General features: G+C 69.8%; 43 protein-coding genes. 28 read left to right on the top strand and 15 right to left on the bottom strand.

What is annotated here, in order from left to right:
- Positions 1-28: 28 nt before the first annotated feature.
- The 3 genes from ACFWV8_RS09165 to ACFWV8_RS09155 form a co-directional block, all read right to left on the bottom strand.
- Entirely contained in the window at positions 29-820 is a 792-nt protein-coding gene (locus ACFWV8_RS09165; RefSeq protein WP_384199106.1) for an ABC transporter permease, read from the bottom strand.
- Between the two features lie 113 nt (positions 821-933).
- A complete protein-coding gene (locus ACFWV8_RS09160) occupies positions 934-1,470 on the bottom strand; it encodes a hypothetical protein (protein WP_384199104.1) in 537 nt (178 codons plus the stop codon).
- Positions 1,471-1,678: 208 nt separating this feature from the next.
- Positions 1,679-2,626: a methionyl-tRNA formyltransferase gene (locus ACFWV8_RS09155; protein WP_384199102.1), complete on the bottom strand. Its 948-nt coding sequence runs from the start codon at positions 2,624-2,626 to the stop codon at positions 1,679-1,681.
- A 250-nt stretch (positions 2,627-2,876) separates the two neighbouring features.
- On the opposite strand from ACFWV8_RS09155, the gene ACFWV8_RS09150 reads away from it, so the two are divergent.
- From ACFWV8_RS09150 to ACFWV8_RS09115, 8 genes are all read left to right on the top strand, one after another.
- Positions 2,877-4,217, top strand: a complete 1,341-nt coding sequence (locus tag ACFWV8_RS09150; RefSeq protein ID WP_384199100.1) for a lysine N(6)-hydroxylase/L-ornithine N(5)-oxygenase family protein — start codon at positions 2,877-2,879, stop codon at positions 4,215-4,217.
- Between the two features lie 42 nt (positions 4,218-4,259).
- The gene (locus ACFWV8_RS09145; RefSeq protein ID WP_384199120.1) at positions 4,260-5,318 is read left to right on the top strand and encodes a FecCD family ABC transporter permease; all 1,059 of its coding nucleotides are present in this window, start codon (positions 4,260-4,262) and stop codon (positions 5,316-5,318) included.
- Positions 5,319-5,461: 143 nt separating this feature from the next.
- Positions 5,462-6,457: a FecCD family ABC transporter permease gene (locus tag ACFWV8_RS09140; RefSeq protein WP_384199118.1), complete on the top strand. Its 996-nt coding sequence runs from the start codon at positions 5,462-5,464 to the stop codon at positions 6,455-6,457.
- Positions 6,458-6,491: 34 nt separating this feature from the next.
- On the top strand, positions 6,492-7,358 hold the full coding sequence (locus ACFWV8_RS09135) for an ABC transporter ATP-binding protein (RefSeq protein WP_384199099.1): 867 nt from the start codon (positions 6,492-6,494) through the stop codon (positions 7,356-7,358).
- A gap of 179 nt (positions 7,359-7,537) precedes the next feature.
- Positions 7,538-8,587, top strand: a complete 1,050-nt coding sequence (locus tag ACFWV8_RS09130) for an iron-siderophore ABC transporter substrate-binding protein (RefSeq protein ID WP_384199098.1) — start codon at positions 7,538-7,540, stop codon at positions 8,585-8,587.
- An 84-nt stretch (positions 8,588-8,671) separates the two neighbouring features.
- On the top strand, positions 8,672-10,462 hold the full coding sequence (locus tag ACFWV8_RS09125) for an ABC transporter ATP-binding protein (RefSeq protein WP_384199097.1): 1,791 nt from the start codon (positions 8,672-8,674) through the stop codon (positions 10,460-10,462).
- A gap of 71 nt (positions 10,463-10,533) precedes the next feature.
- Positions 10,534-21,501: an amino acid adenylation domain-containing protein gene (locus ACFWV8_RS09120; RefSeq protein ID WP_384199116.1), complete on the top strand. Its 10,968-nt coding sequence runs from the start codon at positions 10,534-10,536 to the stop codon at positions 21,499-21,501.
- 64 nt (positions 21,502-21,565) lie between these two features.
- The gene (locus tag ACFWV8_RS09115) at positions 21,566-23,188 is read left to right on the top strand and encodes an ABC transporter ATP-binding protein (RefSeq protein WP_384199096.1); all 1,623 of its coding nucleotides are present in this window, start codon (positions 21,566-21,568) and stop codon (positions 23,186-23,188) included.
- A 63-nt stretch (positions 23,189-23,251) separates the two neighbouring features.
- On the opposite strand, the gene ACFWV8_RS09110 is transcribed toward ACFWV8_RS09115, so the two are convergent.
- Positions 23,252-24,349, bottom strand: coding sequence for an alpha/beta hydrolase-fold protein (locus tag ACFWV8_RS09110; RefSeq protein ID WP_384199095.1), 1,098 nt, complete (start codon positions 24,347-24,349; stop codon positions 23,252-23,254).
- Between the two features lie 109 nt (positions 24,350-24,458).
- Here ACFWV8_RS09110 and ACFWV8_RS09105 point away from each other — a divergent pair, with 109 nt between their 5' ends.
- From ACFWV8_RS09105 to ACFWV8_RS09095, 3 genes are all read left to right on the top strand, one after another.
- A complete protein-coding gene (locus tag ACFWV8_RS09105; RefSeq protein WP_384199094.1) occupies positions 24,459-24,671 on the top strand; it encodes an MbtH family protein in 213 nt (70 codons plus the stop codon).
- A gap of 24 nt (positions 24,672-24,695) precedes the next feature.
- Complete coding sequence (locus ACFWV8_RS09100; protein WP_384199093.1) at positions 24,696-26,318, top strand: amidohydrolase; 1,623 nt, start codon at positions 24,696-24,698, stop codon at positions 26,316-26,318.
- Between the two features lie 82 nt (positions 26,319-26,400).
- A complete protein-coding gene (locus ACFWV8_RS09095) occupies positions 26,401-26,934 on the top strand; it encodes a GNAT family N-acetyltransferase (protein ID WP_384199092.1) in 534 nt (177 codons plus the stop codon).
- Positions 26,935-26,989: 55 nt separating this feature from the next.
- Here the strand turns inward: ACFWV8_RS09095 and argB are convergent, their stop codons facing one another.
- Positions 26,990-27,880 (bottom strand): acetylglutamate kinase, encoded by an 891-nt coding sequence (gene argB / locus ACFWV8_RS09090; RefSeq protein WP_384199091.1) that lies wholly within the window; start codon positions 27,878-27,880, stop codon positions 26,990-26,992.
- A 211-nt stretch (positions 27,881-28,091) separates the two neighbouring features.
- Between argB and ACFWV8_RS09085 the strand changes: the two genes are divergently transcribed.
- The 4 genes from ACFWV8_RS09085 to hpnR all read left to right on the top strand — a co-directional run bounded on the left by ACFWV8_RS09085 (position 28,092) and on the right by hpnR (position 31,795).
- Positions 28,092-28,466 carry a hypothetical protein gene (locus tag ACFWV8_RS09085; protein ID WP_384199090.1) on the top strand — a complete coding sequence of 125 codons (375 nt, stop codon included), beginning with the start codon at positions 28,092-28,094 and terminating at the stop codon, positions 28,464-28,466.
- A 49-nt stretch (positions 28,467-28,515) separates the two neighbouring features.
- Positions 28,516-28,884: a hypothetical protein gene (locus ACFWV8_RS09080; protein WP_384199089.1), complete on the top strand. Its 369-nt coding sequence runs from the start codon at positions 28,516-28,518 to the stop codon at positions 28,882-28,884.
- A 156-nt stretch (positions 28,885-29,040) separates the two neighbouring features.
- Entirely contained in the window at positions 29,041-30,213 is a 1,173-nt protein-coding gene (locus ACFWV8_RS09075) for a Rieske 2Fe-2S domain-containing protein (protein ID WP_384199088.1), read from the top strand.
- Positions 30,214-30,283: 70 nt separating this feature from the next.
- On the top strand, positions 30,284-31,795 hold the full coding sequence (gene hpnR, locus ACFWV8_RS09070) for a hopanoid C-3 methylase HpnR (protein ID WP_384199087.1): 1,512 nt from the start codon (positions 30,284-30,286) through the stop codon (positions 31,793-31,795).
- Between the two features lie 80 nt (positions 31,796-31,875).
- On the opposite strand, the gene ACFWV8_RS09065 is transcribed toward hpnR, so the two are convergent.
- Complete coding sequence (locus ACFWV8_RS09065) at positions 31,876-32,412, bottom strand: alpha-hydroxy acid oxidase (RefSeq protein ID WP_384199086.1); 537 nt, start codon at positions 32,410-32,412, stop codon at positions 31,876-31,878.
- Here ACFWV8_RS09065 and ACFWV8_RS09060 point away from each other — a divergent pair.
- Positions 32,384-32,854 (top strand): GntR family transcriptional regulator, encoded by a 471-nt coding sequence (locus tag ACFWV8_RS09060; protein WP_384199085.1) that lies wholly within the window; start codon positions 32,384-32,386, stop codon positions 32,852-32,854. The two genes, ACFWV8_RS09065 and ACFWV8_RS09060, sit on opposite strands and share 29 nt — an antisense overlap.
- Positions 32,855-32,933: 79 nt before the next feature.
- On the opposite strand, the gene ACFWV8_RS09055 is transcribed toward ACFWV8_RS09060, so the two are convergent.
- Positions 32,934-33,542, bottom strand: a complete 609-nt coding sequence (locus tag ACFWV8_RS09055) for a TetR/AcrR family transcriptional regulator (protein ID WP_384199084.1) — start codon at positions 33,540-33,542, stop codon at positions 32,934-32,936.
- A gap of 54 nt (positions 33,543-33,596) precedes the next feature.
- Here ACFWV8_RS09055 and ACFWV8_RS09050 point away from each other — a divergent pair, with 54 nt between their 5' ends.
- Positions 33,597-34,019, top strand: a complete 423-nt coding sequence (locus ACFWV8_RS09050; protein WP_384199083.1) for a VOC family protein — start codon at positions 33,597-33,599, stop codon at positions 34,017-34,019.
- Here ACFWV8_RS09050 and ACFWV8_RS09045 read toward each other — a convergent pair.
- Both ACFWV8_RS09045 and ACFWV8_RS09040 read right to left on the bottom strand, forming a co-directional pair.
- Entirely contained in the window at positions 34,007-34,531 is a 525-nt protein-coding gene (locus ACFWV8_RS09045; RefSeq protein ID WP_384199082.1) for an NUDIX domain-containing protein, read from the bottom strand. The genes ACFWV8_RS09050 and ACFWV8_RS09045 overlap by 13 nt on opposite strands.
- Before the next feature lie 83 nt (positions 34,532-34,614).
- The gene (locus ACFWV8_RS09040; RefSeq protein ID WP_384199081.1) at positions 34,615-35,202 is read right to left on the bottom strand and encodes a TetR/AcrR family transcriptional regulator; all 588 of its coding nucleotides are present in this window, start codon (positions 35,200-35,202) and stop codon (positions 34,615-34,617) included.
- A 72-nt stretch (positions 35,203-35,274) separates the two neighbouring features.
- Between ACFWV8_RS09040 and ACFWV8_RS09035 the strand changes: the two genes are divergently transcribed.
- Both ACFWV8_RS09035 and ACFWV8_RS09030 read left to right on the top strand, forming a co-directional pair.
- Positions 35,275-36,120, top strand: coding sequence for an SDR family NAD(P)-dependent oxidoreductase (locus ACFWV8_RS09035; protein ID WP_384199080.1), 846 nt, complete (start codon positions 35,275-35,277; stop codon positions 36,118-36,120).
- 178 nt (positions 36,121-36,298) lie between these two features.
- Positions 36,299-36,667 carry a CAP domain-containing protein gene (locus tag ACFWV8_RS09030; RefSeq protein WP_384199079.1) on the top strand — a complete coding sequence of 123 codons (369 nt, stop codon included), beginning with the start codon at positions 36,299-36,301 and terminating at the stop codon, positions 36,665-36,667.
- A 7-nt stretch (positions 36,668-36,674) separates the two neighbouring features.
- Here the strand turns inward: ACFWV8_RS09030 and ACFWV8_RS09025 are convergent, their stop codons facing one another.
- The 3 genes from ACFWV8_RS09025 to ACFWV8_RS09015 form a co-directional block, all read right to left on the bottom strand.
- Positions 36,675-37,247 (bottom strand): TetR/AcrR family transcriptional regulator, encoded by a 573-nt coding sequence (locus ACFWV8_RS09025; RefSeq protein ID WP_384199078.1) that lies wholly within the window; start codon positions 37,245-37,247, stop codon positions 36,675-36,677.
- Between the two features lie 150 nt (positions 37,248-37,397).
- Positions 37,398-38,624, bottom strand: a complete 1,227-nt coding sequence (locus ACFWV8_RS09020; protein ID WP_384199077.1) for an MFS transporter — start codon at positions 38,622-38,624, stop codon at positions 37,398-37,400.
- A gap of 57 nt (positions 38,625-38,681) precedes the next feature.
- Positions 38,682-39,599, bottom strand: coding sequence for an AraC family transcriptional regulator N-terminal domain-containing protein (locus ACFWV8_RS09015; RefSeq protein WP_384199076.1), 918 nt, complete (start codon positions 39,597-39,599; stop codon positions 38,682-38,684).
- Positions 39,600-39,762: 163 nt separating this feature from the next.
- On the opposite strand from ACFWV8_RS09015, the gene ACFWV8_RS09010 reads away from it, so the two are divergent.
- Both ACFWV8_RS09010 and ACFWV8_RS09005 read left to right on the top strand, forming a co-directional pair.
- Positions 39,763-40,845 (top strand): aldo/keto reductase, encoded by a 1,083-nt coding sequence (locus tag ACFWV8_RS09010; RefSeq protein ID WP_384199075.1) that lies wholly within the window; start codon positions 39,763-39,765, stop codon positions 40,843-40,845.
- Positions 40,846-40,976: 131 nt separating this feature from the next.
- Complete coding sequence (locus tag ACFWV8_RS09005) at positions 40,977-41,723, top strand: UdgX family uracil-DNA binding protein (RefSeq protein ID WP_384199074.1); 747 nt, start codon at positions 40,977-40,979, stop codon at positions 41,721-41,723.
- Positions 41,724-41,800: 77 nt separating this feature from the next.
- Here the strand turns inward: ACFWV8_RS09005 and ACFWV8_RS09000 are convergent, their stop codons facing one another.
- Entirely contained in the window at positions 41,801-42,937 is a 1,137-nt protein-coding gene (locus ACFWV8_RS09000) for a PQQ-dependent sugar dehydrogenase (protein ID WP_384199073.1), read from the bottom strand.
- A gap of 216 nt (positions 42,938-43,153) precedes the next feature.
- A complete protein-coding gene (locus tag ACFWV8_RS08995) occupies positions 43,154-44,587 on the bottom strand; it encodes an aldehyde dehydrogenase family protein (protein WP_384199072.1) in 1,434 nt (477 codons plus the stop codon).
- Positions 44,588-44,756: 169 nt separating this feature from the next.
- Here ACFWV8_RS08995 and ACFWV8_RS08990 point away from each other — a divergent pair, with 169 nt between their 5' ends.
- The 7 genes from ACFWV8_RS08990 to ACFWV8_RS08960 all read left to right on the top strand — a co-directional run bounded on the left by ACFWV8_RS08990 (position 44,757) and on the right by ACFWV8_RS08960 (position 57,311).
- A complete protein-coding gene (locus tag ACFWV8_RS08990) occupies positions 44,757-45,590 on the top strand; it encodes a helix-turn-helix transcriptional regulator (protein WP_384199071.1) in 834 nt (277 codons plus the stop codon).
- 256 nt (positions 45,591-45,846) lie between these two features.
- Positions 45,847-52,674 carry an RHS repeat-associated core domain-containing protein gene (locus tag ACFWV8_RS08985; protein WP_384199070.1) on the top strand — a complete coding sequence of 2,276 codons (6,828 nt, stop codon included), beginning with the start codon at positions 45,847-45,849 and terminating at the stop codon, positions 52,672-52,674.
- Positions 52,675-52,752: 78 nt separating this feature from the next.
- Entirely contained in the window at positions 52,753-53,214 is a 462-nt protein-coding gene (locus ACFWV8_RS08980; RefSeq protein WP_384199069.1) for a hypothetical protein, read from the top strand.
- A 412-nt stretch (positions 53,215-53,626) separates the two neighbouring features.
- A complete protein-coding gene (locus ACFWV8_RS08975; RefSeq protein WP_384199068.1) occupies positions 53,627-54,892 on the top strand; it encodes a Dyp-type peroxidase in 1,266 nt (421 codons plus the stop codon).
- Positions 54,893-55,508: 616 nt separating this feature from the next.
- The gene (locus ACFWV8_RS08970) at positions 55,509-56,123 is read left to right on the top strand and encodes an SUKH-4 family immunity protein (protein ID WP_384199067.1); all 615 of its coding nucleotides are present in this window, start codon (positions 55,509-55,511) and stop codon (positions 56,121-56,123) included.
- 127 nt (positions 56,124-56,250) lie between these two features.
- Positions 56,251-56,586 carry an ArsR/SmtB family transcription factor gene (locus tag ACFWV8_RS08965; RefSeq protein ID WP_384199066.1) on the top strand — a complete coding sequence of 112 codons (336 nt, stop codon included), beginning with the start codon at positions 56,251-56,253 and terminating at the stop codon, positions 56,584-56,586.
- Positions 56,586-57,311 (top strand): cation transporter, encoded by a 726-nt coding sequence (locus ACFWV8_RS08960; RefSeq protein WP_384199065.1) that lies wholly within the window; start codon positions 56,586-56,588, stop codon positions 57,309-57,311. The genes ACFWV8_RS08965 and ACFWV8_RS08960 overlap by 1 nt, the downstream gene beginning before the upstream one ends.
- A 52-nt stretch (positions 57,312-57,363) precedes the next feature.
- On the opposite strand, the gene ACFWV8_RS08955 is transcribed toward ACFWV8_RS08960, so the two are convergent.
- Positions 57,364-57,504 carry a hypothetical protein gene (locus ACFWV8_RS08955; RefSeq protein WP_384199114.1) on the bottom strand — a complete coding sequence of 47 codons (141 nt, stop codon included), beginning with the start codon at positions 57,502-57,504 and terminating at the stop codon, positions 57,364-57,366.
- Positions 57,505-57,671 lie beyond the last annotated feature (167 nt).

The raw sequence follows: 57,671 nt of genomic DNA, 5'->3' as shown, positions 1-57,671 counted from the left end.
GGATCGAGCCCCTTTCGCCTGCCAGACCCTAGCCGGTACCGGAACCTCTGGGCGGACGGTGGAGTTCGCCCCGGGTGACCATTTCCACCGTGACGGCCACCGCCACCGCCTGGATCGCCATCAGCGCGATCAGGACGAAGAGCTGGACCGCCCCGGCCGACAGCGGGTCGGCGCCGCCCAGGAGCATGCCGACGAACGCGCCGGGGAGGGTGACCAGTCCGACCGTACGAGTCTGGTCGAGGCCGGGGAGAAGGGCGTCGGAGGCAGCCGGGCGAGCGACCTCCATACGGGCTTCCCGCGCCGGCAGACCGAGCGCCAGGCCCGCCTCCACCTCGCCGTGACGCAGCTCCAGTTCGTCCAGCGCCCGGCGGCCCGCCAGGACCGTGGCGGTCAGGGCGCCGCCGATGAGGATGCCGGTGACCGGGATCAGGGCGATGCCCTTGACCGGGATCAGACCGGTGAGCAGAAGGGCGCCCACCACCGGCGCCACCCCGGCGGCGATGGGCGCGGCGGTCTTCCACCAGGTCCCGTCGGTGATGACGCGGCGTCCGGCCGTACGGACGGCGACGGCGAACATCAGCAGGATGAACGCCGCGGTGGCCACCGCGTGGTAGATCACCCAGGTGATGACGGCGGAGACGACGGCCAGTTGAACGGCGGCGCGCAGACCCGCCGTGAGGATCTGGCGCGACCGTCCCGAGCCGGAGTCCGGTGCCAGCCGGAAGACGGCGGCGACTCCGGCCGCGACAACGAGAAGTACCGCGAGCAGCACACCCAAGGTGAAGTTGACGGGCAGAAGGGACGTGCCACTCGCGAGCAACTTTCCTGTCCCTTCCAGCCGCCCTGTCCGGCCCGGTCCGGTCCGGTTCGACCGAGGTCAACCCCTGAGAGCCGATCTCGACTCAGTGTGTTGACGCGTGGCGTTGACGCGTCTCAGCTTCGGTCCGCACTGGTGAGAGCCTCGCTGATCATGCGCGTGGCGAAGTCGGGGTCCTCGGTGATGCGGTTGATCTGCTCCGCGAGGAGAAAAGCGGTGGCCTCCAGGGGAGTCATCTCCGCCTTCGTCCAGTCGCCGTACTGCTTGCGCCACAGGTTGGGGCTCAGCCCGGTGCCCGCGGCGATGACCAGGCCCGCCATCGTGGGCACGGCCTCGGGTCTGATGCTCTTGGGCATCCTGCGCAACGTGGTCACCAGACTGGGCACCACGTACTCGATGACGTTCTTGTCGTGCTCCTCATGGGCCTTCCGCAGCCACGTCATGAACATGTAGATGAGTGTGCACGCGCCGTCCAGCAAGTCGTCGGCCCCTCCGGGGCCCAGCGAGGCGGCGAACTGGTTGATCAGCTCCTGCTGTTCGGGGTCGGTCTCCGTCTTGCCGCTGTGGATGCTCCTGAGCCGCGAGTCGATCATCAGGAGCGCCGCGCCCACATCGCCGGCGGGCGCGTTCTGGGGGCCGTAGGGCGATGACACAGGATTCCTCCTCGAACGGCCGCGACGGGCGGCACGGTGTGTCCGTACAGTAGACGGCCGATGAGAGGGGATCGGCGGCTTATTTGCCTTTTCGGCCACGATGTGATTGACGCCGCGCACCGGCGATCTTGAATGCGGCAGCCCCGCCCCGAAAGGGGCCGGGCCTGTGAGTGGCGCCGGTTCGTACCCGGAGGGCCGGTCGTTCGTGTCAGGGACGGCTCGTCAGGTAGCCGCCCATGGTGGTGAAGTACTCCGTCGCGGGCAGCTCCCGGCCGTCCTCCGTCCGGACGCGGGTGATCGCAAGGCCGTGGTTGCGGCCCGTGCGGGCGTCGGCTCCGGCCACGATCACCACGCCGTCGCCCTCGCGGTAGAAGACGCGGCCCGGCGTACCGCCGTAGAGGCCGTCGGACACCACGGCGGCGAGGACTTCGATGCGCTTGCCCTTGTGGAAGGCGAAAGCGCTCGGGTACGGCTCCGACTGGGCGCGGACCAGGCGTTCGAGGTCCTCCGCCGGCCAGGTCCAGTCGATGCGGATGTCCTCGGCGGACCGCTTGTGGAAGAAGCTCGCCTGCGAGCGGTCCTGCTTGGTGAACTCCGTCTGCCCGGCGGCGATGAGGCCGAGCGCGCCGATGGTGACCGGTGCGATGAGGTCGACGGTCTTGTGGAAGAGGTCGGTCGCGGTGTCCTTCGGTCCGACCGCGACCGCCTCCTGGCGGACGACGTCACCGGCGTCGAGTTCGTCGTCCATCATGTGCGCGGTGACGCCCACTTCGGGCTCGCCGTTGATCAGGGCCCAGATCAGCGGCGAGAAGCCGGCGTACTTCGGCAGCAGCGAGTCATGGATGTTCAGGGTGCCGTGCCGCGGCAGGCCGAAGATCCGCGGGGGGATCCAGGTCCGCCAGTTGTTGGCGACGATGATGTCCGGATCGGCCTCCTTGAGGCGTTCGAACAGCTCCTCGTCGTCGGGCCGGTTGCGGATCAGCACCGGGACGCCGTGCTCCTCGGCGAGGTCGGCGACGGAGTCGCTCCAGATCTTTTCGTACGCGTGCTCGCTCTTGGGGTGCGTCACGACCAGCACCACGTCGTGCTCGGACTCCAGAAGGGCTTGCAGGGTGCGGTGGCCCCAGGTCTGGTAACCGAACATGACGACCCGCATGGGGGTTCCTCCTCGGAGCAGGGAATGACCAAAGGTAGTTAAGCAAGGCTTACCTTAGTGTGCAACTGACCTGCCGGGTGGCCCAGTCGGCGGATGCCGGCGCCCGGCACCCCACTCGACAGCCGTACGGGATTAGCTTAGGCTCACCTAAGTTCAGGGTGGGATCGCTTCGTCGGCGTGCCCACCTTCTGTCTGTCTCACGTACCCCCACGCCTGACAGGGCGGCTTCCCCCGTATGAATGGGAGTGACATGTCACAGGTTCTTCCTGGCGACGCAGCACCGGTCCACGACCTCATAGGCATCGGCTTCGGGCCGTCCAATGTGGCGATGTCGATCGCGGTCAGCGAGCACAACGCACGCGTCGGCAGGCAGGAGCCGGTCACCGCTCACTTCTTCGAGCAGCAGCCCCGGTTCGGCTGGCACCGGGGGATGCTCATCGACGACGCGACCATGCAGGTGTCCTTCCTCAAGGACCTGGTGACGCTCAGGAACCCGACCAGTGAGTTCAGCTTCCTCTGCTACCTGCAGAGCAAGGGGCGGCTGATCGACTTCATCAACCACAAGAACCTCTTCCCCCTGCGGGTGGAGTTCCACGACTACTTCGAGTGGGCCGCGGCCAAGGTGGACGACACGGTCTCCTACGGCCACGAGGTCGTCGGCGTCATGCCCGTCGTCCGTGACGGGACCACGGAGTATCTGGATGTGACCGTCCGGTCGAGGGAGGGGCTCGCGGTCCACCGCACCCGCAACCTCGTCATCGGCACCGGGCTGCGTCCCCAGATGCCGGACGGCGTGGAGCGCGGCGACCGCGTCTGGCACAACTCCGAACTGCTCAAGCGGGTTGACGAGTTGACGGACTCCTCGCCCTCCCGCTTCGTCGTCGTCGGAGCCGGTCAGAGCGCCGCCGAGAACGTCGCCTATCTGCACCGCCGCTTCCCCGAGGCCGAAGTCTGCGCGGTCTTCTCGCGGTACGGCTACAGCCCCGCCGACGACAGCGCGTTCGCCAACCGGATCTTCGATCCCGACGCCGTCGACCAGTACTTCGCCGCGCCCGAGGACGTCAAGGGCCGGCTCATGGACTACCACGGGAACACCAACTACTCCGTGGTGGACATCGACTTGATCGACGACCTCTACCGGCAGATGTACCGGGAGAAGGTCCTCGGCACCGAGCGGCTGCGCTTCATCAACGTCTCCCGGCTGGTGGACGTCAAGGAGACGCCGGACAAGGCGCGTGCCACGGTGAAGTCCCTCGTCACGGGCGAGGAGACCTTCCTGGACGCCGACGTCGTGGTGTTCGCCACCGGTTACGGCCCCGCCGACCCCGTCGGCCTTCTCGGTGAGGTCGCGGACCGCTGCCTCCGGGACGACGAGGGCCGGGTCCGCGTCGAGCGCGACTACCGCATCGCCACCGCCCCCGACCTGAGCTGCGGCATCTATCTCCAGGGCGGTACGGAGCACACGCACGGCATCACGTCGTCCCTGCTGTCCAACACCGCGATCCGGGTCGGTGAGATCCTGGACTCGCTGCTCGGCCGAGGCGCCAGGTCCGCCTCCGGAGAGCCCCGACCGGGCATGCTCTCCTCGTAGATCAAAGGGATAACGTACGGCGACATGAGCACGACTGGCGATATGAGCACGACCGCGGTTGAGCGCCCGATACCCAAGGAACGAACAGAGGCCCGTCGGCACCGGGCCCTGGGTCTTGGCACGTTGGTGGTGATCCTCCTGATCGTGGGGGTGGTCTCGCTCGCCGTCGGCGCCCGCGCGCTGAGCCCCGCCGAGGTGTGGCACGGGCTGTTCGCGGCGCCGGAATCCGATCAGCGGCTCACCGAGATCAGGCTCATCGTGCACACCGTGCGGGTGCCCCGGACGGTCCTCGCGATCGTGGCGGGCATCGCCCTCGGGATCGGCGGGGCGCTGATCCAGGGGTACACACGTAACCCGATCGCGGACACGGGGCTGCTCGGGGTGAACGCCGGCGCCTCGTTCGCCGTGGTCACCGCGATCGCCCTGTTCGGGTTCACCAACCCCTTCCAGTACGTCTGGTTCGCCTTCCTGGGCGCGGGGGTCGCCGGTGTCGTCGTGTTCGGTCTTTCGAGCATCGGCCGGGGGGCCGGCAACCCGCTGACCCTCGCACTGGCGGGACAGGGGGTCACGGTGTTCCTGGCGGCGATGACCACGGCCATCTCACTCTCGGACCAGAAGTCGCTGAACGCACTGCGGTTCTGGAACTCGGGCTCCGTCGCCGGTGTCGGATTCGGCGTCATCTGGCCGGTGGCCGTGTTCATCGTGGTCGGGCTGGTGCTGGCGCTGACCACACTGCCGGCTCTCAACCTGCTCAACCTCGGCGACGACGTGGCGCGCGGGCTGGGAGTGAACATCGCGCTGAGCCGGACCGTCGGCATCGTAGCCATCACCCTGCTCGCGGGCGCGGCGACGGCGGCGTGCGGGCCCATCGCGTTCCTCGGGCTGATGGTGGCCCATGTCGCCCGCCATCTCACCGGGCCGGACTACCGATGGCTGGTGCCCTACGCGGGTGTACTCGGCGCCCTGATCCTTCTTGTCAGTGACATCGTGGGGCGATTGGTGGTGCGGCCGGGCGAGTTGGACTCGGGCGTCGTCGTCGCCCTCCTCGGCGCCCCGTTCTTCGCGGGCCTCGTGTGGCGTGGAAAGTTCAAGAGCGCATGAGCCGAACAGACGCGGAGAAGGACGCCGGGGCCAAGACCGCGAACGCCCCCCGGACAGACGCCGGGACCGGCGTCCGGCGCGTGAAGCGAGCGGTGGCGCCCGGCGCGCGCATCGGCCAACTGTCGTTCGTATGGCGGCCCTGGATGGTGCTGGTCACGCTGCTGCTGGCGGCAGCGACCTTCCTCGTCTTCTGCGTGTCCATCGGCGTCGGCGACTTCCCCATCGGCCTGTCCCGGGTGATCGCCACGATCCTCGGCCGGGGCGAGCAGGTCGACGAGTTCGTGATCATGGATCTGCGGATGCCGCGTGCCCTCACCGGTCTCGTCGTCGGGATCGCGCTGGGGGTGTCCGGGGCGATCACGCAGTCCGTCGCGCGCAATCCGCTGGCCAGCCCGGACATTCTGGGGATCACCTGGGGCGCCGGCGCGGTCGCGGTGTTCCTCGTGACGGTGTCGGGCAGCACGACCGAGGCGGTCGTCAGCTCCGTGGGCCTGTCCGCCGCGGCGCTCGGGGGCGGCCTCGGTACGGGACTGCTGGTCTACTTCCTGGCGTGGCGGCGCGGGATCGACGGCTTCCGCCTCATCCTCATCGGTATCTCCGTGAGCGCGGTGATGCAGGCGATCACCACCTGGCTGCTGGTCAAGGCCGACATCAGGGATGTCGCGCGGGCCCAGGTGTGGCTGGTCGGCTCGCTGGACAACCGGTCGTGGGACGACGTACGGGTGGCGCTCTGGTGCACGCTCGTCCTCGTGATCGTCGTCGCGGCGGCCACGTTCCAGTTCAAGCCGATGCATCTCGGTGACGAGGTCGCCGCGGGTCTGGGGGTGCGGTACACGGTCGTACGGGCGGTTCTGCTGCTGTGCGCGGTCCTGCTGGCGGCCGTGGGTGTGAGCGCGGCGGGCCCGGTCGCGTTCGTCGCGCTGGTGGCGCCGCAGGTGGCGATGCGTCTGATGCGGTGCCCGACACCGCCGTTGATGGCCTCGGGCCTGGTGGGCGCGTTGCTGCTGATCGGTGCGGACCTGGTCGCGCGTGCGGCGCTGCCGATCACACTTCCCGTCGGTGTGGTCACCGCCGCGATCGGCGGGCCCTTCCTCGTCTATCTGCTGGTGAGGGCGAACCTCAGACAGACGGATAGATGATAAAAAGGTTAGGCAAACCTAATAAGGGGGGCTTGTGGCTGCTCAGTACATCACCGAGACAGAGGCGGAGACAGCGTCGGACGCCGGCTCCGCGCCCAACTCCGGTGCGGGCGACGTCGCGCGGCTGGCAGCCAGAGATGTCATGGTCGGATACGGCGGCCGGACCGTCATCGACGGTCTCGACGTGACGATCCCGCCAGGCGTGATCACCACGATCATCGGCCCCAACGGCTGTGGGAAGTCGACCCTGTTGCGTACCCTGACCCGGCTGCTCAAGCCGGCCAGGGGGACGGTCCTGCTGGACGGCGAGGACATCGCCCGGCTCAGGACCAGGGACGTGGCGAAGAAGCTCGGTCTGCTGCCCCAGGCGCCGGTCGCGCCGGAAGGGCTGACGGTGGCCGACCTCGTCGCCAGAGGGCGTCATCCGCACCAGAGCTGGCTGCGGCAGTGGTCGTCGGACGACGCGGATGTCGTGGAGCACGCGCTGGCCATGACCGGGGTGGCCGATCTGGCCGGGCGTCCGGTCGACTCGCTGTCGGGCGGGCAACGCCAGCGAGTCTGGATATCGATGACGCTGGCTCAGGGCACCGACCTGCTGCTGCTGGACGAGCCGACCACCTATCTGGACCTGGCGCACGCGATCGACGTGCTCGATCTGGTGGACGATCTGCACGAGTCGGGGCGCACCGTGGTCATGGTGCTGCACGACCTGAATCTGGCGACGCGCTACAGCGACAACCTCATCGTGATGCGGGAGGGGGCGATCCTGGCGCAGGGGCATCCCCGTGACGTGATCACCGCCGAGCTGCTGCACGAGGCGTTCGGGCTGCGCGCCCAGGTGATCGACGCACCGGTGGGCGACAGCCCGATCATCGTGCCGCTGGGCCGTACGCACGTTTAGCGTCCGCCCCTCGGGCCAGGATGGACAGGCCCGGATTCCGCTCGCGCGGCCGTCCCGGGACAACCCATGCCGAGGTAAAGGGAATTCGCAAGTTAGGCTAGGCTAACCTCACCCACGCAGGATAAGGTTTGGCTGCCCTAAGACAAGGGTGCCGGTAGCACGAAGGCAAGGGATTCCGGATGCTTCTCCATAGAACGACGCTCGTGAAGCCGTTGCGGCGACTGGCGGCGACACTGTCCGCCGCGGCGCTCGGTGTCGGCCTGCTCGCGGGATGCGGTTCCGACTCGGCGGACAAGCCGAGCGACGACGCCCCCGCCGCCGCTTCCGGCGCGTTCCCGGTCACCGTGGAGCACGCGTTCGGATCCACAGAGGTCACCAAGGCCCCGAAGCGGGTCGTCTCCGTCGGCTACACCGACGACCAGGCCATCCTGGCGTTCGGCATCAAGCCGGTCGGCATGGTCGACCAGTACCCGAACCCGGCGGGCCAGTCCCCCGACATCAACACCCAGTGGCCCTGGGTGAAGGACAAGTGGGGCGACGCCCGCCCCGAAGTCATCATGAAGAACGGCGACTCGGGCCCCAACTACGAGAAGATCGCCGCCCTGCGCCCCGACCTGATCATCGCGGTCTACTCCGAGATCGACCAGGCCGCGTACGACAAGCTCTCCAAGATCGCCCCGACCGTGGGCCGTACCAAGGCCGAGAAGGAGCCCTTCAGCGCCCCTTGGCAGGACAACGCGGTCCATATCGCCAAGGCGCTCGGCAAGGAGGACGAGGGCACCGAGCTGGTGGGGGGCATCCAGGAGAAGCTCGACGCGGCCAAGAAGGCGCACCCCGAGTTCGCCGACCAGACCGCGGTCGTCATCTCCTGGTACAAGAACGCGATCTCGCCGTTCACCTCCACCGACGTACGCGGACAGCTGGTGACGGGCACCGGGTTCACGTACCAGACCAAGATCGATGACATCGCGGACGGCGGCTTCTCCACCGAGCTCTCGCCCGAGCGCATCGACCTGATCGACGTCGACCGCATCTTCGTGGTCAACGACAAGGCGGACACGGAGGCGCTGAACAAGTTCGAGCTGTTCGCCAACCTGCCCGCGGTCAAGAACAAGAAGGTGTCCTACCTGCTGGACAGCGAGGGTCCCGCGATCGGCGCGGCCATGTCCCAGGGCACCCTGCTCTCCCTGCCGTACGCGATCGACGAACTCGTCAAGTCGGTCAAGTAGATCGTAGATCGGTCGAGTAGAGATGACGATGGTGGTCAACCTGTTCCGCTCCCAGTCCAGTTCCGTGTCAGGACCGGTCTCCGGGTGAGCGCCGTCGGCACCCGCGCCGCTCCGGCGGCACTGCGTACGGCGAGCGGAGGCGAGGCCACCCGATGGGTCGTGGCGCACTGCCGCGAGACGCCATGGCTGACGCTGGCCACCGTGCTCACCACGGTGGCCGGCGCGGCGCTCCAGGTACTCCCGGTGCTTCTGCTGGGCCGGGTGGTCGACGGAGTGGTCGCGGGCGACTCACGCTCGGTCCTGGTCACGGTCGCGGTCCTGCTGGGGGCCGCCGCGCTGCTCGGCGCGGCGGCCACCGCCGCATCGACCTATCTGATCGGGCGCCTCGGCGCGGATCTGCTCGCACGGCTGCGGGAACACGCGGTCCGGGCCGTACTGGGAATGCCCAGCGCACGGATCGAACAGGTCGGCAGGGGCGATGTGTTGTCCCGCGTCGGCGACGACGTGGCCGTGCTGTCCAAGGGCATCCGGACAGCCATCCCCACCGTGTTCTCGGCGGGTGTGCTGGTCTTCATCGCCACCGTGGGGATGTTCGGACTGGACTGGCGGCTCGGCCTCGCGGGCGCCGGCGCCCTGCCCGCGTACGCGCTCGCCCTGCGCTGGTATCTCCCGAGGTCCGCCCCCCTCTACCGCGCACAGCGCGTCGCCCAGGCCGATCGCGCGCAGGCGCTGATCAGCGGACTGAACGGCATAGACACCGTACGGGCGTACCGCCTGGAGGAATCCGTCCGCGAGACGGTGACCCGGGAGTCGTGGCGGGTGCGCGATCTCGGTATCGAGGTGTTCCGGTTCTTCGGCCGTTTCGTCGGCAGGGAGAACCGGGCGGAGTTCATCGGGCTCGTCCTGATCCTTGTGGTGGGGTACGCCCTGCTGGAGGCCGACGCCGCGACTCTGGGCGAGGTGTCGGCGGCCCCCCTGATGTTCCACCGGCTCTTCACCCCGCTGGGCGCCATCATGTTCACCTTCGACGAGGCGCAGAAGTCGGGCGCGAGCCTGACCCGGCTGGTCGGCGTGCTGGGGGAGGACACCGAGGACCGGCTGGTCGGCGACGGTTCCGTCGCCCCGGCGGCGGAGTCCGTGCCGTATCCGGTGACGGTGGAGGGGCTGACGTTCAGCTATCCCGACACCGACGAGCCGGTCCTTCGGGACGTCAGCCTGACGATTCCGGCGGGCGGTTCACTCGCCCTGGTGGGGGCGACCGGCGCGGGCAAGTCCACCCTGGCCGCGCTGATCGCCGGCATCGGGACCCCGCAGGCCGGATCGGTACGGATCGGGCCGCACGATCTCGCGGCACTGGACGAGGCGGGCTCGCGCGCCCTGGTGAGCATCCTGACCCAGGAGACGCATGTGTTCTCCGGTCCGCTCGCCGACGACCTGCGGCTCGCCGCGCCCGAGGCGACAGATGCCCAACTCGTGGACGCTTTGCGGACAGTTGGCGCGGGCGAATGGGTCGAGGGGCTGCCCGACGGGCTGAACACCCTTGTCGGCGAGGGCGGCGAACGCCTGGATGTCACCAAGGTCGCCCAGATCGCCCTGGCCCGGCTGGTGTTGAGCCGGTCGCCGGTCGTGGTCCTCGACGAGTCGACCGCGGAGGCGGGCAGCGAGGGCGCCGCCGAGCTGGAACGGGCGGTGCTGGCCGCCTGTTCGGGCCGGACCACGCTGTTCGTCGCACACCGGCTGACCCAGGCGATGGCGGCGGACCGCATCGCCGTGCTGGACGCGGGACGCGTGGTGGAGCGGGGGACCCACCATGAACTGGTGGCCCTGGGAGGCCGGTACGCACGACTGTGGCGGGCGTGGCGGGAAGGTAGCTAGGCCGTCTTGATTAGGCGAGCCTAAGTTAGGTTAGGCTAACTTTCATGTCTGGAAGGGATGCTGAGTCTTCGATGATGGAACCGAGCGCTCGTCTCGTACTGCTCTCCGCCACAGGTCTGGCCGATGTACGCCGACGGGCCGGCGACCACTCCGACCGGACCATCGCGGAAGCGTGCGCCGTCGGCCTGTCGTACTGGGCGACGGGCCGGAGCCCCGACGGCCTGGACCTCGCCCCCGGCACGCTGTTCGCCGACGTCCTCGGCTGGATCGCCAACGGCGGTGCCGCGCCCGGCGATTGGCAGACCGGCACGGACGGCGCGGGCGCCTGGACCATCACCGTCCCCGACGGCGTCACGCCCGCCGACGCGCAACTCGCCCTGGACGACCTCGCCGACTTCCCCGACCGGCCCCTCGGCACCATCGCCCCGTCCGACGCGGCGGCCCGGATCCGGGCCCTGACCGGGTGGAACGACACCACGGCCGACCGGCACCGCCCGACCGTCGTGGAGATGTTCCGCGAGCAGGCGCGTACGAGGCCGGACGCCGTCGCCGTCGTGGACGACAACCGCTCCCTGACCTACCGTCAGACTGCCCAGCTCTCAAGCCAGTTGGCCCACCGTCTGATCGAACGCGGGCTCACCGCCGAACAGGTCGTCGGCATCTCGCTCGGCCGCTCCGCCGAGATGGTGATCGGGCTTCTCGCCGTGCTCCAGGCGGGCTGCGCGTTCGTACCGCTCGATCCGCAGTGGCCCGCAGCGCGCCGAGCCGTCGTCGTGGAGGACGCCCGGGTCGTCCTGCAACTCAACTCCTCGGGCGAGCCCGCTGAGGGAGAACCGGACGCCGAGGCCGTCGATCTCGACGCCTGGAAGTTCGGCTCCTTTCCCACCGAGGGCACCGGGATGTCCGTCTCCGGTGCCGCCCTGGCGTATGTGATCTTCACCTCCGGTTCGACCGGCCGCCCCAAGGGCGCGATGATCCGGCACGAGGCGATCAGCGAGCGCCTGCTCTGGCAGGTCGACGAGATCCTCGGCTTCGGCCACGACGACGCGTCGCTGTTCAAGGCGCCGTTGTCCTTCGACATCTCCATCAACGAGATCTTCCTGCCCCTCGTATCCGGCGGCCGGCTCGTCGTCCTGCGCCCCGGCGGCGAACGCGACCCGCACCAGCTGCTGAGCGTGATCGCCGAGCAGCGTGTCACCTTCACCTACCTGGTGTCGTCCATGCTGGACATCCTGCTGGAGATGGCCGGCGACTCCGGGCGCCTCGACAGCCTGCGCCATGTGTGGTGCGGCGGCGAGGTACTGACCCCGGAGCTGTACGAGCGGTTCCGCACCAAGCTCGACATCCCGCTGTACCACGGCTACGGCCCGGCCGAGACGACCATCGGTGTCTCGCACGTCATCTACCGGGGCGCGGCGGAACGCCTGTCGACATCGATCGGCAAGGCCAACCCCAACACCCAGTTGTACGTGCTGGACGACGAACTGCGCCCGGTCCCCGTCGGGGTCGGCGGCGAACTGTACGCGGGCGGCTTCCTCCTGGGGCGCGGGTACGTCAACGCGCCCGGCCTGACGGCGTCCCGGTTCGTGGCCAACCCGTTCGCCGACGACGGGTCCCGGCTGTACCGCACCGGCGACCTCGCCCGGTACGCCCCCGACGGGTCCCTGGACTTCCTCGGCCGGGCCGACAACCAGATCAAGATCCGCGGCATGCGGCTGGAGATCGAGGACGTCGAGGCCGGCCTCGCGGAATACCCCGCCGTACGCCACACCTGCGTCGTCGCGAAGAAGAACGCGGCGGGCGGCACCTATCTGGTCGGATACGTCATCCCGGCCGCCGGGAGCGAGGATCTGCGGGCGGAGCAGGTCAAGGCGTGGGCCACCGAGCACATGGTCGAGTACATGGTGCCCGCCCACACCGTCGTCATGAGGGAGTTCCCGCTCACCGCGAACGGCAAGCTCGACCGGAACGCCCTGCCCGAACCCGTGATCGGGACCGGCTCCCTCCTTCCGCCCGCCACCGAGGACGAGCGCGTGGTGTGCGAGGCGGTCGCGAAGCTGCTGCGGCTGGACGAGGTCGGGGTCAACCAGGACTTCTTCCAGCTCGGCGGCGACAGCATTCTGGCGATCTCGCTGCTGAGCGCGCTGCGCGAGGCGGGACTCTACGTCACGGCCCGTCAGATCTTCGCCAACAGCGACGTACGGGCACTGGCGGCGGTGGCGAGCCGTGAGGACGTCACCACCGTGGACCGCCGCGACGTGCCGACCGGCCCCGTCGTGGGATCACCCGTCGTGCAATGGCTGGGCGAGACGACGGACGCGATCGACGGCTTCGTACAGTCCGTCGTGCTCAACACACCGGCCGACCTCACCCCGGAAGCGCTCGACACGATCCTCGCCGCCGTCGTGGCACGTCACGACATGCTGCGCGCCGAACTGGTACGTGGCGACCGCTGGAGCTTCGACATTCCGCGGGCGGACATTCCGCGGGCGGCCGACGAGAGCCCCACGGGATGGCAGGACAGCGCCCTTTCGCTGGACGAGTGCGTGGCGCTCGCCACCGGCGGGCTCGCCCCGGACAACGGCGTGATGCTGCGCGCGGTCTGGCGCCGCGAGGCACGGCAACTGGTCGTCGCCGTCCATCATGTGGTGGTCGACGGTGTGTCCTGGCGGATCCTCATGGACGACCTCGCCACCGGCTGGCGTCAGTTCGCCTCGGGCGTGCCGGTCCAACTGCCCCCGGTGGGGACCTCGTTCCGGCGCTGGACGCAGTTGCTGGAGCGCGCCGCGTTCGACGCGGACAGCTCCTACTTCCGGCGTCCCCTGCCGGGCGCGGACGGACCGCTGGGCAGGCGCGAGCTCTCCGCGGACGACACCGTCGCCCGGGAGCGTACGACGACGGTCTCGGCAGGACCCGAGGTCACGGCCGCACTGCTGGGGGAGATCCCGGCGAAGTTCCACGCGGGCGTCAACGACGTCCTGTTGACCGCCCTCGCCGTCGCCCTCGCCCGCTGGCGCCGCGATCTCGGGCAGGACCAGACTCACGCGCACATCGAACTCGAAGGCCACGGCCGCGAGGGACGGTTCGTCGCGGGCTCCGCGGGCTTCGAGCCGGAACTGTCGCGCACCGTCGGCTGGTTCACCACGCTCTTCCCGGTGACAGTCGACCCCGGTACGGCGGGCGACTTCACCGCGCCCGGGTATCTGGCAGCCGCGCTCAAGGCGGTCAAGGAAGACCTCGCCCGCGTACCCGACAACGGCGTCTCCTACGGCGCCCTGCGATATCTGACCCGGTCGGAGTTCGACGCGCCGGCGCCACAGGTGCTCTTCAACTATCTGGGCCGCTTCGACGCCGGAGCCTCCGGCGACTGGCAACTCGCCGGAACCACCGGGCAGTTGGGTGAGAAGCGCGACCCGAGGATGCGCCTGCCGCGCGCCCTGGAGTTCAACGCGATCACCGAACCGGCCCCCAGCGGCGCGTACGAGCTGGTCACCACCGTGTCCTGGCCCGACGGAATGTTCACCGACGAGGACATCACGACCCTCGGCGAGTACTTCCGAAGTGCCCTCACCGGGCTGGCCGCCCTCGACCAGGGCGGCCACTCACCCAGCGACTTCCCCCTGGTGCCGCTCACCCAGGCCGATGTCGACAGCCTCGACGGCCCGGCGCTGCGGGACATCCTGCCGCTGACCCCGTTGCAGGAAGGCCTGTACTTCCACTCGGTCTTCGACGACGACTCGACGGGCAGCTACGTCGAGCAGCAACTCCTCACGCTGGACGGCGAGGTGGACGCCGACCGGCTCGCGGCGGCGGCCACCCGGCTGCTCGCCCTCTTCCCCAACCTGGCCGCCCGGTTCACCGCGCTCGCCGACGGCCGTGTGGTCTCCGTCCTGGACAGCGGTGTGGAAGCCCCCTTCACCACGCTGGAGCGCCCCGGCATCACCGAGGACGAGATCCGCGACCACGCCGAGCGGGACCGCGTCGCCGGATTCGACCTGGCCGCAGGGCCGCTGATGCGCTACACGCTCATCCGCGCCGGCGCGGGCCGGAGCATCCTCGTGCAGACGGTGCATCACATCATCGCCGACGGCTGGTCGGTGCCGCCGATGCTCCGCGCGCTGCTGGCCGAGTACGACGCTCCCGGCACCGTCTACCCGCTCGGCGGCTTCCCGGACTATCTGAGCTGGCTCGCCGACCGTGACGAGGACGAGAGCGACCGCGTATGGCGCGAGGAACTCGCCGAGCTGCCGGGCCCGTCCCTCGTCGCCGAGGGGCACACCCCCTCCGACCGGTTCGCGGACACGGCGCACGAGCCCGAGGACGACATCGACACGGCCGTCCGGACGGCCGGCGTACCCCTGAGCGTGGCCGTGCACAGCGCCTGGGCCGTGACGCTGGGCGGCATCCTGCGGAGCGAGGACGTCGTGTTCGGCTCCACGGTGTCCGGGCGCGACGCGGACGTGCCCGGCATCGGGGACATGGTCGGGCTGTTCATCAACACCATCCCCGTCCGAGCCCGTTGGGCGGCCGGCGACACGGGGCGCGATCTGCTCGCCGCCGTCAGGGAGCACCAGAGCGCCGTACTGCCCCACCAGCACGTGTCGCTCGCGAGGATCGGCCGACAGGCCGGTGTCGGCGCCCTGTTCGACACCCTCGTGGTGTTCGACGTCGCGACCGACGTGGCCGCGCTGCGCGGGCCCGGCGACGGGCTGGGCATCGCCGCCATCGTCAACGAGGGTGCCCCGCACTACCCGTTGACCCTGGTCGTGGAGCGCACGGGCGAAGGGCGCCCGCGCTTCAACCTGATCTACGACGGCGAACTGCTGCGGGAAGCCGGCGCCCAGGCGATCCTGGGTACGTTCACCCGGACCCTCACCGGCCTGCTCACCCGGCCCGACTCACTGGTCGCCGACCTGCCGCCCGGGACCGACCGGCTCCCCGCGCCGATCACCCCGGCCACGCTCGGCGGGCTGTTCGACGCCGCCGCGGACCGCGACCCGGCCGCCACCGCCGTCACCCAGTGCGCCATCGACGGGGGTACGCGCTCCCTGACCTACGGCGAACTGGCAGCCGCCAAGGACGAGTTGGCGTCCGTCCTGCGTACGGCCGGGGTCGGACCCGGCAAGCGGGTCGCCGTCGCCGTCCCGCGCTCCGTCGAACAGGTCGTGGCACTGGTCGCGGTCGTCACCGCGGGCGGCGCGTACGTGCCGCTCGACATGGCGTACCCGGACGAACGGCTGGAGTACATCCTCGCCGACGCAGCCCCGCAGGTCGTGCTCGTCGACCGTGAACAGCGGGACCGCTTCACCCGGTTGCTCACCCGGGCGGGCGTGCCCGCCCGCGTACTCGTCCAGGGCGACGAAGCGCCGGCCGGCCCGGCCGGGACCGCCGAGCCTCAGGCCGACTGGCACGACCCCGCGTACGTGATCTACACGTCCGGATCGACCGGCAGGCCCAAGGGAGTTGTCGTCCCGCACCGCAGTGTGGTGTCGCTGCTCGCCAACACCCAGCCCGACATGGACTTCGGCCCGCAGGACGTGTGGGCGCAGTTCCACTCCTTCTCCTTCGACTTCGCGGTCTGGGAGCTGTGGGGCGCCCTGGCACACGGCGCCGAACTGCTGGTGCCGGAGTACGGGCTGACGCGCTCCCCGGTCGACTTCCACCGGCTGGTGCGCGAGCGCGGGGTGACCGTGCTCAACCAGACCCCGTCCGCCTTCTACCAGTTCATCGAGGCCGACCGGCACGCCGGTGAACCGGTCACCGCCCTGCGCCGGATCATCTTCGGAGGCGAGGCGCTGGATCCCGGCCGGCTGCGCGGCTGGGTCGAACGGCACGGCACCGGCTCGCCGGAGCTGGTCAACATGTACGGCATCACCGAGACCACCGTCCATGTCACCCACCGGGTGCTGACCGGCGACGACTTCGGCCCCGGCGACGACGTCAGCCCGATCGGCGGCCCGATTCCCGGACTGGTCACCCATCTGCTGGACGACCGGCTGCGGCCGGTGCCGCCGGGCCGGGTGGGCGCCATCTACGTCGCCGGCGACCAGGTCTCCCTCGGCTATCTGGGCAGGCCCGGACTCACCGCGGGCCGGTTCGTGGCGAACCCGTTCGCGGACGACGGCTCCCGGATGTACCACACCGGTGACCTGGCCCGGCGCACGCTCGGCGGCGAGCTGGAGTTCACCGGCCGTGCCGACGACCAAGTGCAGCTCAAGGGCTTCCGTATCGAGCTGGGTGAAGTGGAGTCCGCCGTAAGGGAATTGGACGGTGTGGTCGACGTGGCCGTCACGGTCGCGGGGAGCGGTGACCACCTGGTCGCGCACGTCGTGGGCCGGGTGCCCGGCGACGCCGCCGCTCTGCTGGCCACGAAACTGCCCGCGCACATGGTGCCCGGCCGGGTGCTGCCGGTCGACGCCCTGCCGCTGACGGTCAACGGCAAGCTGGACCGCAAGGCCCTGACCGAGCGCGCCGCACAGGCGGAGTCGCGGACGCCCCCGGCCGAAGCCGCCGCCGAGGACGGCACCTCCCTGGCCACGGCCGATTCCGCGCTCGCAGCCCTGGTCGGCATCTTCGCCGACACGCTCCCCGAAACACTCCCCGGCACTTCCGTCCACGCGGACACCGACTTCTTCATGGCCGGGGGCGACAGCATCGTCGCCATCACCGTCATCAACCGGGCCAGGGCACTCGGCCTGCCGATAGCCCCCCGCGACGTGTTCCTCTTCCGGACACCGCGCGCCCTCGCCGAACACCTGGCCACGCGCGCACCGAGGGCCGAGACGCCCGCGCCCGCCCGCTGGGAGGACGGCCCGTTCACACCGACGCCGATCTTCCTGCGCCAGCGCGAACTGGGCGGCTCGCTCGACCGGTTCGCCCAGGCCAGGACAGTGGTCGCGGCTGAGGGCACCGGCTTCGCCGACGTGCTGCGCGCCGCGAACGCCGTCGTCGCCGCACACCCCGCACTGCGGCTGCGGCTGCGCGTCGAGCACGGTGTGTGGGCGCCGCGCACCGAACCCGCCCGCGAGGTCACCGTCGTCCGCGCGGACACCACCGACGCGACGGCCGCGGCCAACGAAGCCGCCGGACGGCTCGACCCCGAGGCCGGTGACGTCATCGCGTTCGCATGGCTGGAGGCGAGCCGCACCCTGGTCGTCACCGTCCACCACACCGCCGTCGACTCGGTGTCCTGGCTGGTACTCCTCGACGACCTGGCCACCGCCATGAGCGGCGGGGAACTGCCCGCGCCGACCACTTCGTACGCCGAGTACGCCGAAGCACTGGCCTCGTGGTCGGTCCGGGCGATCGACGGACTCGGGCACTGGATCAGCACGCTCGACGCCCCCGGGCTGCTGCCGGTGGTCGGGCGCCCGCGCGAGACCACCGTCGTCCTCGCGCCCGGCGTGAGCGACCTCGTGACCCGTGGCGCGACGTCCGCTCTCGGCCTGGGTCTCACCGAGTTGCTGTGCGGCGCCCTGCGCACCGCGCTGACACACATCCAGCGGACGCCCACCGATCTCGCGATCGAACTCGAACGGCACGGCCGGGTCCCCGCCCTCGACCACCACGACTACAGCCGTACGGTCGGCTGGTTCACCTCCATCGCGCCCGTACGGCTCACGGCGCACACCGACCCGGTAGCGGCGGCACGCGAGGTCGCCGAACGCCAGCCGGACGAGCGCGGACACGTGGCGTACGGCCAACTCCGCTATCTCAACCCGCAGACGGCCCCGCTGCTGACCGCCCGCCCGCAGGTGCTGTTCAACTACCTCGGCCGGGGCGGCGAGTCGGCGGCCCTGCGTCTCACCGCAGGCGATCAGGGCAGCCCGTACGCCGTCGAGGTCAACGCCTGGACCGATGACACCACCGGCTCCCTGCACGCGGCCTTCACCCTCGCCGACGGCATCCCCGACGCGATCACCGAGCACTGGCGCGGCGCGCTGGAGCAGATCGCCGACGCCGCCGCGACTGCCGAGCGCACGGCGCCTGTCACCCCCCTCCAGCGCGGCCTGTTCTTCCAGGCCCAGATGGCGGGCACGGCCGGACACTACGTCGCGCAGAGCTACTTCACCTTCGACCGGCGACTGGACACCGACGCGCTGGCCGATGCCATGGCGCACGTGATCGCGCGGCACCCGGTGGTGGGCGCCGGCTTCACCACCGACGACGACGGAAATCCGGTCCAGGTTTTCAAGGCGGGCCGTCGGGTCGGCGTCCGTACCGTCAGGCTGTCCACGGACGCGGAGATCGTTGAGCTGCGCGACCAGGACCGGGACACCGGGTTCGACCCCGGCGAACCACCACTGATCCGGCTGACCGTGGTGCGGCTGCCCGACGACCGGAACGGCCTGCTGCTGAGCTACCACCTGCTGCTGTGGGACGGCTGGTCCCGCGAGATCCTGCTGCGGGACCTGTTCGACGCCTACGAGTCCGTCGTCGCGGGCGAGCCTCTCGACGCGACCCCGGCCACGCCGAGCTTCGAGGAGTACGCGCGAACGCTCGACGCCAAGGACGCCGCCGTATCGGAACGCTTCTGGGCGGAGCACCTGGCCGGCCTCCCCGGCCCGACCCTGCTCGCCGGAGTGGCGCCGACCCTTTCGGACGACCTGCCGGACGCGCTCACGCGCACCCTCCCGGCCGAACTGTCCGACCGGCTGCGGGAAGCGGCCAAGACGCACGGCGTCACCCTCAACTCGGTGCTCACCGGCGCCTTCGGCCTTCTCCTCGGCGCGCACACCGGCCGGAGCGACGCCGTGTTCGGTGTGACCGTCTCCGGTCGCGAGGGCGAGGATCTGTCCGGCATCGTCGGTGTGCTCCTCAACACCGTGCCGATGTGGACGCGCCCACGGCCCGACGACTCCGTCCGCGACTACCTGACGGCCGTACAGACGGCCAGGGTCGAGGCGATGGAGCACGAGCATCTGGGACTCGGCGAGATCCAGCGCGCCAGCGGGCACGACACCCTGTTCGACAATCTGTTCGTGCTCCAGAACTTCCTGGACATGGACGCCTTCGCCGAGATGAACGCCAGGCACGGCATCGAATCGGTCAAGGCCGACGACTCCACGCACTACCCGTTCACCTGGGTCGTCACCCCCGGCGACCGGCTCACGGTCAAGCTGGAGCACCGCGACGGCGACAACGGGAACGCCCGTCGCCTCCTGGACGACTACCTGCGCGTGCTCGACGACCTGGCCCGGTCGGCAGGGCCGGTGGGCGCTCTGCGGGGGGTGGGACAGGAGCCCTCGCGGGGTGAGCGCACGGAGGTCGGCACGGACACCGTCGTGGACCGGTTCGACCAGGCGGCGGACCGTGATCCCGAGCGGGTCGCGCTCGTCGCCGACGGCTCCACCATGACGTTCGCGGGGCTCCGGGACCGCAGCCGCGCGGTGGCGGGCGTGCTCGCCGGGCGGGGCATCGGCCCCGAGACGACCGTGGCTCTCGCGGTTCCGCGTTCGCTCGACTCGATCGTGGCGCTGTTCGCCGTGCTGCGTGTCGGCGCGGCGTACGTTCCCCTGGAGCTGGACCACCCGGACGAGCGGATCGCCGCGATCGTCGCGGACGCCCGCCCCGACGTGACGCTCACCGTGAGCGCCGTGTCCCCCCGGCTCACCGGCGACCTGATCGAACTGGACCGGCCTCTCCCGGAGGCGGAGCCGTACACGACGTTCGCCCCGGACGACCCGGACCGGCTGCGGCACCCCGCGTACACGATCTACACCTCGGGATCGACAGGCAAGCCCAAGGGCGTGGTCACCGAGTACGCCGGGCTCACCAACATGCTGATCAACCATCAGCGCCGGATCTTCGAGCCCGTCCTCGCGGAGCACGGCCACCGGACCTTCCGGATCGCCCACACCGTGTCGTTCGCGTTCGACATGTCGTGGGAGGAGCTGCTCTGGCTCGCCGACGGCCACGAAGTGCACATCTGTGACGAGGAGTTGCGCCGTGACGCGCCCCGTCTCGTCGAGTACTGCCTCGATCACGGGATCGACGTCATCAACGTGACGCCCACCTACGCGCAGCAGTTGGTGGCCGAGGGGCTGCTCGACAACCCCGAACGGCGGCCGGCGCTGGTGCTGCTCGGCGGCGAGGCGGTCACGCCCACGCTCTGGCAGCGGCTCGCCGAGACCGACGGCACGGCGGGCTACAACCTGTACGGACCCACCGAGTACACCATCAACACCCTTGGCGTCGGCACCTTCGAATGCCAGGACCCGGTGGTGGGTGTGGCGATCGACAACACCGAGGTGTACGTACTGGACCAGTGGCTGCGGCCCCTGCCGGACGGAGTGCCCGGTGAGCTGTACGTGTCGGGCATCGGCATCGCGCGCGGCTACCTCGGGCAGTCCGCCCAGACCGCCCACCGCTTCGTCGCCTGCCCGTTCGGCGAACCGGGCGAGCGCATGTACCGCACCGGCGACCTGGTTCTCCGGCGGCCCGACGGGAACCTGACGTATCTGGGCCGTACCGACCAGCAGGTCAAGATCCGGGGCCACCGGGTCGAACTGGGCGAGGTCGAGGCCGCGTTCGCGGCGCACCGGGCCGTACGGTTCGCCGCCGCGGTCGCCCAGCCCGACCCGCAGGTCGACGGCGCCTACCGGCTGGCCGCGTATCTCGTGCTGGACGGCTCGGACTTGGCGGAGGTCGCCGCCGAAGTGGGCGCCGCGCTGCCGGACTTCCTGCGTCCGACGCATTACGCCCAGGTCGACGGCATCCCGCTGACGGTGAACGGGAAGGCTGACACGAAGGCGTTGCCGGAGGCCAAGCCGCTCGGCGCGCTGACCACGGCGGGCGAGCGCGGCCCGGAGACGGAGACCGAGACCACGGTCTGCGAGTTCTTCGCCGAGGCCCTAGACCTGGACGACGACGAGGTGAGCGCGGTGGGCGACTTCGTGTCCCTCGGCGGGCACTCCATGCTGGCGGTGCGGCTGATCGGGCTGCTCCGCCGCGAGTACGGACCTGTGGTCACCATCCGTGATCTGCTGACCCTGCGAACCCCGGAAGCGATTGCCCGCCACCTTGACGAAAACATCTGACACCCAGCGGTCCCGACCCGGGGCCGGCATCCTGCGGACCGCGCTGCGCCGCAACGTAGGCGCGATGACCCGCGGCACGGTCCTCATGGGCCTGTACCAGGCGGGGGAGACGGCCTTTCCCATCGCGCTCGGCCTGATCGTCGAGCACACCATGCAGGACCGGAGCCCCCGGGCTCTCGGTCTGTCGATCGCCGCGCTGGCCGTGATCATCACGACCGTGTCGCTGTCGTGGCGGTTCGGCATGCGCACCCTGCAGAAGGCCAACACGACGGAGGCGCACCGCTGGCGGGTGCGGGTGGCGGAGTGCGGACTCCAGCCGGTGGCCAGGGACGTCGACCTGAAGTCCGGCGAGGTGCTGACCATCGCCACCGAGGACGCCGACCAGACCGCCGACATCGTCGAGGTGGTGCCGCTGCTGATCAGCTCGCTGGTCGCGGTGGTCGTCGCGGCGGTCGCGCTGGGTATGGCCGACATCCGGCTCGGTCTGCTGGTGATCGCGGGGACCGTCGCGATCCTGTCGATCCTGGCCGTGATGTCACGGCGGATCGGCGCCAGTACGCGGGAGCAGCAGGCCAGGGTGGCGCGGGCGGGCGCGAAGGTCGCCGACCTGATCACCGGCCTGCGCCCGCTGCACGGCTTCGGCGGCAACCACGCGGCGTTCCTCTCGTACCGCGAGGTCAGCTCGGACGCGAAGCGCCAGGCGATCACCGTCGCCAGGGTGAACGGCGCCTACGCGGGCACCGCGCTGGCGCTCAACGCGGTCCTCGCCGCCGCGGTGACCCTGACGGCCGGCTGGCTGGCGTTCGGCGGCCGGATCAGCATCGGGGAACTCGTCATGGCCGTGGGCCTCGCGCAGTTCATCATCGAACCGCTCAAACTCTTCTCGGAGATGCCGAAGTACGTGATGATGGCGCGCGCGTCGGCCGAGCGCATGGCGCTGGTGCTGTCCGCGCCGCCGGTGACGACCCCGGGGGCGGAGCGTCCCGCCCCGGGCGGGGACCTGGAGATCGACTGCGTACGGTACGGGAGCCTGCGTCAGCTGAAGTTCCAGGTGCCGGCGGGCGAGTTCGTGGCGATCGCCGTCTATCAGCCGCGCGCCGCCGCCGATCTCGCGTCGGTCCTCGCCGTCAACGTCCCCCCGGACGCGTACGAGGGCACGGTACGGGTCGGCGGGCAGGCCATCACGGACCTGTCGGTCGAGGCGGTCCGCGAGCACCTGCTGGTGAACCCGTACGACGCTGAGATCTTCGCGGGCACCCTCCGCACGAACATCGACCCCTCGGGCACCAGCCCGCTGGTCCCCGAGGCGGTCGAGGCGTCCATGCTGACCGATGTGGTGGCACTGCACCGTGACGGGCTGGACTACGGCGTCCGCGACCGGGGCGCGAACCTCTCCGGGGGACAGCGCCAACGGCTGTCCCTGGCCCGCGCGTTGGCCGCCGACAGCGACGTGCTGGTGCTGCACGATCCGACGACGGCGGTCGACGCGGTCACCGAGCAGCTCATCGCGCGCAACATCGCGAAGCTGCGGCGTGGCCGTACGACCGTCGTCCTCACCAGCAGTCCGGCGCTGCTGGACGCCGCCGACCGTGTCCTCGTCCTGGATGACGGCGCCATCACGGCCGAGGACACGCACCGGAACCTGCTCGCCACGGACGAGGAGTACTGCCTGGCCGTGGCGCGGTGAACTGCCGTGCCCTGCCGGAGACCTCGTCCTGCCGGCGGCGCGGTGTCCCGGGCGGGGCTCCGCTCAGTCGAGCGCCCAGGCGACATCCCTGACCAGGGCGTGCCGCCAGCCCACCCGGTCGTGGCCCGACGGCGACCGGGACACGCGCACGGTCGCACCGGCCTCTTCGGCCAGGGTCTCGGTCAGCGCGCAGTGGGGCAGCATCGCCGTCTCGTGTTCCCCCACGTCGAACGCGCACCGCAGCCCGGACAGGTCGGGGAGCTCCCGCAGGCGCTCCGCGAGTGTGCCGCCGACCGGCCCGCCCAGGGGGTCCGCCTGAGCCATGGCCCCGGGCGTCCACCAGAACGACCCCGACTGGCAGGCGACCCGGGAGACCAGGTCCGGGAACTCAAGCGCCGCGTACAGCGCGCTCAGCCCGCCGAGGCTCTGTCCGGCGACCACCAGCCGGTCGAGGTCGGCGGGTACGCCGGTCTCCGCCACCAGCGGCAGCAGTTCGTCCCGTACGGCCTCCCACAGCTCCGGCCGGCACCCGAACTCGGCCTCCCTGTCCTTGGTCGGCAGGAAGACCAGGGTGGCGGGGGGCATCTCACCACTGGCGACGGCCGAGTCGAACGCGGTCATGGCCGGGTGCAGATACAGCCAGTCGTCCCCGTCGAGCAGGAGGACCACCGGTCCGCCGCCGCCTGCCGGATGGACCCGTACGGTGCGCCGGCCGCCGAGCCGTTCGCTGCTCCAGCGGACGCGGGTACGGGGGAGTGGCAGGACGTCGTCGGTGCCGACGGCCGGCCAGTGTGGCTGAGGAGTACTGTCCGGGACCGCAGCCACGGACCGGTCGCCGCCGGCGCCGTCCGGGTTGAACGGATCCGCGAACGTGGCTTCTCCCGCGAGGAGTTGATAGGTCACCCGCAGCCGCGCCGGCATGGGCACCTCGGCGTACCAGCAGTCCGTCCCGCGCCATCTTCGCAGGGGAACGGGATCCGACCAGCTCTCGAAGACGACGCTCGCCGGAGATCCGCGCCACAGGAACAGGGCCAGCCAGCCGCCGTCGTCGGCGGGCACCGCGACGGGCGTCCGCGCCGCCGCCCAGAACTCGTCCGTGCCTGGTTCGCCGGGCAGTCCGAAAGCGACGAAGGCGTTGTCCTCGTCGGCCGCGAGGCGCATGAACGTCTCCTTGTGAGAGGGAAGGGGAAACGTTAGGCTCCCCTTTGATTAGGCGAGCCTAACCTAACGTTAGGTCTCCCTTCTGTTGGACCCTAGGAGGCACTGAGACATGAACACCAACCCCTTCGACGACCCCGAAGGCCGTTTCCTGGTCCTGGTGAACGACGAGGGGCAGCACTCGCTCTGGCCGTCCTTCGCCGAGGTGCCCGGGGGATGGAAGATCGTCCTGGCCGAGAACTCCCGTGACACGTGCCTGGAGTTCATCGAGACCCACTGGACCGATCTGCGTCCCCGGTCCCTCGCGGCGTCCTCGGACGGCTGACCTTCCGGGAGCGGTACGCCACCGATGCTCTGCGCCAGACTGACGAACGCGCGCTTTCTCACCATGGATCCGGACCACCCCGTCGCCCATGACCTGGGCATCTGGCGGGGCCGGATCGTGGGTTTGGACGAGGCCGTGACCTCGCTGCCCGCGCGTGAGGTGATCGACCTTCAGGGCGCCACCGTGCTCCCCGGGTTCATCGACGCCCATGTCCATCTGGCCTGGGCGGGGCTCAAGGAGAACACCCTGAGCGTCGCGGGCCTCACCCGGATCGAGGACGTGCTCGCCGTCGTGGCCGGGGCCGTCGCCCGCGAGCGCTCACCGGGTGCCTGGGTGAGCGTCGCGGGCTACGACCAGCGGGCTCTCGGCCGTCATCTGACCGCCGCCGAACTGGACATGGTCAGCCTCGGACACAAGGTGTTCCTGCTGCACGACTCGGGGCACGGCTGCGTGGTCAACTCCGCCGTTCTCGGGCTGCTTCCCGCCGCCCTTCCGCACGAGAACGGCTTCCTCGCCGAGGGCGCGATGGGCGCCGCCCGCGCTCTGCGCCCGCCCCACACCCAGCGGGAGCTCGCGGAGGCGATCGGGCGCGCCGGCCGGACCTGTCTGGCCGAGGGCGTCACCGCCTGCGCCGAGGCCGGTATCGGCGGCACCCTCTTCGGCCACAGCCCCGTCGAGCTGGGTGCCTACCAACTCGCCCGCGAAGAAGGCCTGTTGCCACTGCGGGTGCAGCTCATGGTGGCCGCCGAGCGGCTGCGCCCGGCCGCCGGGCACGAGGCCGACGGCATTCCCCGGGCGCTCGACCTCGGCCTGCGCACCGGGTTCGGCGACGGGCGGCTATCCGTGGGCGCGCTGAAGGTCTACACGGACGGCGGGATGATGGCCCGGACCGCAGCGCTCGGTGACCCGTACGAAGGACTCGGCCACACCGGCCAGTTGCAGGACGACCCGGACGTGCTCGCCGACACGATCGTGGACGGACATCTCGCCGGCTGGCAGCTCGCCGTCCACGCCATCGGCGACCGCGCGGCCCAACTCGCCCTGGACGCCCTGGAACGGGCCCAGCGCCTGCGACCGCGCCCCGGCGCCAGGCACCGGGTCGAACACGCGGGACTGATCCGCCCCGACCAGCTCCCGCGCTTCGCGCGGCTCGGGCTCAGCGCCGTCGTCCAGCCCGGCTTCCTGCGGTACTTCGGGGACGACTACGCGGCGGTCATGGGCGCGGAACGGGCCCCGTGGCTCTACCGGGGCAGGGCGTTCCTGGACCACGGCATCCCCCTCGTCGGCAGCTCCGACCGGCCCGTCACGGACGGATCCCCGCTGCGAGCGGTGCAGTTCATGGTCGAACGCGCCTCCGAGTCGGGGCAGTTGATCGGCCCGGAGGAGGGCATCACCGTGGCCGAGGCACTACACGCCTACACGGTCGCAGGCGCCTTCGCCTGCCACTGGGAGGAGCACGTGGGAAGTCTCACCCCGGGCAAGTTCGCCGATCTGGTGGTGCTCGGGGACGACCCCCTGCGCGTCGACACCTCCCGGATCGGAGACATCGAGGTGGTGGCGACGTACGTCGACGGCAGCCCGACGGAGAAGCAGCCCGACGGAGAAGACGGCCGAGGCTGCCCCGAGCTGGACTCGCAAGTAAGGTAAAGCTAACCTAATCTCGTTTGTTTCGTCGGAGTGACACGGCGTCTAGCCGCTTCTCCGATCGTGGAACCGAGGAAGGAAAGCCTTGATCACGGCTACGCCGCCCGCCCCGCTGCCGTACGCGCCGTACGCGCCCCTCGCGCCGACGCCCTCCGTACGTCCCGCCCGCGCGCGGGACGCGCCCGCGCTCGCCGCGCTGTCCCAACCCTTCGTGCGATCAGGGGCGTTGCGGGAACGGCCCGCCTCGCTCTACGCCACCCACGCCGCCGACTTCCTTGTGACGCGGAGCCGCCCCGAAGGCCCGCTCGACGGCTGCGTGGGCCTGCGCGTGCACCCGGCGGGCCCGGGGGAGGGCGGTCGCGGAGCGGTGGGCGTTCTCTACAACTTCTGTGTGGCCGGGCAGCGGCAGGGGCACGGAGTGGGGGCCGCCCTCCTGCGTGCCGTGCTGGCCGTGGCGCGCGCCCGGTCGCTGGGCGCGCTGTACACGGCGACGACCGGCGGCGGTGGCCTGTTCCTCCGGTACGGCTTCGCGCCCACGACGGCGCTTCTGGCGCCTCCGGCGTGGGCCGAGTCCCTGGATCCCCGGCGCAACGCGCGGATTCTCACGAAGGCTCTGTGACCTCGATGGTCAACTCCCCGGCTCGTTCGGCCCGTTCGGCAGGGCGGGCCGGGGATCAGCCGGTGCCGGGAACCACCGTGGTGCCGGGACCGGTCGTGTCGAGCACGCCTCGCAGTACGGCGTGCGGCACGCGCCCGTCCAGTACCTGGGCCCGTCCCACACCGCCTCGGACGGCCCGCAGGCAGCCCTCCATCTTCGGCAGCATCCCGCCTGCCAGCCCCGGCAGCATCCCGTCCAGCGCGTCGGCGGTCACGCGCTCGATCACCTCGGTGCTGTGCGGCCAGTTCTCGTACAGCCCCGCCACATCGGTGAGCATCACCAGCCGCTCGGCGCCGAGGGCCACGGCCAGGGCCGAGGCCGCGAGATCGGCGTTGACGTTGTAGACCTCTCCGCCCTCGCCGCGGGCCACCGGGGAGACCACCGGGATATGGCCGTCCTTCAGGAGGGCGTGCGTCATGCCCGGGTTCACGTCCACGATGTCGCCCACGAGGCCGATGTCGACCGGCCGGCCGTCCACCCTGGCCGACCGCCGTACGGCTGTCATCGTGTGCGCGTCCTCACCGGTCATGCCCACGGCGAAGGGAGGCCCGCAGGCGTTGATGTGGCCGACCAGCTCCCGTTGGACCCTGCCCGCCAGCACCATGCGTACGACATCCATGGTCTCCGGCGTGGTCACCCGCAGGCCCGCCTCGAACCGGGTCTCCAGGCCGAGGCGGTCGAGCATCGCGCTGATCTGAGGGCCGCCGCCGTGCACGACGACCGGGCGCAGGCCCGCGTGCCACAACTCCACGACGTCCTGGGCGAATGTGCGCCGGAGTTCGGTGTCCACCATGGCGTTGCCGCCGAACTTGACGACGACTACGGCGCCGGCCGGGCTCAGGCCGGCACTTGTACCGTTCACGAGCTGTACGTGCTCCGGCAGGGGCGTCGCGGCCCGCTCGGTCATGGTCTCCGGCTCCAGTGGTGTCGGTGGGTAAAGGGGCAGGCTGCGGGAGACCCCGTCCAAGCGTTCGTTAGCTTAGCCTAACCTAAATAACAACTCAGGCGTCGCCTTGGCTGGTTGCGGGCTCCCCTTGTCTTGTTGAAGGTGCAACCATTGGCCGGTCTCTGGCCGTGGGCCCGAGCGCTCTCCCCAACTCCCCACAAAGGCGGACCACATGACCCTGCGTATGCTCCAACCCACCGGAACCGCCGCCGCTGTGACGGCCGGCGCTCTGCTCGGCCTGCTGGCCGTGGCACCCTCCGCGACGGCGAGCGCGCCGGCCGGCGAGGCCTCCTTCTACACGGGAGCCCAGCAGACCGGGGACAAGACCGCGGTCGACTTGGAAGCGGTCGGCGTCTGCCAGTCACTGACGCGGTCGGCCCTGTCGGCCGTCAATCTGTCCGACCGGAACATCGAAGTCTTCTTCCGCCCGGAGTGCGAGACCGGAACACCCGCCGCGGCCGGCGACATCTCCTACGTACTCGGCAGCCTCCACACCGGGTCGTTCCCCTTCCCGGCCCTGAGCTACCGGGTCCGCCCCGCGGTCTGAGCCGGCCCCGCCGGAACCGATCACCATGCGGGCCGCGTCTGTGGCTGGCATGGGCGGATATCCAGCGGGACGGGACCTGAGCACCACTTCACGGACGGCCGGCGGTGCCGGATGTCTCCTCGCCGTCCTCGGTGCGGCGGCGGCGCCGCTCGTATGGGCACCACAGGCGCAGCTGAGTATCGAGGGCGGGTTCGAGGGCAGCGCCCGTGATCTGAGCGTGCTCTATGTCGACCTCCCGCTCATCGCGCTCGGCGGCGCCCTGCTGCCTCTTCTGGCCTGGGCCCTGACCAGGCGTTGGACGGGCAGGCCCTGGGTCGCGGTACTCGTCGCCGTGACCGCGCTCGCGCTCGGGATCTGGGGCCTCACGCAGTGGTGGACCCCACGGCACGGAGACCCGGGCGACGCCCTCGGCATCTGACGCTCCGGTCACCCGACCGGACGCGCTGGGCAGGGCCCCGGCGGCCCAGGGCCGCCAAGATGGAGCGTGCCGGGCCCCCTCCGCCGCATGGGCGAGGTCGGTGATGCCCGGCGTACGTGTGACGTCCGTGCACCGGTGCCCCGTGCGAGGAGAGGTATGACCGAGACCGAATCCGAGAGGGCCGGGAGCGGTCGGCCCTCGGCGCAGCCCGGCCCGATCCCCGTACCCGACCTCCGGCTCGTCGGGGCCAACCCGGATTTCTGGTACCCCGTCGAGCTGTCCAAGAAGGTGCGCAGGAGGCGGGTGCTCGCCACCGCGTTCGCCGGTGAACGCATCGCGCTCTACCGGGGAGACAGTGGCACCGTCTACGCGATCGAGGACCGGTGCGCCCACCGCCAGGTGCCGCTCAGCATGGGCGTCGTGGAGGGCGAGAAGCTCCGTTGCTGCTATCACGCGTGGGCGTACCGCGGCGACGGCCGTATCTCGCAGATCCCGTATCTGTCCAAAGGCGACGGGCGCCCGCCGCGTGGCGTACGCGGTTACCCCGTCCGTGAGGCGTACGGCCTGGTGTACGTCTTCCCCGGCGACCCGGAGAAGGCGGTGGCCACCCCGCTGCCCGAGCTGCCGGCCTTCGGCTCGCCGAAGTACCGGACCATGACCTTCTCCCGGACCGTGCGCTGCCACTACTCGTTCATGCACGAGAACCTGCTCGACATGAACCACCAGTTCCTCCACCGTGGCGTCGTCGGCAAGCTCCACCCCGAGCTGCTCGGATACGAGACGGACGCGCGGTCCGTGGAGGCCAGGTACCTGTTCACCCACACCGGGGGGAAACGGAACCGCGGCGCCGGCCTGCTGGCCAACGAGGGCATCGGCGGAGGCAACTCCAGCGACGTCATGACCATCCGCACCGGATACCCGTACCAGACCCTCGACCTGGTCCCGGAGGGCGCGGACCATCCCGCCTTCCGTCTCTGGGTCGCGTACGTCCCCGAGGACGCGGAGCAGCGCAGGTGTCACGCCTACGGCCTTCTCATGATCGAGAAGCCGGGCATTCCCGGCGCCCTCCAGCTGGCCTGGCCGCTCATCAGGCGCTTCACCGAGCGGGTGTTCGCGGAGGACCGCCTGGCCGTCGAGGCCGAGCAGCGGGCGTGGGACGAGCAGGGCAGGGACCTCAACCACGAGATCTTCCCCCTGATCCTCGATCTCCGTGAGGTGCTGCGGACCAACGGCGTCCCCATCGACCCCCGGGCCGCCGCCTGTGGCACCGCCGCGGCGTGCGACGGCCGGGCCCCGACCCTCGGGGACCGCCCTGCGGCGCGCCGCTGAGATCTAACGGACAAACAGGGATGAAATGGAGGGATGTATTCATTTCGTAGCCTGCGGCGGGAGAACTGAGATGCGCGTGATGCTCGTTCACCCGAGTGCGCTGATGTACTCGGAGATCTTTCTGCGGCTGGAGCCCCTGGGCCTGGAACGCGTCGCCGCGGCGGCCCGCGACGCGGGCCACGAGGTCCGGGTGGTGGACCTGCAGGTGCTCTCCCGCTCGTTCCTCGACCGGGAGATGGCCGAGTTCGCCCCGGAGGCGCTGGGCATCTCACTGAACTACCTCGCGAACGTCCCCGAGGCGATCGAGCTCGCGCACCAGGCCAAGGCCATGTTCCCCGGGTGCTTCGTCTTCTTCGGCGGGCACAGCATCTCGTTCATCGCCGAGCATGTGCTGGCGCAGGCCGACGGAGCGGTCGACGCGATCGTCAGAGGAGAGGGCGAGCCCGCCGTTCCGCTCCTGCTGGACGCGGCACGGGACGGCGGGCTGAAGTCGGTCCCCGGCGTCGTCTGCGCGGAGGGCCGGGGGCCGGCCCCCAAGCTGCTGGACACCCTGGACGAGCCTCTGCCGGCCCGCGACCTGATGCGCAAACGCAACCGTTACTTCATCGGCGAGCTCGACCCGTGCGCCTCCATCGAGTTCACCCGAGGCTGCCCCTGGGACTGCTCGTTCTGCTCCGCGTGGACGTTCTACGGACGCAGTTACCGCAAGGCGTCCCCGCAGGCCGCCGGGGCGGAGATGGCGTCGATCCGGGAACCGAACGTCTTCATCGTCGACGACGTGGCGTTCATCCGGCCCGAGCACGGCCACGGCATCGCCGCCGAACTGGAACGCCGCAAGATCCGCAAGCGCTACTACCTGGAGACCCGCAGCGATGTGCTCCTGCGGAACACGGAGGTCTTCGAACGATGGGCGCGGCTCGGACTGCGCTACATGTTCCTGGGCATGGAGGCGATCGACGCCGAAGGGCTCGATCTCTACCGCAAGCGCGTCACCCCGGACGACAACTTCCGGGCCCTGGAGCTGGCGCGCAGCATGGGCATCGTGGTGGCCATCAACCTGATCGTCGATCCCGCGTGGGACGAGGAACGGTTCCGGGTGGTACGCGAGTTCGCGCTCGCCGTACCGGAGATCGTGCACCTCACCGTGATGACGCCCTATCCCGGCACCGAGATCTGGCACACGGAGGCCCGCCAGCTCACGACGCGTGACTACCGGCTCTTCGACATCCAGCACGCCGTCGTTCCCACCACGCTGCCCCTGGACGTCTTCTACCGCGAACTGGTGCGCACCCAGGCGGTCATCAACCGCAAACACCTGGGCCTGCGCACGGCGTTCGGCGCGCTGGGCGTCCTCGGCCGCAACCTGATGCGCGGCCAGACCAACTTCGCCCGCATGCTCTGGAAGTTCGGCAGCGTCTACAATGTCCAGCGCCAACTCGCCGACCACCAGCGGCTTGTGCGGTACGAACTGCCGCTGCCGCCCGCCCGCGAAGCCCCTGTGGGCCGGGAGGAGCTGTACATCCACACGAAGGCCGCCACCCACTCCCGCCGCCAGACCGACCCGGAGCCCGAGCCCGGCTGACGGGCCCGCCGAACAACAGGACTTGGGACGGTTACGACGCCACCGGCTCCAGCCGCTCCTCAACGGTGTCTGCAGCACCGTCAACAACGACTGGACCTGCCAACGGGGACCGGCGCGAGCCGCTGGAGTTGGGTGACATGGCTGGGGTTCAGCTCGTCGAGCGAGCCCACCCCGAGCAGCTTCATCGTGCGGCGAAGCTGATCCGCGAGGATCCAGACCGCCCGGTCGACGCCTTCGCGGCCGCCGGCCATGAGGCCGTAGAGGTAGGCGCGGCCGATCATCGTGAAGCGCGCGCCCAGCGCGACACTCGCGGCGATGTCCGCGCCCGACATGATCCCCGTGTCGACGCCGACCTCGACGTCCCCGCCCACCTCGCGCACCACGTGCGGCAGAAGCCGGAAGGGGATGGGCGCGCGGTCGAGCTGCCGTCCACCGTGGTTGGAGAGCACGATCGCGTCGACGCCGAGATCAGCCAGCTTGCGGGCGTCCTCGACGGACTGGACACCCTTGATCGCGATCTTCCCCGGCCACATGCCCCGGAACACATCGAGGTCCTCGACTCGGACGGCCTCATCCATCTCCGAGGCGGTGGAGATCACCGAACTCCGCGCGGTCATCGAGGGGTTGTGCGCGGCGAAGGCGGCCCAGCGCGCCACCGCCGGTGAACGCGCCGAACTGCGGACTCTGGACGCCCGGATGCGCGCGGCCGTCGAGGCCGGGGACACCACGGCGTACAGGAATCTGAGCGAGACGGGGCACCAGGCGATCAGGGAGATAGCGGCGCAGGCGACGGCGGTCGACGTGCTCGACCGGCTCCGCTACCGCGGCGTCCGCTACCAGTTCAGCGTGGCGCGGCTGCCCGGCCGCCCCCGGCAGGGCGCCGAGGAGCACAGCGCCATCGTGGAAGCGGTCGTCGCGGGGAAGGCGGACAAGGCGGAGTACGAGATGCGCTCGCATCTGAGGAGCGTGATTGGCGCGCTGTACGACCTCCAGAGCCACGGGGGTCTGTACGGCGTCCCGGGGTCGACGGAGCGCGCGGCACCGCTCAAACTCCCCTGACGAGCGGGCGGGTTGCGGCCCGAACGTCTGTGGCCCGAGCCGCTTTTCGCGGCTTGGGCCACAGATGTGCACGGACAGATCAGACATCGCGCTGTCCCGCTATGTCCCGTGCCGTGCGGGCGGCTCTCCTCTCCGTGTCGGCGAGGGCGCCGCCGCCCACCCCGAACAGCCCCTGGCGAAGGAACACGGCGAGTCCGTGCGCGGCGCCGGCGACACGGAGCAGCAGGTCGAACGCGTCGTCCGGGTCCGGGGCCAGCCGGCGGACCACGGGCAGCAGGATCCCGGCCACCTCGTCGCCCGCCGCGGCCAGCCCGGCGAACTTCGACTTGTCGAGGCCCGCGTTGAAGGTGATGTCGAAGAGGGCCGGCTCCTCGGCCGCGAAGCGGACATAGGCGGAAGCGAAAGCGGCCAGCTGCTCGACGGGGTCCGCACTGCCGCCGACAGCCACGGCGAACCGGTCCCGCTGCTCGCGGTATCCCTTCGCGGCGAGCTCGGCCAGCAGCGTCTCCCGGTCGGCGAAGTGCTTGTACGGCGCCGCGACGCTCACCCCCGCCCGGCGGCTGGCCTCGGCCAGGGTGAATCCGTGCGGCCCCCGCTCCCCGACCAGGTCGAGCGCCGCACGCAGCAGCGCGTTGCGCAGATCTCCGTGATGGTGGCCGACGGGGCGCCGCTCGACAGGAGGAGTCATGGGTTAAGGTTAACATCGCTTACTAGGTAATAGCCATTAACCATGGGGGCCGTCATGACCACTGTCCGTTTCCACCACATCAGCCTCTCGGTCGCCGACCTCTCCGCCCAGGAAGCCTGGTACGGCGACGCCTTCGGGCTCACGCGGGTGGAGGAGCGCCTGGAGATGCCGGAAGCGGGTCTGCGTACCGTCGTCCTGAGTGACGGGGCGGGCCTGCGCGTGGAATTCGTCCAACGGCCCGGGTCGGCCCCGGCCTCGTACACCGACCCCTTCGCCGCCACCGCCGTGCAGACCTTCACGCACCTGGCGCTTCAAGTCCCGGATCTCGACGCCGTGTTCGCGCGCCTGACCACCGAATGCGGCGCGACCCAGGTCTCGTCCCCCGGACCCGGCGTGAGCGAGGGCATGCGCTACGCGTACGTCGCCGATCCGGAGGGCAACCTGCTGGAGCTGATCGAGACGAATCAGCGAGGCTGAGAGGCGAGGAGCAGGGCCGTCGCGCTCGCGGCGTCGGTGATCTCTCCCGTACGCACCGCCGCGACCGCGTCGGGCAGCGAACGCCGGTGGACGGTCATGCCGGCTTCCGCCCCGTCCCTGCGCATCGTGCCGGGCCGCAGATCGGTGGCGAGCATGAGATGGGTGCGCGCGGTGGTGAGGCCGGGCAAGGGGTCGATCACGCCCAGTGTGTCCACGTGCGCGGCGGTCAGACCCGTCTCCTCCTCCAGCTCGCGCAGGGCGGCCCGGTAGGGGTTCTCGCCGTCCGTCCCGCCGCCGGGAAGATGAAGCATCCGGCGGCGCTGGAGATAGAAGTCGTCCTCGACCAGGACGACTTGGCCGTCTGTGTCGAGTGCGACGACGCGTACGCCGTCATCGACCGAGACATGTTCGTACGCGCCGGCCGTACCGTCCGGCAGCCGCACCGCGTCCCGACGTACCGTCAGAACCGGCCCCCGGTGCACGATTTCCGACCCCAGCAACTCCCACCCCATACCGGCGATTCTGCCACGCGAACTCGCCCTGTTCTCAGGGGGCTTCCGCCCGGCGGGCGCGCCGGGCGAGCAGGCGGGCGGGCTCAGGCCCTGAGCGCCGCGACCGCGTCGTCGAAGAGCTGTACGGGGTCGGCCGCTCCGTCGGATTCGCACCACGCGTCGACCGCCGCGTCGAGGCAGGCGAGTGCCGCCGCGACGAACGCGCGGGCCCGGGGGTCGGGCGTGGCCGAGTCGGGCAGGCCCAGGCGGCGCTGGATGTCGGGGGCGAGCAGGACCTGCCAGCGCAGGTGCTTCTCCAGATGCCTCGCCCGCAACGAGGGCGCTTCGTGGTACATCCGGGCGACCGTGAGCCCGTCCATCTCCATGCCCTTCTCCACATGGAGGGCGAGGAAGGCCGCCCGGATCGCCGCCCAGGCGGGCTCCTCGGCCGGACGTGCCTCCAACGCGGCGCGCACCGTCTCGCCGAGGGCCTCGGTGTCGCCGAGAACGAGATCTTCCTTGCTGCCGAAGTAGTGGAAGAACGAGCGACGGGAGATGCCGGACGCCGTGGCGATCTGGTCGACCGTCGTCGCGTCGAAGCCGTTCGCCGCGAAGAGGCGCATCGCTGTTTCCGTGATCTCCGCCCGCACCGCACGCCGCGTGCGCTCGCGAAGACTGGGTGGTTCGGCCATTCACCCAGCCTATGCCATTCGCACTCAGTTCGCTTCTTGCACTCAGTGCAAGAATTTGCCTATGGTGCGGCCATGACCGCTATCGACTACACGCACCAGACCACCGTCGTCACAGGCGCGAGCTCCGGAATAGGCGCGGCGTTCGCCCGCGAACTCGCACGCCGCGGCTCCCACGTCGTGCTGGTGGCCCGCCGGCTCGACCGCCTGGAGGCGCTCGCCTCCGAACTCCGTGAGGCGTACGGCATCCGGGCCACCCCGATCGCCGTCGACCTCGGTGAGCCGAGAGCGGGCCGGGCACTCGCCGCCGCTCTGGCCGAGCGGCGGATATCCGTGACCGGCCTGGTGAACAACGCCGGATTCGCCACCGACAACGCCTTCCACAGTGAAGACCCCGAGCGCCTCACCGACGAGATCAACGTGAACGTGGCGAACCTCGTCGATATCACGCGCGCACTCGTCGAACCGCTGCGCGCCGCCGGCACCGGCATCCTCGTCAATGTCGCGAGCATGGCGGCTTACACACCGGCCCCGGGCATGGCGGTCTACGCGGCGAGCAAGGCGTTCGTACTCAACTTCACCGAGGCCCTGTGGTTCGAATCCCGGGGAACCGGTCTGCGCGTCCTCTGTCTCGCACCCGGCCTCACCCGCACGGAGTTCTTCGACACTCTCAGCGGCGGCACCTACAGGGGCAGGTACCAGACCCCGGAGCAGGTGGTCGGGACCGCCATGCGGGTGCTCGACCGCGGCCGGCGTCCGAGCGTGGCGTCGGGGCGGCTCAACGCGTTCACCACGGCGCTTCCCCGCCTTTTCACCCGGCGGCGCACGGTGATCGTCAGCGGCGCGATCTCCGCCCGTTCGGGTGCGGCACAGGTCACTCGTCGGGGCTCGTCCGCATCGCCGGGGACCCGGAGTCGTTGAGTTCGGGAGAGGGGCGGACGGTCGCCGGGGTACGTCTGCCGCACCCCGAAACGATGAGGAGAGAGTCATTTCTGTTTCCCGTTCCCTGGGCGCGGTTCTGGCCGCCGCCACCGTGGCCCTCGCGTTGTCGGCCGCCCCCGCGGGGTCGGCGCGCTCGCCGCGGGCCACCGTCATCAAGTTGACCAATGAGGAACGTGCCAGAGTCGGCTGCCCGGAACTGAACAACGACCTCGCCCTCGGCAGGGCCGCACAGCGGCACTCCATGGACATGGCCAGGAACGACTTCGTCGGCCACACCGGTTCGCACGGCAGCACCATGCGGACCAGGGCGCGGGACGCCGGCTACTTCCGGTGGAGGTCGCTCGCGGAGAACGTCGCCGCGGGTCAGCGGAGCCCCGCCGCGGTGGTCAGGAGCTGGATGGAGTCGCCGGACCACCGGGCCAACATCCTCAACTGCTCGCTCACCCACATGGGCGTCGGCTACGTGAACAAGGGCGGCACCGCCCACGGCAGGTACTGGACGCAGGACTTCGGCAAGAAGCCCTGACCACCTGTCAGCCGCTCCCGGTCCGCCCTTCGGGTGCGCCGACCCGGGTGATACGGGTGATGGCCTCCAGCGTCAGGTCGCGGTCGTGCGGTTCACGCGCCAGGGCGCGGTGAAGCGCCAGCCCCTCGATGAGGGCGTCGAGTTGACGGGCGGTGGCCGGGTCGAAGTGCCGTTCCAGGTGGACGCGGCTGCGGCGCATCCACTCGTGGGTGAGTTCCCGGTACTCCGGTCGCCGCGCGGCGAGTGTGTAGAGCTCCTGGGTGAGGACGAGGTCGCGCTGGGGCCCCTCGGACAGGATATGGACGAGGTCGGCCACGGCCGCCCTCGCCTGATCGCGGTCGGCCGGGGCGGACAGATGGGCGTCGAAGACCGCGACGATGTGATCGGTGAACTGCCCGAAGGCTTCGCGCAGCAACTCGTCCATGCCGCAGAAGTGGTAGGTCATCGACCCCAGGGGCACGCCGGCCCGCGCGGCGATCTTGCGGTGGGAGACGCGGGCGAGGCCCTCCTCGGCGATGAGGTCGAGGGTGGCGGCGATGATGCGTTCGCGGCGCCGCGGGTCGGTGTGTCCGGTGGCCATATGAAGGGCCTCAGGGGGTACGGACGGAGCGGTCGGCGCCGGCGTGGTTCCGCGCCCGACCCGGGTCCGTACATGGGTCCTTGCGCGGGTCTCGCCCGAAGTGATCCATCGGCATGGATGCGAACGTACACCCTGGGTCATGTCCTTGAGTCAGACCGCCCCCCGCCGCCGGGGCCCCAGCACCCCGCCGAGCAGGATCACCAGCAGGCCTGCGAAAGGCACCACCAGCAGGCCCACCCGGAGACTCGTCGCGTCGGCGACGAGCCCGACGGCCGGTGGCGAGAGCAGGAAGCCGAGCCGCATCAGCCAGGAGACGATCGTCAGCCCCGACCCGGGCTTGAGACCGGGCAGTTCATCGGCCTCGTGCATCGCCGCGGGCACCAGCGTCGCCACCCCGAACCCGGCCGCCGCGAACCCGAGGATCGTCCCGCTCGCCGTCGGCACCGCCAGGGCCAGGCCCATACCGACGGCTGCGATCAGCCCGCCGGAGCGTGCGACCGTACGCTGCCCGAACCGGTCGACCAGCCTGTCACCGATCATGCGGCCCACGAACTGCGCCCCGACCAGGGCGATGTAGCCGGACGCCGCCAGCGTCCCCGAGGCATGCAGCGAGTCCGAGAGATAGAGCGCGGCCCAGGAGCTGCCCGCGTCCTCGACAAGCGCGCCGGCCGCCGCGATGAGGACGAGCGCCGCCAGGACGTAAGCGGTACGCGGATGCGCTTTCGTACGCTCCTCCGGCAGTGGCTCCGACTCCGCGGCCTCAGTGTCCGTCCCCTCCACGGCCGGCTCGGTGTCGGGCCCGGTCAGACAGAACCGCAGGGCGACACAGGCCGCGATCCCGAACACCACGCCCGAGATCAGCAGATGCTGCCCCCGCGACAGGCCGAGCGCGATCGCCCCCGCGGCCATCGAACCTCCGAGGACCGCGCCGATGGACCAGATGGCGTGGAAGGAGTTGATGATCGAGCGGCCGTAACGGCGCTGCACCCGCAGCCCGTGGGCGTTCTGCGCCACATCGGTGATCGCGTCCATCGCCCCGGCCAGGAACAGCGCTGTCGCGAAGAGCACCACGGAGTTGGCCGTACCGGCGGCCAGCACACCCACGCCGGTCAGCACCGTGCCGGCCACGGCCACGCGCCCGGACCCCAGCCGGCGGATGAGCACCCCCGCCGCGAGACCGGCCGCGATGGCGCCCGCGGGGAAGGCCGCGACGGCCAGTCCGTAGGCCGCGTTGCCGATGCCGAGGTCCGCCTTGATCTGCGGAAAGCGCGGCAGGAGATTGGCGAACAGCGCCCCGTTGGTGAGGAACAGCACGGCCACAGCCGCCCGAGCCTGCCGCTCGGCCGGGGCAGGCGGGCGCAGCACGTCAACAGTCATGAGCGCGAGCGTACAGCCAGAGCGTACGAACGTACACTCGCCTGCTGGGACGGTCTCCTACGGCAGCCGTCGGCCTTCGACAGGACCGGCGGCGGCATGCAGGCGTGCCGCGTCGCGGCCGGGCGGTGCGCCGAAAAGCCTGCGGTACTCGCGCGTGAACTGGGACTGGCTGTCGTAACCGACCAGGTGCCCGGCGCCCGCGACATCGTTCGGCTGGGCGAGCAGCAGGGAACGGGCCTCCTGGAGCCGGATGCGTTTCTGGAACTGCAGCGGACTGGTCGCGGTGATCGTGCGGAAGTGCCGGTGGAACGCCGAGGCGCTCATGCCGGCGAGCCGGGCGAGGTCGTCGACGCGCAGGGGCTCGGCGTAGTTGTCGCGGATCCACTGGACCGCCCGGTTGATATGGGTCAGATTGCTGTCGGGCAGACCGATCTGGCGGATCATGCCGCCGTGTGGCCCGGAGAGCAGCCGCCACAGAATCTCCCGTTCGATCAGCGGAGCGAGTACCGGCGCGTCGGCGGGTTGATCGAGCAGCCGCGCCAGCCGGGTCACGGCGTCGAGCAGTTCGCGGTCGGCTTCCCCGGTGGCGATGGCCGGCGGTGCGGCGGCGCCGCGCGTACGGCGCTGGGCCGTGCTCTCCAGCAGCAGCGGCGCGATCGCGCCCGGCCGCAGCACGAGTCCCAGACCGAGGGAGGGATGGTCGGGGCGGGCGCCGAGGAAGTGGCCGCTGACCGGGAGATCGGTGGTGACGATCAGATACTGGCCCGCCCGGTACTCGTACACCTCGTCACCGAGCAGGAGCCGCTTGCCGCCCTGGGCCATGATCACCAGAAGCGGCTCGGTCAGCGAATGATGCGGTTCGACGGTCTCGACCCGGGACAGCAGCAGCCCGTCGATCGTGGAGCCTCCGTCCGCGCGCGCGTGGGACGCGATCAGCGTCCTGAGTTCGTCGAGCAGTTCGGTCGTGGTGGCCATGCACTCCACGAAAGCACTCAGGGCCGGTCCGGGCAAGCCTGATCCGGGCGAACTCGGCAGGATCGTGCAAGAGTCCGAGCAGATCGGTCTACACCAGCCCACCCCGTGTGAGGTGTGCTGGAGGTGTTCGTTCCTGTACGTCATCCAGCAAAAGGCGGAGCTCATGTCACTCGACCATTACGTCACCCTCGGCCGCTCGGGACTGCGGGTCAGCCCCTTCGCACTGGGCGCCATGACCTTCGGGCAGGACCCCGGGGGCGCGGGCTGCAGCGTGGCGGAGTCGGAGAAGATCCTGGCCTCCTACCTGGATCGGGGCGGGAACTTCATCGACACGGCGAACTTCTACACCAACGGCCACTCCGAGAAGATTCTCGGGGACTACTTCGCCGCGCACCCCGGGCTGCGTTCGCACACCGTGCTGGCGTCCAAGTTCTTCTTCAACATGTTCCCCGGGGACCCCAACGGCGGCGGTGCGGGCCGCGGGTCGATCACCGCCCAGCTCGACGAGTCGCTGCGCCGGCTGGGCACCGACTATCTGGACCTGTACTGGTTGCACAACTGGGACCGCGACACCCCGGTCGAGGAAACCATGCGGACCCTCGACGACCTCGTACGGGCGGGCAAGATCCGCTACATCGGGTTCTCCAACGTGCCCGCGTGGGTCACCGCGCGGGCGCAGACCATGGCCCAGCTCAGGGGCTGGACACCGCTGATCGCGCTCCAGGTCGAGTACTCGCTGCTGGCCCGCACCGTGGAGGGCGAGATCGCCCCGCTGGCGAGGGACCAGGGAATGACCCTGGTGCCCTGGAGCCCTCTGAAGAACGGCTTCCTCTCCGGCAAGTACCGGCGCGGCGCCGAGGTCACCGACTCCGCGCGCAGCGCGTTCGTCGGCGGGCCCAGCGAGTCGGAGTACGCGGTCATCGACACGGTGGCCGCCATCGCCGACGAACTGGGCACCAGCTCGGCCGCGGTGTCCCTCGCCTGGCTGCGGGCCCGGGAGGGCAGTGTCGTACCGATCGTGGGAGCCCGTCGCGTGGAGCACCTGGAGAACAATCTCGTCGCCCTGGAGACCACGCTCCGCCCGGAACACGTACGCGCCCTGGACGAGGCCTCCGCGCCGACGCTCGACTACCCGGCGCCGATGCACGGCGGGCAGCGCGCGATGCTTCAGTTCGCCGGGACCACGGTGGACGGTCAGGAATCCGCCGTGTATCCGCCGCTGCTCCAGAGCGACGTCCGCTACTGAGAGGTCGCGGACCGCGCCGACCGGTCTCACCGCCGCTGTACGGCGTCTCGCCGTGCGGGCCCCGTCCGCCGGCCGTACGGTCGGCGACGTGGGCCGAGGTCCGCCCGCCGACCCCGGAGGTGAGCCGGAGCATGACGTCCACGAGCGGCCCCGATGAGAACCGCGATGAGAACGCCGGCGAGAACGCCGACGAGAACACCGAGCGGAACGACGAGGAGCGCTACGATCCGGAGCGCTACGACGCCGGGCCCTTCCTGCCCAACCGCGGCGGCCTTCCCGCACACCGGCGGGCCGCCGCCGACTGCCACGGCTGCCCCCTCTACGAGGACGCGACGGGCACGGTCTTCGGATCGGGTACGAGTTCGGCACGGCTCATGTTCGTCGGCGAGGAGCCCGGGGACCAGGAGGACCGGCAGGGCCGGCCGTTCGTCGGTCCGGCCGGGCATCTGCTGAGGCGGGCGCTGAAGGAGACGGGGCTCGACGAGGAGCCGGCGTATCTCACCAACGCGGTGAAGCACTTCAAGTTCACCCGCTTCGAGCGGAGCAGGCGACGTATCCACAAACCGCCGAGCCTGCGCGAGACGGCCGCCTGCCGCCCCTGGCTCGACGCCGAACTGCGGCTGGTGAGGCCCGAGATGGTGGTGGCGCTCGGCGCCGTCGCCGTCCGGTCACTGCTGGGTCCCTCGTTCCGGGTGACGAAGGACCGGGGGAGTACGGTCCCACTGCCTCCTCCCCCCGGGAGCGAGGCGACGCGGGCGGAACAGGCAACGGTCCTCATCACGTTGCATCCGTCCGCGGTTCTGCGCTCCGACGACCGTGAGGCGGCCTACGCCGGGTTTCTGGCCGACCTGCGGGTGGCGGCTCGCGCGCTGCGCTGAGCGGATCAGGCCCGGCGCCGATGTCCGGCACCGGGCCTGTCCGGTGTTCAGGTGTCAGGACGCCGCGGAAGCGGTGCTCACGCGGGGTCGATGCGCGAGATGCCGCCGCCGAGTGTGAGCACGTACAGCTCGCGGTCGCCGCCCTGGACGAACGAGATGACCTCGCCCGGGTTGACCCCGAGGTCGCCCTGGCCGGTCACCTTGCCGTTCTTGAGCTTCAGGGTGCGGACCGTGCCGTCGCAGTAGTCGCTGTAGAGGTACTGCCCCCTGAGCTCAGGGATCGCCGATCCGCGGTAGACGAAGCCGCCGGTCACCGAGCAGCCGAGCCCGAGCCGGTCGTACTCGTACACCGGCGGGACGTGGTTCGCGGGCTCCGTGCCGCCGCGGAAGGGGTGGGTGCCCTCCATCGACGCCCAGCCGTAGTTCTCGCCACCGTCGCTCTTGGCCGAGGCCCAGTCGATCTCCTCCCAGTCGCTCTGGCCGACGTCACCGATCAGCATGTCGCCGGTGCCCGCGTCGAACGAGAAACGCCAGGGGTTGCGGAGCCCGTACGCCCAGATCTCGTCCCTGGCGTTCGGGTCGCCCACGAACGGGTTGTCCGCCGGGATCGCGTAGGGCTTCGCGCCGTTCGGGTCGATGCGCAGCATCTTGCCGAGCAGCGTGTCGAGCTTCTGCCCGTTGCCGTGCGGATCCCCGCCCGCGCCGCCGTCGCCCAGCGCGATGTAGAGGTAACCGTCGGGGCCGAACTTGATGTCGCCACCGTTGTGGTTCTCGTACGGCTGCGTCTGGGTGATGACGGTGCGCCGGGTGTTCGGCTGGATCTTTCCGTACCGCATCGTGAACTCGTCCACGGTGCTGGTGCCTTCGAGGTCCGTGTACGAGATGTAGAAGTGCTTCTGGCCCTTGTCGAACGCGATGCCCAGCAGGCCGCGTTCGCCGTCGGTGGTGGTCTCGGCGGAGATGTCGAGAACCGGTCTTCCGAGCCCCTGTGCGCCCAAGACCCGTACAGTACCCGCGCGTTCGGCGATCCAGACCTGGCCACCCGGACCGGCGGTGCCGGCGATCGGATTCTGGGCCGTGGCCACTTGAGTCAACTCGACTCCGGCCGCCTTGCGTGAGGCGGCGGGCTCGTCGGCGGACGCTGTGGTGAGGGCGAGAGAAGCGACGAGGCAGACGGCGCTGATGATCACCGAGCTTCTGGTGCGAACTTTCACCGTGACTCCTAGAGGCGGCGAACGGGGGAGGTGACCAGGCTGCTCGGGGCAGAGTTCTTGGGCATCGCCCGCGCACCAGCACGCAACCCGGGTGTGGGGATCGTCGGCTTACTGGCCACGGATGAATTTACAGGGACCGGGGCAGTTGGCCTAGACCAATGCCCCGGCCATTTACAGCCGTTCGCTTTCCGTCACCGGCGGTGCGGCGCCGATGGTTCAGCGCTGGATCGCCTTGGTCTCCAGGAACTCCTCCAGGCCCTGGCGGCCGTACTCACGGCCGTTGCCGGACTGCTTGTAGCCGCCGAACGGGGCGAAGGGGTTGAACCGCGCCCCGTTGATGTCGACCTGTCCGGTGCGCATGCGCCGGGCGACGGCCATGGCGTGCTCCTCCTCGCCGAACACGGCGCCGGTGAGGCCGTAGATCGTGCTGTTGGCGATCTCCACCGCGTGATCGTCGTCCGTGTAGGGGATGACCGCGAGGACCGGGCCGAAGATCTCCTCCTGGGCGATCACCGACCCCGGGTCGACGTCGGCGAAGATCGTGGGCCTCACGTACGCGCCACCGGTCAGGCCGTCGGGGCGGCCGAGGCCGCCGAGGACCAGGGTGGCGCCGTCGGCGATACCCCGCTCGATGTACGCGGTGACGCGCTCGCGCTGCGCCTCGGAGGCCAGCGGCCCCAGGCGTACGCTGTCGTCGGCCGGGTCGCCGACCGTGTATTCGGCGGCGGCCTCACGCAGCAGGCCGACGACCCGGTCGTGCAGTTCCGCGGGGACGAGCATCCGGCTGTACGCGCCGCAGACCTGGCCGTTGTTGGCCCAGGCGACGGCAAGACCGGCGGTGACGGCGGCCTTCAGATCGGCGTCCGGCAGGATGATGTTGGCGGACTTGCCGCCGAGTTCCAGGGCGACCCGCTTGACCGTCTCGGACGCGACGGCTGAGACGCGCCTCCCGGCCCGGGTCGAGCCGGTGAAGGACACCATGTCCACGCGCGGGTGTGCGGCCAGCGCCTCGCCGACCACCTGGCCGGTGCCGTGCACGACGTTGAACACTCCGGCGGGCAGTCCGGCCTCGGCGGTGACCTCGGCGAAGATCCGCGCCGCCAGCGGGGCGGCCTCGGCCGGCTTGAGGACCACGGAATTGCCCGCGAGCAGGGCCGGGACCACCTTGGTGACGATCTGCTGGACGGGGAAGTTCCACGGCACGATCGCCGCGACCACGCCGACCGGCTCCCGCACGATCAGCGAGTTCGCGATCTCCTCGGTCCACGGGAACTTCTCCGCGACATCGGCGAGGGCGGCGACCGTCATCGGGGGCAGGGCGACGGCCAGCGTGCCCGTCAGGGAGCGCGCGGCGCCCATCTCTGCGGTCATGGCGGCGGCGATCTCCTCACCGCGCCGCTCCAGACCCGCGCCCATGCGCCGTACGACTGCGGCGCGTTCGGCCGGGTCGGTCGCCGCCCACCCCGGGAAGGCGGCGCTCGCCGCCGCCACGGCGCGGTCGGCGTCGGACGCCGTGCCGTCGGGGACGGCGGCGACGACATCGCCGGTGGCGGGGTTGACGACCTCGATCAGGGGACCGTCGAAGGGGACGGCGAGGCCGTCGATCCAGTGGGCGGGGGAGGGGAAGGTGAGTGCGGTGTCGGTGTTCATGACTGCGAGCGTCACAAGGTCCGGGAAGCGCAACCAGGGACAGAGTGTCCCGTGATCCAGGTCACGCCGGGGGAATACACCTCACCCGGGCCGCGCTGACAGCAGAGAGTGATCATGTCGCTCGGGCCACCGGGACCGTATGGCATGTCACCGAGAGGAGTGTGGGCGCATGGACCGCGCCGACCTGGCCGACTTCCTGCGCACCCGGCGCGAGGGCCTCCAGCCCGAGGACGTGGGCCTGCCCCGTACGCGGCGCCGGCGCACCGGCGGTCTGCGCCGTGAGGAGGTCGCCCACCTCAGCAACATGTCGACGGACTACTACACCCGTATCGAGCAGCAGCGCGGGCCACGTCCCTCCGAGCAGATGCTCTCCGCCATCGCGCGCACCCTGCGGCTCTCCCCGGCGGAACACGACCACCTGTGCCGCCTGGCCGGATACCCCACCCCCCGACGTGTCCCGCGCACCGGCCGCATCAACCCCGGGATGCTGGCGGTCTTCCAGCGCATGGAGGACACCCCGGCGCAGATCGTCAACCGCCTCGGCGAGACCCTCGCCCAGAACCGGCTCTCCACGCTCCTCTTCGGCGACCAGACCCGGCACACCGGACCCCGGCGCGCCCTGGCCTACCGCTGGTTCACCGACCCCGCGGAACGGAGCCTCCTCCCGCCCGAGGACCACGCCAGGCACGGCCGTACGATCACCGCCCAGCTGCTGGCCACACACACCCGCGCCCCGGCCGACCCCCGCACAGCCGCCCTCGTCGGCGAACTGCTCAGAACCAGCCAGGAGTTCGCCGCGATCTGGAGCGAACACCCGGTCATCGGCCCGTACTGCGACCCCAAGCACATCGACCACCCCCGGATCGGCCCCCTGGAACTGCACGGCCAGACCCTGCTGGACCCGGACGACTCCCAGCTCCTCACGGTCTTCACCGCACCACCCGGCACGGAGAGCCACGAGAAACTGAAGTCCCTCCCGGTCCTCGACGACCAACTGGTTTAAGCCGGGCGTGAGCTGTGCGAAACGGTGGCAACGGTCATGGGACCAGGTAGCGGCGCGAAGCGCATTCGGCCTTCTTCGCCGTGGTTGCCTGGCTAGTTGGCGTGATCTTGTCATTCTCCATCGCCTGATGACAGATTGTGTGTATGTTGTGACCGCCTGCATGGGGCGTGTGGGTGTCATGGGTTCTTCGTGATCCATGAGGGGGTTCTGGGGAGGGACCGCGGTGCGCATGCACGGCGAACGCTTTGGGATACGTATGTCCGCGCGCAGACGGTCGCTGACGGTCGGTCTGCTCACGCTGGCCTTGTCCGCGAGCCTGGTATCGGTCGAGGCCGCGCCACCGCAGTCGGTGTCGGTGTCGGCGCCCGCAACGACTCAGGCTCCTCCGCTGGTACCTCCTGCGGCTCCCGAGGCCCGAGCTGCCGCCGAACCCACCACGAAGAACGCCGTGTACGCGTACGACGCCGCCTCGCGTCTGGTCGGCGTGACCGACCCTGCGGGTCAGACGGCCGGTTACCGCTACGACATGGCAGGCAATCGCCTCGGCGTCGATCGTTTCGCGTCGAGCACCCTGTCCGTTCTCTCCCTCGTTCCGGTGCGTGCCCAGGCGGGCGCGAAGGTGACACTCTCCGGCACCGGCTTCTCGATCACACCGGCGTCGAACTCGGTGAAGTTCGGTACGGCGACGGCCACTGTCACCTCCGCCTCCGCGACCCGCCTGGTGGTGACCGTTCCGACCGCCGCGGCCGACGGCAAGGTGTCGGTGACCACGGGCGGTACGACCGTCCAGTCGCCGGAGTCGTTCACGTTGGCCGCGCCCGCGCCGTCGCTGACGGCGGTCGCCCCGGCTTCCGGGACCGTGGACACTGAGGTCACCCTCACCGGCGCGGGGTTCGCCACCGCCCTCACCGACAACGTGGTCCGTTTCGGCGGGGGCATCGTCGCCCAGGTGACCGGGCGTACGGCCACCACGCTCAAGGTGAAGGTGCCCTTGGACGCGGTCACCGGTCCGGTCGAGGTCGAGACGCCCGACGGCCGGGTCACGTCGGCGGACACCTTCCGGGTGGTCTCGGGCACCGGGGCAGGTGAGATCGAAACGTCGGTGGTGACGTCGCTGACGGATGAGAGTCCGCCGACGGTCTCGGTGGCCACGCCCGGCAACCGTGCGCAGGTGCGGTTCGACGCGGGCGCGGGCGCCGACATCGGCATCGGATTCACCGCCTCGACCTTCAACGCCACCGTGACCGGCCGTCTTTACGACCCGGAGGGAGAGCAGGTCGGTGGCAACGAGTCGCTGACGGGTGTCGCGGACGACTGGGAGATCGAGGACCTTCCGCAGGCGGGGACGTACTCGCTGATCCTCACCCCCGCCGTCACCGCCGTCGGCGAGGCGACGATCACCCTGTCCGCCCCGCAGGCCGCCGCGCTGGACCTGACCGGCCCGACGGCGGAGGTCCCTCTGGCGCGCGCCGGGCAGGACGGCGTACTCACCTTTGATGCGGTGCTCGGTGACTCGCTGAGCCTGGGCATCGACTCGGCGGATATGCCCAAGGGCATGTACGCGCGCCTGTACGGTCCCGACGGCGATCAGGTGATCAACCGCTTCGTGGGTGGCGGCAATGCGGGTGCGATCGACATCGACACGCTGACGCAGTCGGGCACGTACACCCTGACCCTGGACCCGGACACGGCAACCAGCGGCACGGTGAGGGTGACCGGGTCGCACTACGCGGACGCGGGCGTCCTGGACTCGGCGGGCCCGACGGTCGAGCTGCCGCTGGCCAGGTCGGGGCAGGACGGACGCGCGAGCTTCACCGCGCAGGCGGGCGAGCATGTGTCGCTGGGGGTGACGGCGACCGGCTTCACGGGGCATGTGCGGATGGAGTTCAGGCGGCCGAACGGGACGCAGTTCGCGTTCTTCCTGGCGCCCGGTACCACGAGCACGGAGTACGACACCGCGGTGCTGCCCGACTCGGGGACGTACACCCTCGCCGCGCTGCCCAGCAACGCGGTGACGACGGGCAACCTGTCCCTGACGCTGTCGCGCCCGCTTGGCGTTGCTCAACTGTCCACGACCGGCGGTCCGGTCGACGTGGACATCACGCGCTTCGCGCAGGACGCGGAGTCCGCCTTCCAGGCGACCGCGGGCGACTCGCTCACCCTTGGTCTCACCGACAACGCCTTCACCGACACCTTGCGGGTGTCCGTGATCGCGCCGTCGGGCACGGCGGTCGTCGATGAGAAGATCGTCTCGACCGGTAAACCGGCCACGTTCCCTCTGACCGCGCTTGCGGAGTCCGGCACCTACCGGGTGGTCGTCGACCCGAACAGGGGGGCGCGCGGCACGCTGAAACTGACCCTGTCCGCGGGCGCGCAGGCCCAGAAGGCGGTAGACGCGGCCGAGAACAAACCAGGCGCGCCGAAGAAGCCGGCGGCCGGGGTTCTCCCGGCTGGTCCCGACGCCTGGCAGCCGGGTAAGTCCAGCCTGGCGGGCCGGGATTGGGTCACGGCGCGCGGCAAGGCGCCGAAAGCGCCACCGGCCCTGCGTGCCCTGCCCGGCAGGACGGCGCTGACCGGCCACATTCTCAAGTTGGACGGCAGGCCGCTGGCGAAGGTCACGGTGTCGGTCGGCAAGAAGTCGGCGAGGACGGACGCGCGTGGCCGGTTCCTGCTGAGTGGCATCCCCGACACGTCCACGACGCTGGTCGTCGAGGGCGCGACCGCGAACAACTCCAAGCGCAGTTACGGCCGTTACGACATCAAGATCAGCCCGAAGGCGGGCCGGACGGTCGATCTCGGGTTCCCGGTGTGGATGACGCCGCTGGACACGAGGAACACGGTGAGGTTCGGGGCTCCGGCGAAGGCCGACGTCGTACTGAAGTCCCCGAAGATTCCGGGGCTCGAAGTCCGTATCCCCAAGGGCTCGGTGGTGCGTGACGAGAAGGGCAAGCCGGTCACGGAGCTGGGGATCACGGCGATCCCGATCGACCGTCCGCCGTTCCCGCTGCCTGAGAATGGCATCGTCCCGGTCTACTTCACCGTGCAGCCGGGCGGGACGTATGTGTTCCCCGAGGGCGCGCAGATCATCTACCCCAACTACACGCGTGAGGCCCCGGGCACCCGGGTCAAGTTCCTGGACTACGACCCGAAGAACAAGGGCTGGTACGTCTACGGCAAGGGTGAGGTCTCAGCAGACGGTCGCCAGGTCATACCCGACAAGAAGACCCGCGTCTGGGCCTTCCACGGCGCCATGTTCAACACCGACGACCTGATCCCGTGGGACCTTTCCTGGCTCCAAGACGTGATCGACTGGCTGTCGGGCGACCCGGTCGAGCTGTCGACGGGCCTGCTCACCGACTCCCGTACGGACCTCGCGGTCGCCGACTCGCGCGGCGACGCCGAGATCACCCGGACGTACTGGCAGGGGGACCCGCACCCGCGCGCGTTCGGCATCGGGCGCGACTTGGCGTACAACGTTTTCCTGAACTCGAAACGTCCCTGGCAGGAGGTCGACCTTTATCTGCCGGGCGGTAGCAAGGTCCACTTCACGCGCACCTCGCCGGGCAGCGGCTGGAACGACGCCGTCTTCGAGGCGCTCGACACCTCGTCCGACTTCCAGGGTGTGAAGATCACCAAGGAGACCGGGCGTTGGGACCTGACGTTCCGTGACGGCACGGTCTGGGAGTTCCCGCAGTACGGCCCGCTCAAGGCGATCCACGACCGGCACGGCAACACGGTCAAGCTGACCAGACGCGCGGGCAGTGACGCCGACAAGGGCGAGATCACCCGGATCACCAGCCCAGGCGGCCGGTGGATCTCGCTGGCCTACGACACCCAGCACCGCGTCACGTCGGCGAAGGACAACACCGGTCGCTCCACCTCGTACACGTATGACTCGGCGGGCCGTCTGGCGACGGTGACGGACCCGGCGAACGGGGTCAGCAAGTACACGTATGACGGCACGTCGAACCGGATCAGGACGGCGGTCGACGCACGCGGTATCACGTACATGGCGAACGAGTTCTACGCCGACGGTCGGGTGAAGGAGCAGACGCTCACTGAGGGCGCCAAGTACTCGTTCGCGTACACGCAGACCGGCGCCGGGAAGATCACGTCGGCGAGCGTGACGCAGCCGGGTGGCTCGGTGCGGCGGGTGGAGTTCGACACCGACGGCTACGGCGTCAAGGACACGCAGGCGTACGGGAGTTCGCTGGCGCGTGAGACGCGGTACGACCGTGGTCCGAGGCACCGGATCGACGCGGTGACCGACCCGTACAACCGGCGCACCGAACTCACCTACGACGCGAACGGTTACGTCACTCGCACGACGGAGCTGGCGGGGACTGCGCAGGCGCGCCAGTCCGGCACGGCCGTTTACAACGGCCCGTACGACCAACCCACCTCCCTCACCGACCCGTTGAACAACAAGACGACCCTCGGCTACGACGAGACGGGCAACCTGCGGACGGTCACCGACCCGGAGAACCGGAAGACGACCCTCACCTATACGCCGGACGGCCAGATCAAGACGGTCACGGACGCGTCGGACGCGGTGACTGAATTCACCTACCGTCACGGCGAGTTGGTCTCCGTCAAGGACGCGGAGAGCCGCACGGGGGCGCAGTTCCTGGACGCGGCAGGCCGCCCGGTGGTGGTCACGGACGAGGCGGGTTCGCGTACGACACTGACGTACGACGCGCTGAACCAGACGCGGAAGATCACCGACCCGCTGGGCCGGTCGACGTCGCTGGACTACGACGAGAACGGCAACCTGACCAAGCTGACGGACGCCCGTGAGAACAGCACGAGCTGGGCGTACGACGACGCGGACCGCACGGAGTCGGTGACGGACCCGCTGGGCGCACAGGCGCTGTTCGGGTACGACGCGGCGGGCCGGCTGACGAAGGCGACGAGCCGTGCGGGCCTGGTCGCGACAGCCGAGTACGACCTGCTGGGCCGGGCGAAGAACACCAAGTACGGGGTGAACGCGGCGGGTGCCGCCGAGTCGACGGCGACGTACGCGTACGACGCGCTGGACCTGCCGAAAACCATCACGGACACCCAGGCGGGCACGGAAACCTTCGGCTACGACGCGTACGACCGCCTGAAGACGGTCACCGGCCCGACGGGCACGGTGGGCTACGACTACGACGCCGCGGACCGCCGCAAGGAGATGACGGCCGCCGGAACCACCACCGTCTACGGCTACGACACCTCCAGCATCCTCACCTCCGTCACCTCGGGCGGTCAGGAGGTGAGCTTCGGCCTGGACGCGGTGGGCCGGGAGAAGACGGCGAACCTGCCGGGCGGCATCACCCGCACGACGACGCTGGACAAGACGGGCGTGATCTCCGGAATCGACTACACGCGCGGTGCTTCTGCCGTCGGAGACCTCACCTACACGCGTGACACCCGGGGCCTCCAGACCGGCCTCACGGGCAGCCTGGCCTCGGTCGCCCTGCCGGCCGCAGAGACGGGGGCGGTGTTCGGCAAGGACAACCGGGTCACGTCGCTGGGAGGCCGCTCGTTCACGTACGACGCGGACGGACAACTGAAGTCCGACGGCAAACGGACATACGACTGGAACGCGCGTGGCCAGTTGTCGGGCCTGCAATCGGCCACAGGCGGTCCGGCAGGTCAGTTCTCGTACGACCCCTTGGGCATCCGCAGTGGCAAAACGCTCGGCGGCGCGACGCAGAAGTACTTGACGGACCGCTCGAACCCGCTGGTGGAACAGACCGGTTCGGGTGCGACCGCGGCCACCGTTTCCATGTCCGGCTTGGACGATTACCTGACCCGCACGGAGAACGGTGCGACGCAGGTCTACCTGACGGATGCGCTGGGCAGCGTGGTGGGCCTGGCGAACGCGGACGGCACGGTTGCGACGAGCTATACGTACGACCCGTACGGCCAGCCGACAACGTCTGGGGCGTCCTCGACGAACCCGTACACGTTCACGGGCCGCGAGTCGGACGGCACGGGCCTGCTCTACTACCGCAACCGCTACTACGACCCCGAGTCCGGCCGCTTCATCTCCCAGGACCCGATCGGCTACGCGGGCGGCACGAACCTCTACCAGTACGCGCTGAGCTCCCCGACGACGTACACCGACCCCACGGGCAACAGCCCGATGCTGGCCGGCTGCGTCATCGGCGCCCTCGGCGAGGCGGGCCTGGACTGGCTCGGCCAACGCCTCTCCGGCCGCAAGGTCAACTGGGGCCAGGTAGGCACCTCAGCGGCACTCGGCTGCGTCGGCGGCATGACCGGAGGCAAGTGGCTATCGCTGGGCAAGTGCGGGGGTAACAGCTTTACGGACGACACTCCGATACTTCTGGCGGACGGCACCCGCAAACCGATCAAGGACATCCAGATCGGCGACCAGGTTCTCGCCACCGACCCGGAAACCGGAGAATCAGGCCCTCGCCCCGTAACGGCCCTCATAAGGGGTGCGGGGGAAAAAAAGCTGGTCGACATCACCCTGACCGGTGGCAAGACCAACACCGTCACCGCCACCGACGGCCACCCCTTCTGGGTCCCAGCTCTTGGCCGCTGGATCAACGCCGACGAACTCACCACTGGCCAATGGCTCCAGACCAGCAACGGCACCTGGACCCAAATCACCGCCGTCACGCACCACACCAAACGCACGACGGTCTATAACCTCACAGTCGACGACCTCCACACGTACTATGCGCTGGCGGGGGAAACTCCGATTTTGGTGCACAACGCCGACGCGGGTTGCGCCACCAAGCTCAGGAACGCTCTCAACGCTGCTGGCGACTTGGAACCGGCAACGCCTCACTCCCCGCACCATATCGTGGCAGGAAATTCACCGAAGGCCGCTCCTGCAAGGGCGCAGCTGGACAGATTCGGAATCGGCGTGAACGACGCCGAAAATGGCGTCTGGCTTCCGCGGAGTAGTTCATCTCCCAATCCGACTGGGTTGTCGGTACATTCGAGGGTTCACACAAATGACTACTACGCCTCCGTGAATAACTTGATGAGTGGAGCCAGGAATAGGAGTGAAGCGCTTGACGTCATAGACCACTTCAGACGGCAGCTGCAAGGTGGCCACTGGCCGTAGGTGATAGTGCCCGTCCGCCGAGAGGTTAGGTGGGCGGGCACTAGCCAGGGTGCCTACCGCTGGACTCGAAAGGTAATCATGTCTAGGAAGCAGCAGGTAGATTCGGCAGAAGGCGTCGCGCGCCGACTCGTCGAGGAGATGGGTGGCTTCGACCCGTCACTCTCGGGGCTGACTCGGCTGCTGAGGCGATTTTCGGCGATCGAGTTTGAGGTGCCGGGACTCCCTGACGCGGACGGATATCTCTTCCAGTACGGAAAGGTCAACTGGTTCCCGGAGCCCACCTTCGCTCTCGGCATTGCCCGACAGCTTGAAGTCGTTGACGCGGCCGGCGGGCACGAGTCTTATGTTCAGGTGCAATTCGAATTCAGGTATCCCTTGGATGACGACCTCGATTCTGTAGGCAGTCATTCGGAGTGGTGGTTCCCTGGTGGCGAGGTCTCGTTCAATAGTTGGCTGGATTCCGTGGATCGGGCTGAAATTTCGAATCGCCTCGCCACGAAAAATCCCCGTGATTTCGCGATCTGGCAAGAGTTGGTTTAGCTAGATTGTTGAGGCTCTCGACAGCGGGAGGCCCCGCCGGTTTGATTCCGGTGGGGCCTCCTGGCGTATTTGACGGCAATGCTGACGGCAACGTCAGCGGACGACGGCTGCGGTGGGCGGGTCGTCCGGAGTTCCGCGTTGTGGAGGGGGCGGCGGAAGCGGCGGGTGAGGTTGGGGGTGGTGAGACGAGGCCGTTGTCCGTCCAGCTCGGTACGGCCGCCAGGCGCTCTTCCTGCTTCCGTTCCTGGTGGATCTTGAGGGAGCTGAGACATTCGGTAGGGAAGGCGATGCGGCGCTCGGAGGCCAGGGTCTTGGTGTTCAGGACGGGGCAGACCCTGGCTGAGGCTAGGCGCACCCCACGCCGTGCCATCGCCCTCCAGGCGGCCAAGGCCCTGGGAGAAGACGTGTACCGATGAGTTCAGTGATGCCCAAGGTGGTGATCCAGCTCGACGAACCGCGACCGAAGGTCGCCACCTGTTCGAGTGGTAGAACGAGGACGCCGGTGCGTGTGTACCGGCAGCGGGTTGATTGCGATGGTTCGTCGCTCGTCAGAGCGATCACTACCTGGAGTGGGGGATGCGCCGTGCGGCGTAGGTCGTTGGTGGTTTCCGGGGCGGCGATTGGGCTGGGGCTTGTTGGGGCGGGTGTGGTCGCGGTGCGTGGGTGGGGTGGCCCGTCGGAGGATCGCGAGCGCTCCGGTGCGGGGGCCGATCCGGCTGCGTCGCGGGTGCTGGGAACTGTACAGCCGGAGAGCCGGGCGGGTTTTGTTGTCCTTGATCGGGGGCGGCCGGGTGGGGAAGTGGGGCGTGCGGTAGGGGCGTTGGTGCAGGACGTGCGGGGCGTCGGTGGGGGCGGCATCGTGGTGGGGTTCGGGTTGGGGGCGTCCCTGTTCGAGGGCGCCGGAGCTCCCGGGCTCCGGCAGTTGAGGGCCATGCCCTCCTTCGCCGGTGATCTGCTTGATCCCGCGAGGTCGCACGGCGACCTGCTCGTACGGGTCACGGGGGAGGACGCTGACGCCGTGCGACAGGGCGTGGAGTCGATCAAGTCCAAGGCCGGCACGCATGGTTGGACCGTGCGCTGGGCCATTGACGGGTTCCGGGCAGACAATCGTGTCGTGGGGGGTCGGGGGCTCGCCCTTAATCCGTTTCATTTCAGCGAGGGGTTCGGGAATCCGGAGTCAGAGCGGGAGGTCGCCGACCGGACCCTCGTCCGGGACGGGCAGGGTGAACCCGCCTGGGCGGTCGGGGGGAGTTATCAGGTCGTGCGTGTTATACGCTTCGCCACCGAGCTGTGGGACAAGGACTCCGTCGAGGAGCAGGAGCGGATCATGGGCCGCCGGCGTGACGGGAGATGGCTCGACGGGACGCCTGTCGGCGAGCAGCCGAACTTCGCGGCTGACCCGAAAGGCCGGCAGACACCGCTCGACTCGCACGTGCGGCTTGCTGCCCCCGATCGCCGTAACCCGCCTCCGCTGGTGCGTCGCAGTTACAGCTATGACCGGGGCGATGGTGACATCGGGATCATTTTCTCCTGCTTCCAGCGGGACCTGGCAGAAGGTTTCGAGGCGGTCCAGAAGCGCCTGGAGGGCGAGGCCCTGGCGAAGTACGTTCTCACCACCGGTGGGGGCTACTTCTTCGTACCCCCGCCCGGCGACGCCTGGATCGATGCCCTCGGGTAGGGAACATGGGCGAGCGCCACGGGGGGGGCTGGTGTACTTCCGCAGGTCATCAGGGGCCGTCCGGGCTCGTCGCTCTCGGGTCTCCTCGGACGGCGTATCCTCGCTGCCTGCTCTGCGCCGGCCGGCAGGGTGGGGTCCCCTCATAACTTTCACCAGGAAAGAGCAAGAAGGAATGGTAGCTAATAGCCCTGTGGTTGCATTCCTCGCGAAAATCGAGCACGGATGCCTGATCTTGCGGGATGCGGGAAGTGACGACGACGTCAGCGACTGGGACCCGGTGTCGAGCAGCTGGTACAGAGAGGGAAGTTCACTCATCTTCAGCGTTCAGGCCGGTGTCGACGGTCCTGTCGAATGCGAGGTATGGAAGTCGGCTCCGCCTGTGGTGCTTCCTGCGAACCTCTTTGAGGTGTCACTCCCGTGTCCGTCCGGGTGGCTCGTATTGCACGACGCGAACGAATATGCCCGAATGCAATTCACGGGATACCGTGGCTCCGTGATCTGTTCGGTAATGGTGGATGATTCGCAATTTCCGTCAAAGGTTCAGATCTTGCTGAGAGGGGAAGGCGGTGGACGTTGTTAAGGAGGTCGAATGGATGCAACGAGTACACGAGTTGCTGTGGAGCGCATCCTGGAGGCGAGCCCTAACAGCCTGACTCGGTCCGGCGCTCTGTCGATCTTTCCGGGGGCGCAGTCGCAGGGCTGGAGGCTTCCTGATCAAGGTAAGTTTTCCTTGTCGTCGTACGGACTCCCGCTGGCCAGAGCGGACGACCTGATGGGAATTCTGGGCGGCTTTCAGGAGTCCGCGCAGCCGGAGTCAGGCCCGGATGGCTTGCGGGTCTACACGCTGGGAAGTTACGGCTCAGCGAAGCTTGGCGCGGTGGAGAGTAGTGGTGGTGTTCTCGCACTTCCGGGTGGCTCGGAGATGCACCTCGGAAGGCATTCGCTCTGTCCATCCGGCATTTCTCCCACGCTCGTTGGCTCATCGATCGACCGATTTGTTGAATGTGCTTGGCGATGGCACTGGATAGTTCCTCTGCTTGCCGAGGAGCAGAGGCGTGCAGGGGAAGCCGAGATTCAAGCCTGGCGAGATGGGAAAGGTGCCGATATGGGCGAACCGTACGCTGGATATCAAGAGCTCTGTCGTTACGTATTGGAGCGATTCGAGGCTATTGATCCATCGATCCATGCTCATGCTGGATTCTGGTCGGATGTGATTATCGACGTCTGGTAAGACGTGGCCGGGCTGTGGCGCAGGAGGGCCTCGGACGTACCGATGGGGCCGGGTGCGGGTTCAGCCCGCCGCATCAGGCTTTGAGTTCATGGTTTCGTGAATCCATGGATCTGTGTATGGTCAGCGTGTGCTGAACCTTGTGTCCGACATCGAGGTGCTGGCCCGCTTCGGGCGGGCGCTGGCCGATCCCATCCGTTGCCGTCTGCTGCTCGCGTTGCGGGAAGCGCCCGCGCATCCGTCCGACCTGGCCGATGAGCTGGGCATTTCGCGTACCCGGTTGTCGAACCATCTCGCCTGTCTGCGGGACTGCGGTCTGGTGGTCGCCGTTCCGGTCGGGCGGCGGGTTCGGTACGAGTTGGCCGATGAGCGGCTGGGGCATGCCCTGGACGATCTGCGTTCCGTAGTGGTGGCCGTGGCGGAGGGTCGTACGTGCCCGGACGCCGCCGAGAAGGACTGCTGCTGATGGCTGCTCAGATATCCCTCGACTCCCTGTCGTTGGCGCGGCGCGACGTCCTGGCCCGCCGCATCAGGCTGTTGGTCGCCGCCGCGATCGTCTACAACGTGATCGAGGCGGTCGTCGCGATCACCGCCGGCGCCCTCGCCTCCTCCACGGCGTTGATCGGCTTCGGCCTGGACTCCGTCGTGGAGGTGTCGTCAGCAGCCGCGGTGGCATGGCAGTTCTCCGCGCGCGAGCACTCCGTACGGGAAGCACGGGAGAAGAGGACGCTGCGGGTCATCGCCGTGTCGTTCTACGCGCTCGCCGCCTACGTGAGCGTGGACGCCGTTCGGGCCCTGGTCGGGGGTGGAGAGGCTGACGGTTCGGTCCCCGGCATCGTGCTGGCCGCGTTGTCGTTGGCGATCATGCCGTTTCTCTCCGCCGCGCAGCGCCGGGCCGGGCGCGAGCTGGGGTCGGCTTCCGCCGTCGCTGATTCCAAGCAGACCCTGCTCTGTACGTATCTCTCCGCCGTCCTCCTGGTGGGTCTGCTGGCCAACGCCACCCTGGGCTGGTCATGGGCGGACCCGGTGGCTGCTCTCGTCATCGCGGCCGTCGCGATCAAGGAAGGCAGGGAGGCCTGGCGCGGGGACGGGTGCTGTGCCCCCGTGGCGGTCGCCGGGACCGATGCGAGGACTGACAGCGGGGATGCCCGCGGGGATGTCCCCGGCTGCGCGCGCGGGTGTGCCTGCTGAAACCGACACCCCGTGGTGGCCCGCCGATTCAGGCGCGTGCGCCGTGGCATGGCTACCGTCGGCGCACGGCGTAGGTCAGGTGCGTCACCCGCCGCGTCGGCTCCGCGTGGACCGGCTCCAGCGCGACCCTGGACGCGTCCACGCTGTCGAAGAGGCGGGTGCCGGCACCGAAAAGCACCGGTGACAGCGTGATCGAGAACTCGTCGACCAGGCCGGCGTTCAGGTGCTCCAGGATCGTCCCGGCCCCCCCCGGGGGTGGGCCCGCGCCGGGCCCCCCCGCCCGGGGGGGCCGGGGGGGGGGGGGGGCGTTGGCCGCGGTTTATCATTTGTAAATGGGTGCGCCCGGGCCCCCCCCCCCCA

Origin of the sequence: Streptomyces sp. NPDC058665 (assembly GCF_042714995.1) — a bacterium.
GTDB lineage: Bacteria > Actinomycetota > Actinomycetes > Streptomycetales > Streptomycetaceae > Streptomyces.
This window is presented reverse-complemented; position numbering and strand designations above follow the sequence as displayed.

Coding starts and splice junctions, on each gene's coding strand:
- ACFWV8_RS09155 (WP_384199102.1), bottom strand. CDS start 2,626: ATGCGGGTCGTCATGTTCGGTTACCAGACCTGGGGCCACCGCACCCTG.
- ACFWV8_RS09150 (WP_384199100.1), top strand. CDS start 2,877: ATGTCACAGGTTCTTCCTGGCGACGCAGCACCGGTCCACGACCTCATA.
- ACFWV8_RS09145 (WP_384199120.1), top strand. CDS start 4,260: ATGAGCACGACCGCGGTTGAGCGCCCGATACCCAAGGAACGAACAGAG.
- ACFWV8_RS09140 (WP_384199118.1), top strand. CDS start 5,462: ATGGTGCTGGTCACGCTGCTGCTGGCGGCAGCGACCTTCCTCGTCTTC.
- ACFWV8_RS09130 (WP_384199098.1), top strand. CDS start 7,538: ATGCTTCTCCATAGAACGACGCTCGTGAAGCCGTTGCGGCGACTGGCG.
- ACFWV8_RS09120 (WP_384199116.1), top strand. CDS start 10,534: ATGATGGAACCGAGCGCTCGTCTCGTACTGCTCTCCGCCACAGGTCTG.
- ACFWV8_RS09115 (WP_384199096.1), top strand. CDS start 21,566: ATGACCCGCGGCACGGTCCTCATGGGCCTGTACCAGGCGGGGGAGACG.
- ACFWV8_RS09110 (WP_384199095.1), bottom strand. CDS start 24,349: ATGCGCCTCGCGGCCGACGAGGACAACGCCTTCGTCGCTTTCGGACTG.
- ACFWV8_RS09105 (WP_384199094.1), top strand. CDS start 24,459: ATGAACACCAACCCCTTCGACGACCCCGAAGGCCGTTTCCTGGTCCTG.
- ACFWV8_RS09100 (WP_384199093.1), top strand. CDS start 24,696: ATGCTCTGCGCCAGACTGACGAACGCGCGCTTTCTCACCATGGATCCG.
- argB (WP_384199091.1), bottom strand. CDS start 27,880: ATGACCGAGCGGGCCGCGACGCCCCTGCCGGAGCACGTACAGCTCGTG.
- ACFWV8_RS09085 (WP_384199090.1), top strand. CDS start 28,092: ATGACCCTGCGTATGCTCCAACCCACCGGAACCGCCGCCGCTGTGACG.
- ACFWV8_RS09080 (WP_384199089.1), top strand. CDS start 28,516: ATGGGCGGATATCCAGCGGGACGGGACCTGAGCACCACTTCACGGACG.
- ACFWV8_RS09075 (WP_384199088.1), top strand. CDS start 29,041: ATGACCGAGACCGAATCCGAGAGGGCCGGGAGCGGTCGGCCCTCGGCG.
- hpnR (WP_384199087.1), top strand. CDS start 30,284: ATGCGCGTGATGCTCGTTCACCCGAGTGCGCTGATGTACTCGGAGATC.
- ACFWV8_RS09065 (WP_384199086.1), bottom strand. CDS start 32,412: ATGACCGCGCGGAGTTCGGTGATCTCCACCGCCTCGGAGATGGATGAG.
- ACFWV8_RS09055 (WP_384199084.1), bottom strand. CDS start 33,542: ATGACTCCTCCTGTCGAGCGGCGCCCCGTCGGCCACCATCACGGAGAT.
- ACFWV8_RS09050 (WP_384199083.1), top strand. CDS start 33,597: ATGACCACTGTCCGTTTCCACCACATCAGCCTCTCGGTCGCCGACCTC.
- ACFWV8_RS09045 (WP_384199082.1), bottom strand. CDS start 34,531: ATGGGGTGGGAGTTGCTGGGGTCGGAAATCGTGCACCGGGGGCCGGTT.
- ACFWV8_RS09040 (WP_384199081.1), bottom strand. CDS start 35,202: ATGGCCGAACCACCCAGTCTTCGCGAGCGCACGCGGCGTGCGGTGCGG.
- ACFWV8_RS09035 (WP_384199080.1), top strand. CDS start 35,275: ATGACCGCTATCGACTACACGCACCAGACCACCGTCGTCACAGGCGCG.
- ACFWV8_RS09025 (WP_384199078.1), bottom strand. CDS start 37,247: ATGGCCACCGGACACACCGACCCGCGGCGCCGCGAACGCATCATCGCC.
- ACFWV8_RS09020 (WP_384199077.1), bottom strand. CDS start 38,624: ATGACTGTTGACGTGCTGCGCCCGCCTGCCCCGGCCGAGCGGCAGGCT.
- ACFWV8_RS09015 (WP_384199076.1), bottom strand. CDS start 39,599: ATGGCCACCACGACCGAACTGCTCGACGAACTCAGGACGCTGATCGCG.
- ACFWV8_RS09010 (WP_384199075.1), top strand. CDS start 39,763: ATGTCACTCGACCATTACGTCACCCTCGGCCGCTCGGGACTGCGGGTC.
- ACFWV8_RS09005 (WP_384199074.1), top strand. CDS start 40,977: ATGACGTCCACGAGCGGCCCCGATGAGAACCGCGATGAGAACGCCGGC.
- ACFWV8_RS08995 (WP_384199072.1), bottom strand. CDS start 44,587: ATGAACACCGACACCGCACTCACCTTCCCCTCCCCCGCCCACTGGATC.
- ACFWV8_RS08990 (WP_384199071.1), top strand. CDS start 44,757: ATGGACCGCGCCGACCTGGCCGACTTCCTGCGCACCCGGCGCGAGGGC.
- ACFWV8_RS08985 (WP_384199070.1), top strand. CDS start 45,847: ATGTCCGCGCGCAGACGGTCGCTGACGGTCGGTCTGCTCACGCTGGCC.
- ACFWV8_RS08980 (WP_384199069.1), top strand. CDS start 52,753: ATGTCTAGGAAGCAGCAGGTAGATTCGGCAGAAGGCGTCGCGCGCCGA.
- ACFWV8_RS08975 (WP_384199068.1), top strand. CDS start 53,627: ATGAGTTCAGTGATGCCCAAGGTGGTGATCCAGCTCGACGAACCGCGA.
- ACFWV8_RS08960 (WP_384199065.1), top strand. CDS start 56,586: ATGGCTGCTCAGATATCCCTCGACTCCCTGTCGTTGGCGCGGCGCGAC.